50 protein-coding genes (2 of these 50 running past the window's edge) are annotated in these 56,291 nt (G+C 66.0%); 23 read left to right on the forward strand and 27 right to left on the reverse strand.

Annotation, left to right across the window (positions count from 1 at the left end; translation table 11 throughout):
* The 3 genes from C7I55_RS19025 to C7I55_RS19035 all read right to left on the reverse strand — a co-directional run.
* Positions 1-300, reverse strand: the 5' portion of a protein-coding gene (locus C7I55_RS19025; RefSeq protein WP_106514587.1) for a hypothetical protein. 24 nt of this gene lie to the left of the window's left edge; 300 of the gene's 324 nt are visible here — the first part of the coding sequence; its start codon is at positions 298-300; its stop codon lies off the left edge, out of view.
* A 76-nt stretch (positions 301-376) separates the two neighbouring features.
* Positions 377-820, reverse strand: coding sequence for a DUF5991 domain-containing protein (locus tag C7I55_RS19030; protein ID WP_146151080.1), 444 nt, complete (start codon positions 818-820; stop codon positions 377-379).
* A 40-nt stretch (positions 821-860) separates the two neighbouring features.
* Positions 861-1,253 (reverse strand): hypothetical protein, encoded by a 393-nt coding sequence (locus tag C7I55_RS19035; protein ID WP_106514589.1) that lies wholly within the window; start codon positions 1,251-1,253, stop codon positions 861-863.
* 259 nt (positions 1,254-1,512) lie between these two features.
* Here C7I55_RS19035 and C7I55_RS19040 point away from each other — a divergent pair, with 259 nt between their 5' ends.
* Entirely contained in the window at positions 1,513-2,640 is a 1,128-nt protein-coding gene (locus C7I55_RS19040; RefSeq protein ID WP_158266499.1) for an AI-2E family transporter, read from the forward strand.
* A gap of 23 nt (positions 2,641-2,663) precedes the next feature.
* Here C7I55_RS19040 and C7I55_RS19045 read toward each other — a convergent pair whose 3' ends face one another.
* From C7I55_RS19045 to C7I55_RS19055, 3 genes are all read right to left on the reverse strand, one after another.
* Positions 2,664-4,259 (reverse strand): alkaline phosphatase D family protein, encoded by a 1,596-nt coding sequence (locus C7I55_RS19045; protein WP_106514591.1) that lies wholly within the window; start codon positions 4,257-4,259, stop codon positions 2,664-2,666.
* 260 nt (positions 4,260-4,519) lie between these two features.
* On the reverse strand, positions 4,520-5,260 hold the full coding sequence (locus C7I55_RS19050) for a hypothetical protein (protein WP_158266500.1): 741 nt from the start codon (positions 5,258-5,260) through the stop codon (positions 4,520-4,522).
* 112 nt (positions 5,261-5,372) lie between these two features.
* The gene (locus tag C7I55_RS19055; protein WP_106514593.1) at positions 5,373-5,951 is read right to left on the reverse strand and encodes a TMEM175 family protein; all 579 of its coding nucleotides are present in this window, start codon (positions 5,949-5,951) and stop codon (positions 5,373-5,375) included.
* 161 nt (positions 5,952-6,112) lie between these two features.
* Here C7I55_RS19055 and C7I55_RS19060 point away from each other — a divergent pair, with 161 nt between their 5' ends.
* The 3 genes from C7I55_RS19060 to C7I55_RS19070 all read left to right on the forward strand — a co-directional run bounded on the left by C7I55_RS19060 (position 6,113) and on the right by C7I55_RS19070 (position 7,886).
* A complete protein-coding gene (locus C7I55_RS19060) occupies positions 6,113-6,511 on the forward strand; it encodes a hypothetical protein (RefSeq protein WP_106514594.1) in 399 nt (132 codons plus the stop codon).
* A gap of 296 nt (positions 6,512-6,807) precedes the next feature.
* The gene (locus C7I55_RS19065; RefSeq protein ID WP_106514595.1) at positions 6,808-7,617 is read left to right on the forward strand and encodes a DUF899 domain-containing protein; all 810 of its coding nucleotides are present in this window, start codon (positions 6,808-6,810) and stop codon (positions 7,615-7,617) included.
* Complete coding sequence (locus C7I55_RS19070) at positions 7,614-7,886, forward strand: hypothetical protein (protein WP_233222299.1); 273 nt, start codon at positions 7,614-7,616, stop codon at positions 7,884-7,886. Before C7I55_RS19065 ends, C7I55_RS19070 begins: the two co-directional genes overlap by 4 nt.
* 71 nt (positions 7,887-7,957) lie before the next feature.
* Here the strand turns inward: C7I55_RS19070 and C7I55_RS19075 are convergent, their stop codons facing one another.
* The 3 genes from C7I55_RS19075 to C7I55_RS19085 form a co-directional block, all read right to left on the reverse strand.
* The gene (locus tag C7I55_RS19075) at positions 7,958-9,841 is read right to left on the reverse strand and encodes a calcium-binding protein (protein ID WP_158266501.1); all 1,884 of its coding nucleotides are present in this window, start codon (positions 9,839-9,841) and stop codon (positions 7,958-7,960) included.
* A 290-nt stretch (positions 9,842-10,131) separates the two neighbouring features.
* A complete protein-coding gene (locus C7I55_RS19080; RefSeq protein WP_106514597.1) occupies positions 10,132-12,135 on the reverse strand; it encodes a calcium-binding protein in 2,004 nt (667 codons plus the stop codon).
* A gap of 296 nt (positions 12,136-12,431) precedes the next feature.
* Positions 12,432-14,276, reverse strand: a complete 1,845-nt coding sequence (locus tag C7I55_RS19085; protein ID WP_106514598.1) for a calcium-binding protein — start codon at positions 14,274-14,276, stop codon at positions 12,432-12,434.
* Between the two features lie 222 nt (positions 14,277-14,498).
* On the opposite strand from C7I55_RS19085, the gene C7I55_RS19090 reads away from it, so the two are divergent.
* On the forward strand, positions 14,499-14,921 hold the full coding sequence (locus tag C7I55_RS19090) for a DUF3995 domain-containing protein (protein ID WP_106514599.1): 423 nt from the start codon (positions 14,499-14,501) through the stop codon (positions 14,919-14,921).
* A 17-nt stretch (positions 14,922-14,938) separates the two neighbouring features.
* Here the strand turns inward: C7I55_RS19090 and C7I55_RS19095 are convergent, their stop codons facing one another.
* Both C7I55_RS19095 and C7I55_RS19100 read right to left on the reverse strand, forming a co-directional pair.
* Complete coding sequence (locus C7I55_RS19095; protein WP_408640617.1) at positions 14,939-15,334, reverse strand: MerR family transcriptional regulator; 396 nt, start codon at positions 15,332-15,334, stop codon at positions 14,939-14,941.
* Positions 15,318-17,060, reverse strand: a complete 1,743-nt coding sequence (locus C7I55_RS19100; RefSeq protein WP_106514601.1) for a long-chain-fatty-acid--CoA ligase — start codon at positions 17,058-17,060, stop codon at positions 15,318-15,320. The genes C7I55_RS19095 and C7I55_RS19100 overlap by 17 nt, the downstream gene beginning before the upstream one ends.
* Before the next feature lie 138 nt (positions 17,061-17,198).
* Between C7I55_RS19100 and C7I55_RS19105 the strand changes: the two genes are divergently transcribed.
* From C7I55_RS19105 to C7I55_RS19140, 8 genes are all read left to right on the forward strand, one after another.
* Positions 17,199-18,335 (forward strand): thiolase family protein, encoded by a 1,137-nt coding sequence (locus tag C7I55_RS19105; protein ID WP_106514602.1) that lies wholly within the window; start codon positions 17,199-17,201, stop codon positions 18,333-18,335.
* A complete protein-coding gene (locus tag C7I55_RS19110) occupies positions 18,332-20,659 on the forward strand; it encodes a 3-hydroxyacyl-CoA dehydrogenase/enoyl-CoA hydratase family protein (protein ID WP_106514603.1) in 2,328 nt (775 codons plus the stop codon). Before C7I55_RS19105 ends, C7I55_RS19110 begins: the two co-directional genes overlap by 4 nt.
* 180 nt (positions 20,660-20,839) lie before the next feature.
* Entirely contained in the window at positions 20,840-22,636 is a 1,797-nt protein-coding gene (locus tag C7I55_RS19115; RefSeq protein WP_106514604.1) for an acyl-CoA dehydrogenase C-terminal domain-containing protein, read from the forward strand.
* A gap of 256 nt (positions 22,637-22,892) precedes the next feature.
* A complete protein-coding gene (locus tag C7I55_RS19120) occupies positions 22,893-23,291 on the forward strand; it encodes a DUF2147 domain-containing protein (protein ID WP_106514605.1) in 399 nt (132 codons plus the stop codon).
* 78 nt (positions 23,292-23,369) lie between these two features.
* Entirely contained in the window at positions 23,370-24,671 is a 1,302-nt protein-coding gene (locus C7I55_RS19125; RefSeq protein WP_199192922.1) for an OmpP1/FadL family transporter, read from the forward strand.
* An 86-nt stretch (positions 24,672-24,757) separates the two neighbouring features.
* On the forward strand, positions 24,758-25,507 hold the full coding sequence (locus tag C7I55_RS19130; RefSeq protein ID WP_106514606.1) for an electron transfer flavoprotein subunit beta/FixA family protein: 750 nt from the start codon (positions 24,758-24,760) through the stop codon (positions 25,505-25,507).
* A complete protein-coding gene (locus tag C7I55_RS19135; protein ID WP_106514607.1) occupies positions 25,504-26,433 on the forward strand; it encodes an electron transfer flavoprotein subunit alpha/FixB family protein in 930 nt (309 codons plus the stop codon). Before C7I55_RS19130 ends, C7I55_RS19135 begins: the two co-directional genes overlap by 4 nt.
* A gap of 169 nt (positions 26,434-26,602) precedes the next feature.
* Complete coding sequence (locus C7I55_RS19140; RefSeq protein ID WP_199192924.1) at positions 26,603-26,977, forward strand: GFA family protein; 375 nt, start codon at positions 26,603-26,605, stop codon at positions 26,975-26,977.
* A gap of 22 nt (positions 26,978-26,999) precedes the next feature.
* On the opposite strand, the gene C7I55_RS19145 is transcribed toward C7I55_RS19140, so the two are convergent.
* On the reverse strand, positions 27,000-27,650 hold the full coding sequence (locus tag C7I55_RS19145; protein ID WP_158266502.1) for a nuclear transport factor 2 family protein: 651 nt from the start codon (positions 27,648-27,650) through the stop codon (positions 27,000-27,002).
* On the opposite strand from C7I55_RS19145, the gene C7I55_RS28250 reads away from it, so the two are divergent.
* Positions 27,618-28,151, forward strand: a complete 534-nt coding sequence (locus tag C7I55_RS28250; protein WP_158266503.1) for a hypothetical protein — start codon at positions 27,618-27,620, stop codon at positions 28,149-28,151. The genes C7I55_RS19145 and C7I55_RS28250 overlap by 33 nt on opposite strands.
* 95 nt (positions 28,152-28,246) lie before the next feature.
* Here the strand turns inward: C7I55_RS28250 and C7I55_RS19150 are convergent, their stop codons facing one another.
* Positions 28,247-28,600: a UrcA family protein gene (locus C7I55_RS19150; RefSeq protein WP_106514609.1), complete on the reverse strand. Its 354-nt coding sequence runs from the start codon at positions 28,598-28,600 to the stop codon at positions 28,247-28,249.
* Between the two features lie 123 nt (positions 28,601-28,723).
* On the opposite strand from C7I55_RS19150, the gene C7I55_RS19155 reads away from it, so the two are divergent.
* Together C7I55_RS19155 and C7I55_RS19160 are read left to right on the forward strand one after the other, a co-directional pair.
* Positions 28,724-29,677 (forward strand): LysR family transcriptional regulator, encoded by a 954-nt coding sequence (locus C7I55_RS19155; RefSeq protein ID WP_106514610.1) that lies wholly within the window; start codon positions 28,724-28,726, stop codon positions 29,675-29,677.
* A gap of 33 nt (positions 29,678-29,710) precedes the next feature.
* Positions 29,711-30,235: a DUF2939 domain-containing protein gene (locus C7I55_RS19160; RefSeq protein WP_106514611.1), complete on the forward strand. Its 525-nt coding sequence runs from the start codon at positions 29,711-29,713 to the stop codon at positions 30,233-30,235.
* On the opposite strand, the gene C7I55_RS19165 is transcribed toward C7I55_RS19160, so the two are convergent.
* Together C7I55_RS19165 and C7I55_RS19170 are read right to left on the reverse strand one after the other, a co-directional pair.
* Positions 30,232-31,116, reverse strand: coding sequence for a LysR family transcriptional regulator (locus C7I55_RS19165; protein ID WP_106514612.1), 885 nt, complete (start codon positions 31,114-31,116; stop codon positions 30,232-30,234). The two genes, C7I55_RS19160 and C7I55_RS19165, sit on opposite strands and share 4 nt — an antisense overlap.
* Positions 31,117-31,160: 44 nt before the next feature.
* Entirely contained in the window at positions 31,161-31,952 is a 792-nt protein-coding gene (locus C7I55_RS19170; RefSeq protein WP_106514613.1) for a transporter, read from the reverse strand.
* 148 nt (positions 31,953-32,100) lie between these two features.
* On the opposite strand from C7I55_RS19170, the gene bla reads away from it, so the two are divergent.
* A complete protein-coding gene (bla, locus tag C7I55_RS19175) occupies positions 32,101-32,967 on the forward strand; it encodes a subclass B3 metallo-beta-lactamase (protein WP_106514682.1) in 867 nt (288 codons plus the stop codon).
* Here the strand turns inward: bla and C7I55_RS19180 are convergent.
* From C7I55_RS19180 to C7I55_RS19220, 9 genes are read right to left on the reverse strand one after another with little or no spacing between them, the layout of a single operon-like run.
* Positions 32,945-34,468 carry a TolB family protein gene (locus C7I55_RS19180; RefSeq protein ID WP_106514614.1) on the reverse strand — a complete coding sequence of 508 codons (1,524 nt, stop codon included), beginning with the start codon at positions 34,466-34,468 and terminating at the stop codon, positions 32,945-32,947. The two genes, bla and C7I55_RS19180, sit on opposite strands and share 23 nt — an antisense overlap.
* Before the next feature lie 58 nt (positions 34,469-34,526).
* A complete protein-coding gene (locus tag C7I55_RS19185) occupies positions 34,527-36,098 on the reverse strand; it encodes a serine hydrolase (protein ID WP_106514615.1) in 1,572 nt (523 codons plus the stop codon).
* Complete coding sequence (locus C7I55_RS19190; protein ID WP_233222300.1) at positions 36,095-37,246, reverse strand: YkvI family membrane protein; 1,152 nt, start codon at positions 37,244-37,246, stop codon at positions 36,095-36,097. Before C7I55_RS19190 ends, C7I55_RS19185 begins: the two co-directional genes overlap by 4 nt.
* Positions 37,234-38,280: a DUF1611 domain-containing protein gene (locus C7I55_RS19195; protein ID WP_106514617.1), complete on the reverse strand. Its 1,047-nt coding sequence runs from the start codon at positions 38,278-38,280 to the stop codon at positions 37,234-37,236. The genes C7I55_RS19190 and C7I55_RS19195 overlap by 13 nt, the downstream gene beginning before the upstream one ends.
* Positions 38,281-38,340: 60 nt before the next feature.
* Positions 38,341-40,602, reverse strand: coding sequence for a TonB-dependent receptor (locus C7I55_RS19200; protein ID WP_233222301.1), 2,262 nt, complete (start codon positions 40,600-40,602; stop codon positions 38,341-38,343).
* Entirely contained in the window at positions 40,599-41,786 is a 1,188-nt protein-coding gene (locus tag C7I55_RS19205; RefSeq protein ID WP_106514619.1) for a dipeptidase, read from the reverse strand. Before C7I55_RS19205 ends, C7I55_RS19200 begins: the two co-directional genes overlap by 4 nt.
* 59 nt (positions 41,787-41,845) lie before the next feature.
* The gene (locus tag C7I55_RS19210; protein ID WP_106514620.1) at positions 41,846-43,171 is read right to left on the reverse strand and encodes a peptide MFS transporter; all 1,326 of its coding nucleotides are present in this window, start codon (positions 43,169-43,171) and stop codon (positions 41,846-41,848) included.
* Entirely contained in the window at positions 43,168-44,178 is a 1,011-nt protein-coding gene (locus C7I55_RS19215) for a dipeptide epimerase (protein WP_106514621.1), read from the reverse strand. Before C7I55_RS19215 ends, C7I55_RS19210 begins: the two co-directional genes overlap by 4 nt.
* Positions 44,178-46,199, reverse strand: coding sequence for a serine hydrolase domain-containing protein (locus tag C7I55_RS19220; RefSeq protein WP_233222302.1), 2,022 nt, complete (start codon positions 46,197-46,199; stop codon positions 44,178-44,180). Before C7I55_RS19220 ends, C7I55_RS19215 begins: the two co-directional genes overlap by 1 nt.
* Positions 46,200-46,332: 133 nt before the next feature.
* Here C7I55_RS19220 and C7I55_RS19225 point away from each other — a divergent pair, with 133 nt between their 5' ends.
* The 3 genes from C7I55_RS19225 (at position 46,333) to C7I55_RS19235 (ending at position 48,743) form a co-directional block, all read left to right on the forward strand.
* On the forward strand, positions 46,333-47,031 hold the full coding sequence (locus C7I55_RS19225) for a helix-turn-helix domain-containing protein (protein ID WP_106514622.1): 699 nt from the start codon (positions 46,333-46,335) through the stop codon (positions 47,029-47,031).
* A 232-nt stretch (positions 47,032-47,263) separates the two neighbouring features.
* On the forward strand, positions 47,264-47,767 hold the full coding sequence (locus C7I55_RS19230) for a DUF2141 domain-containing protein (protein ID WP_106514623.1): 504 nt from the start codon (positions 47,264-47,266) through the stop codon (positions 47,765-47,767).
* Positions 47,768-47,771: 4 nt separating this feature from the next.
* Positions 47,772-48,743, forward strand: coding sequence for a diacylglycerol/lipid kinase family protein (locus tag C7I55_RS19235; protein WP_106514624.1), 972 nt, complete (start codon positions 47,772-47,774; stop codon positions 48,741-48,743).
* A 97-nt stretch (positions 48,744-48,840) separates the two neighbouring features.
* Here C7I55_RS19235 and C7I55_RS19240 read toward each other — a convergent pair whose 3' ends face one another.
* Positions 48,841-50,052 (reverse strand): MFS transporter, encoded by a 1,212-nt coding sequence (locus C7I55_RS19240; protein WP_106514625.1) that lies wholly within the window; start codon positions 50,050-50,052, stop codon positions 48,841-48,843.
* Between the two features lie 233 nt (positions 50,053-50,285).
* Between C7I55_RS19240 and C7I55_RS19245 the strand changes: the two genes are divergently transcribed.
* The 3 genes from C7I55_RS19245 (at position 50,286) to C7I55_RS19255 (ending at position 53,354) form a co-directional block, all read left to right on the forward strand.
* On the forward strand, positions 50,286-51,104 hold the full coding sequence (locus C7I55_RS19245) for an alpha/beta fold hydrolase (protein WP_158266504.1): 819 nt from the start codon (positions 50,286-50,288) through the stop codon (positions 51,102-51,104).
* Positions 51,088-52,407, forward strand: a complete 1,320-nt coding sequence (locus C7I55_RS19250) for a GGDEF domain-containing protein (RefSeq protein ID WP_158266505.1) — start codon at positions 51,088-51,090, stop codon at positions 52,405-52,407. Before C7I55_RS19245 ends, C7I55_RS19250 begins: the two co-directional genes overlap by 17 nt.
* Before the next feature lie 116 nt (positions 52,408-52,523).
* Entirely contained in the window at positions 52,524-53,354 is an 831-nt protein-coding gene (locus C7I55_RS19255; RefSeq protein WP_408640618.1) for a hypothetical protein, read from the forward strand.
* Here C7I55_RS19255 and C7I55_RS19260 read toward each other — a convergent pair.
* Positions 53,311-55,293, reverse strand: coding sequence for an ATP-binding protein (locus C7I55_RS19260; RefSeq protein WP_233222304.1), 1,983 nt, complete (start codon positions 55,291-55,293; stop codon positions 53,311-53,313). The two genes, C7I55_RS19255 and C7I55_RS19260, sit on opposite strands and share 44 nt — an antisense overlap.
* A gap of 172 nt (positions 55,294-55,465) precedes the next feature.
* Positions 55,466-56,291 carry the 3' portion of a serine palmitoyltransferase gene (gene spt / locus C7I55_RS19265; RefSeq protein ID WP_233222312.1) on the reverse strand. The gene runs 416 nt beyond the window's last position, so only the last 826 of its 1,242 coding nucleotides appear in the window; its start codon lies beyond the right edge, outside the window; it ends in the stop codon at positions 55,466-55,468.

Genomic DNA, 56,291 nt, shown 5'->3' on the forward strand with positions numbered 1-56,291 from the left:
CATTGCGATTGCCGTGGGGATGCCGACGACTGCGCCGATGACGGCGGCGTAGAGAAGGAAGAAAACCATGGCGAAGACGACCATTCCCGTCGAGCCGCCGGGCTCGGTCAGTTGGCGGCTCTGGACAAGTGTCCAGACGGTCGCGAGTGCGAACAGTGCGAGCGCGAGGATCGGGAAGCTCAGCGCCGACCAGATGACCTGGGTGCTCAGAGAGACGCCCGGCCAACGCAGCACGATCGTTCGCGCCGCCAGGGTGGTGACCAGGAAGGCGGCGATCGCCGATCCGATGAAGAAGATCATGTCTCGCTCCCACGATGCGTCCGGGGTCGTCGCGCTGTGAGGGGACGGCCGCCGCCTCCCGGCGGCGGCCGATTCGTCACTGGCGGCGGAAGGCGACTTGCGACGGGCGGCTGCCGTCCATGCGGGTCATGCCTTGCCAACGCGTCAGCAAGCGCGGGCCGCTGCGGGTCAGGGTCAGCAATGGCTGCCCGCGGGAGAAGCGCGCCGCGCGGGCCGGGCCGTCGTAGCCGTAGAATTTGACGATCGCCGACTGCCCTTGCGGGGTCACCGTGCAGCGGATCCGCTGGCTGGTCTGAAACCCCTGGCTGACGAGGGTGCAGCCATTCCGTCCGATGGTCAGGACATGATCTACGAAGGCGGCTGGCGCCTCGCTCGGGCTGCCGCCGCCGATGCGGCCGAGCGACTCGCTGTAGGCGTAACGCCCGTACCACGTCGACAGCGGTGCCGCGGCGGCGGCGGTCGGCACCGCTGCGGCCAGGCTCAAGGCGAGGGTGGCGGCGATATTGAGCTTGCGGATCATCATCGTCTTCCTTTGTCAAAAATGGACTAAGAGGCTCTGATCAGGACCGGTGCAGCGGTTGCGGCGGGGTGAGCGGAGTAAGCGCGAAGTCTGCCCCGCCGCGCGGGGAAGGCCACATCCCGACCTGGAAGAGCTGGCGCTGGCCGCATGCATTGACGCTCCATTGCTCGTAATGCCCGCCTCGTGCCCGCACCGGCGCCGCCGGTCCGCGCGGGACATAGGAGGCGGGCATCACCCGCATTTCGGCAGAGAACACGAAAGAGCAGCCGCGGGTTGCCTTACCATAGGCGGAAAGGCGCGCGACGATGTCGGCGGCGAGCTGCGGCGTTGCCCGGGTCGTGCCGCTGGTCTTGACCGGATAGGCCTGCGCGGCGGGCGCAGCGACCAGCATGGCGACTGCAAGGGAAGTCGCGATCAGGGGGCGCAAATTCATAATGTCGGTTCCTTTCCTGTTCGGTTCGGGGCGGGTCATCCGTCCCATGTGCCTATTGAGCGTTGTTCAATTGCTATAAAATGAACAGCGCTCAATAAAGTTCCGGGTGTTTGGCGATCGCACTTGTGGGCGCTGCCATTGAGCGTGGATGGCGGCATCCCGCCCGCTATGTCCCCCGGCAGGCACGTCGGCCGTGCATCGAAGTCAGGCGCCAATCCCGGCTTGCGGAACCGCACGGGTTCACGCACGTCCAGCAGTCATGCCCAATTTCTCCGAGCAGGCTGATCAGATCAGCCATGAAACGCCGCCGATGCCGGCCACCCGCGACACGTTCGAACGCCGCACCTTCCGCGCCACCGTGATCGTATTGGCCACGCTCGCTGCGGCTTACGTGCTGTGGCAGCTGGTCGATCTTCTCCTGCTGCTGTTCGCCTGCACGCTCGTGGCGCTGATCCTGTTGACGATCACCAATGCGATCCGGCGCCGCACGCGTTTGCCGTTCGCGATCGCCCTGGGGGTGAGCGTGCTCGGCCTCCTGGCGATTGTCGGGGGCGCCTTCACCTTCTTCGGTACGACCCTTCAGGGCGAATTCGCCGAGCTCGCCACCCGGCTTCCCGCCGCCTGGGCCGATGTCGAGGCGCGGCTTCGCGGTTCGACCACGGGCGCGGCCTTGCTGGAACGCGCGCAGGGCCTTGCTCCGAGCGGGCAGACTCTGGTCAATGCCGTGACCAAGGCCCTGGCGGCCGTCGGCGGCGCCTTGTCGGGGCTTGCGATCGTGCTGGTCGGCGGTCTTTATCTGGCGGCGCAGCCAACGCTATACGCCGGAGGGCTGCTGCGGCTGGTGCCGACCGCGTCGCGGGGACAGGTCGCGGAGACGCTGGACGCGGTGACGGTGTCGCTGCGCAACTGGCTCAAGGGCCAGGCGCTCGGCATGATCTTCGTCGGCATCGCCACCGGTTTCGGATTGTGGCTCATCGGGGTGCCGGCCGCGTGGGCGATCGGCCTCGTTGCCGGGATGGCCGAGTTCGTGCCCTATCTCGGGATCTTCGTAGCGGTGATCCCGGCGACGGTGCTCGGCTTCGGTCAGGGCACGGATACGGGCCTCTGGACGATCGCCGTGCTGATCGGCGTGCAGCAGCTTCAGGGCAATCTCGTGATGCCGTTGCTGCAGAACAAGATGGTCGACCTGCCGCCCGCGATCACGATCTTCGGGATCATCGCTGCCGGGATCCTGTTCGGAGTCGCCGGCGTGCTGCTTGCGACTCCGCTGACCATCGTCGTGCTGGTCATGGTCCGCAGGCTCTATCTCGGCGAGGAAAAGCATGAAGTGCTGGCGAGCGGCGACGCGCCGCCGCCGCCGCCGCCGCCGACCACCTCGGGGGACTGAGCGCCGCCGCTTCGGCCGCGCGTTCAGGCGTCGACGAGGCGTGGCTCGCCCGGCAGGACCACCATCGTCTTGCGCGTGGTCAGCGTTCCGCCCGGCGTCGAAACTCGGTCGAGGACCTTGAATTCGGCCTGGAAACGCTCCCGATCGACATCGCAGATCAGATAGCCGCGCTGGCTGTTGACGAATTTGAGCTGGTCGTTGGCGGCCTTTATCGGAACCATGTCGGCCCGGAGATCCTCGCCGTCCCCGCCGCTGGTGATCGACGTGGCGACGAACTCGACTGCGATCGGCCGCGGCCCGGGGCGGCGGCCGTCCAGGTGGAGCTCGCCGGCGAAATTCTGATGCTCGTCGCCGGTCAGGACCACGACGTTGCTGCGCTGGCTGTCCCGGATGCCCTCGAGCAGGCGGGTACGCGGCGTGCGATAGCCTGCCCAGCTGTCGAGATTGTAGCCGGCGGAGGGGCCGGTATCGCGGTCGAGATCCATCACCATCACTTGCTGGGCAAGGACGTTCCAGCGGGCCCTGGACTGTCTCAGGCCGTCCATCAGCCACGCATGCTGGCGCGCGCCGAGCATGTCGGCCTCGCGGCGGCCAGCCTCCGCGCAGTCGCTCGCCCAGGCGCCGTCGCACGGCTGCGGGGTGCGGTATTGGCGGGTGTCGAGCAGATCGAGGTCCAGCAGGTCGCCGAAGCGGGCGCGGCGGTAGATCTGCATTGCCGGCCCGACCGGAAACGACGCGGGCCGAAGCGGCATGTGCTCGTAATAGGCCTGGGCCGCGGCCTGCCGGCGCAGCGCGAACAAGGCGGGCGGCGTGCCGTCCTGATCGACCGCCGCCGCCCAATTGTTGTCGGTCTCGTGATCGTCCCACACCGGAAGCCACGGGGCGGCAGCGTGCGCGGCCTGCAGATCGGCGTCCATCTTGTACTGGGCGTAGCGGCGACGATAATCGTCGAGCGTATAGGGCTCGTCTCCCTCATGCGGCCGCACCACCTCGACCGGACCCTCGGGGCCGTTGCGCAACCGGTTGCTGCGCCCCTCGTAGATATAGTCTCCGTAGCAGAAGACGAAGTCGACGCCTTCGGCGGCGAGCTCGCGGTGGGCGGTGAAATGGCCGGCATCATAGGCCTGGCACCCGGCAACGGCGAAGCGGAGGCGGTCGACCGCGGCGCCCGGCGCGGGCGCAGTCATCGCGCGGCCGGGGAAACTGCGTTCGCGCCCGGCAATGAAGCGATACCAATAGGGCCGGGAGGGGGCGAGGCCCGCAACTTCGACATGAACGGCATGGCCGAGTTCGGGCCGTGCGACCGCATTGCCCTTGCGCACGATTGTCTGGAACCGCTCGTCTTCGGCGACCTCCCACTGGATCTCGATGGGCTGGGCCGGCATGCCGTGGCCCGGCGCCAGCGGCTCGGGGGCAAGCCGGGTCCAGATCACGAACCCGTCCGGCATCGGCTCGCCCGACGCGACACCGAGCTGGAACGGATAGGTCCGGAAAATCGGTTGCGCGAGCGCGCTCCGCGGCAGGGGCAGAGCGAAGGCGGTCACCGCGGCGGCACCAAAGCCGCGCAGCAAGTGGCGGCGCGAGAGCGCGAGGCGGGCGGCAAGCTGCCGATCGGGCATGAGACAGACTCCAGGTAACGGGCGACGGAAGGGGCGGCGCTGTCGTGCTCAGCGTCGCGGAACGCGCTCCGCGCAGCCGGAAGGTGATGGCGTGAGGAAATCGAGACGCATCGTTCACCCGAGAGTGCGGGGCGGCCGGAGGGCCGCCGTATCAGGCGCGCTGTGCCGCGCGGCCGTTGCGCTTTCGTGACAGGAGTGGCCGTGAAGGCCTTGTTCCCGCGATGCCGCGCCTCATGCCGATAGCATTCTTTACCAGGCGATCAGTTGGCTGCGGCACCGGTCCGAAGCTTCGGTTCGAACGAGAGCCCGTCGCCGAACGTCTCCAGCGGAGGCGGCGACACGCCGGTCACCGTAGTCCAGACCACCTTCTCGGCAGCGTCATCGGCGATCGATCCAGTTGCGATCCGCGCCCGGCGGGTCAGGAAGTTCACGCTGAGCTTCTCGGTCTCGCCGCTGTTGCGCTGGAGGTGATCCTTGTCGAAGCCGATCAACCGGAACGCCGATCCGTCCCAGCGAAAGGCAAGAGCGTTGGTGTAGGTCCCCCAGCCGCCCGCGCTGCGCCAATGGCCGAGCTTCAACCGCAATATGCCGGCGCGGATCGACAACTCCCCATTGTCCAGAGGATCGTCGACGAACGGATCTTCCTGGCGCGGGATGATGGCGGTGTTGGCGACCTGCCGGGTGAAACCTTGCGGCGTCCCGAACGCCACCAGCAGCAAGCGCGGATTGGTGTCCATCGGCTCTGAGGAGAGTTCGGTGCGGACGACGCAGCCCGGATCGGCCCCCTTCAGAACGGCGACGAGATCCGGCCGCCCGTCCTTGTTGAGGTCGCCGCGGATCTCCCGCTCGACGCGCCAACCTGCCGGCGCGAAGCCCGCCGCGGACGGCGCCGTAACCGGCAAAGTGGGTTCGGCGAGCGGCGGTATGATCAATCCGCCTTCGTCCCTGTTGTCCGGAGTGCCGGTGGCGAGGCAGATTGCGGCAAGAAGGGCGACCATCACCCGCTTATGCTATCTGCGCGGGCCGCATGCCAGCGTCGTTCCTGCATGAAAGGAGACTGCGCTGCCTTGTCTACCCACGACGACCGTGGCTGCCGCGCCCGGAAGCGCGTGGTCACGCGTCGCCGATCAACCGCTCCACCCGCCGATCGGGGATCACCCAAGTGATTGCAACGGCCACGTACAGCGCCAGCGAGATTGCCGGATGCACGAAGGTCGCGGCAATCCCGGCCGCATAGAGGAGCATCGACACCCTGCCTTTGAGATCCTTGCCGAGCGCCGTCGCGAGGGTCGATCCCTCGCCCTCGTGGCGGACGAAGGTGGAGGCGAGCAGGCGGTAGGCGGTGGCGCTCATCAGCAGCACGAAGCCATAGAGTGCGACCGGCCTTGCCGCGAAATGGTTCTCGCCCATCCATGCGGTGGCGAACGGGATCAGCGACAGCCAGAACAGCAGGTGGAGATTGGCCCAGAGCAGGCCGCCCGTCACCGACCGCACGCTGTGCAGCATGTGATGGTGGTTGTTCCAGTAGATGCCGACATAGACGAAGCTCAGCACATAGCTGAAGAAGACCGGCAGCAGCCCCGCCAGATCGGCAAGCTCGGTACCGTGCGGGACCTTTAATTCCAGCACCATGATCGTGATGATGATCGCGATGACGCCGTCGCTAAAAGCTTCCAGCCTGGTCTTGTTCATGTCGTTCCCGCCCGATGGTCACCGGCCTATGGAGTTTAGACGCCCCCTGGGCAAGCCGCGAGGAACCGCGCGGGGAGATGCCAAAGCTCCCTCGACGAGGTTGCTCTGGCTCGCCGGACAAGGCTGAGTTAGGCTGCCTGATCTGCTGGAGTCTTCTGCCCATGAGACCGATCGCCGCGACTATTCTCGCCTGTGCTCTGACCATTGTTTCCGCAGTTTCGACGCCTGCGCCTGTGTCGGCGCAGGCTCCCGCGCAGCCCAATCGAAAGCCCGATCTCGGCGATGCAGTGGAGGGCGTCTACCAAGGCGACGTGATCTCCGATGCACGCGGCTCGTCTCAGTCGGACGTGACCATCACCGTGAAACGGGTCGGCAAGAATTTGGTCGAGGTGTCGAGCGACTATCCCCGTATCCCGACGGTCACGATCCCGCTCAGCCAGGCGATGAGTTCGATCGTCGCAGCGCGCGGCAATGCGGTATTCCTGATCGATCGCGCCAAGGACTCCAAGCGCCTCGACTTGACGATCGACGACGCGTCGCTGGTCGTGCGGCGGCCCTGAGGTCGGCCGGGGAGCGGCGCGCGCTTCCCATGCATTTGCGCCGAAGCCGGCCGGCCTAGAGGCAGTTCGGCCAGCCCTCCCGTTTGGACGAGGGGATCGGATCGCCGACCTGTCTCGGTACGCGCGTTCGCAAGGTCGCCGCGCTCGCCGGAGCGCGGAAGAAATCCCGCCATAGTTGTTACTCACGGCTACCGGCCTTCCCGGCACAAGGTCTTCTCGCAACGAGGCGAGAAGCCGGCGTCACTGCATTCGCTTTGAGCGGTCATGCAACAATGCGCCCAGCGAAGGAGCAAGAGATGAATTCAGGCCCCCAAGAAGAAACGGCGCCGCAGCCGCCGATGGAGAAGCCGCCGATCGTGTCGGCCGAGGCCTGGCAGGCGGCCCGGGCGGATCTGCTGGTCAAGGAAAAGGCGATCACCCGCGCCCGCGACGCGCTCGCGGCGGAGCGGCGGCGGATGCCGTGGATGAAGGTGCGCAACGACTATCGCTTCGAGGGTCCCGCGGGAGAGGCGAGCCTGCTCGACCTGTTCGGCGGCCGCCGCCAGTTGATCGTCTACCGCGCTTTCTTCGAACCGGGCGTGTTCGGCTGGCCCGATCATGCCTGCCGCGGCTGCTCGATGGTGGCGGACCAGGTCGCCCACGTCGCCCATCTCAATGCCCGCGACACCAGCCTGGTCTTCGTCTCCCGTGCGCCGCAGGCCGACATCGCCCGGCTTGAGCAGCGGATGCGATGGGACATCCCCTGGTTCACGATCACAGACGATTTCGATGCCGATTTCGAGGTCGGCGAGTGGCACGGCACCAACGTCTTCTACCGCGACGGCGAGGACGTGTTCCGCACCTATTTCCTCAACAATCGCGGCGACGAGCAGATGGGCGGTACCTGGAACTATCTCGATATCACCCCGCTCGGCCGCCAGGAGGTTTGGGAGGATTCGCCGCCGGGCTATCCGCAGACGCCGACCTACAAATGGTGGAACTGGCACGACAGCTATGTGCCCGACGCAGCGCCCGACAAGATTTGGGTGGAAATATCCGAGGCGGGTGAGAAGGCGTTCCGCGCGCAAGCGGCGGGCGAGGGACCGCAATCGGGCACGGGAGCATGAGCGCGGCCGGTTCCAGCGGAACCGGCGACGCGGCGGATGTCCGGCGGTCGATCGGAGCGAAGGCGGCGACATGGCTCGCCTTCGCAGCCTCGCCGACCTTCGCGGTCATGGCGTTGCTCAGCTCTGGCGGCACCCAGGCCGCCGCGATGCTGTGCGACGCCGGGCATGCGGCCCCGCTTGGCGGAATGCCGCTGATGTACCTGCTGATGAGTGCCTTCCATGCCGGTCCATGGTTGAAGCGCGTCGGCACGGGACGGGACAATTCCTGATCGCTGCGCAAGACGTGGCCCGGGCGGGCGAGGTGCAAGCCTCACCCGCCGGGTGCCGCAACCACGTCCGCTCAAATGAAGATGTCGACACTCGTGTCGATCGGCAAGCGGGGATGTGCGAACTCGATCACATAATCCTGCACGGCTGTGTACGATCCATCGCCATCGCCATCGATGACGACAAAGGTGCGGCCGGCAAAATCGCCGCTGTTTGGCGTGAACAGAACGGCCGAGTGGTTCTCGAGCGAGGTGTTGACCGCCCTACGGAGATCGCCCCCGAACGTTGCCGTGCTGAGTGCACCGGTGGTCAGATTGCCGGACCATCCGCTGACCTCAAACGGGAGGTCGATCTTGTCGCCAAAAACCCAGTACGAGAAATCTTCGATGGTGTCGAAGCGTGTGGTCGTCGACTCCGCGGCCGACGTGTAGAAGAATGTGGTGCCCGGCCCGTTGCCGGTCAGGAAATCAGCGCCGAGTCCTCCGAAAAGCACATCATTGCCACCCGCGCCATAAAGCTTGTCATCGCCATTCCCGCCGGAAAGCCGATCGTCGCTCATGCTACCGTAGACGGTGTCGGCACCGAACCCGCCAACAACTTCGTAGCTGCCAAGAGGATACCGTTCCGCCCGCCCGTCGAAGGTTAGCGACTCGGTTCGCACGAGATCGCTTGCATCGACGATCATCCGTTCCCCGGGGTCGACGTTGCCGTCGGCCATGGTCAGGTGGTAATCCCAGGGCACGCCCGTCCGACCGCCGATCAGGAGGAGGCGCTCGATCCCGCTGAGCTGATCTCCGCCGAACGTGAAATCATAAGAGCCGGCGAGTTGCAGCGTGTCGAACCCCGTCCCGCCGAGCACGCTGTCTCCAACGGACCATTCCGCGCCGAACGCGAACAGATCGTCCCCGCCGCGTCCTTCCGCTCGATCCTCGCCGCCCTGCTGAACCTGGAATATATCCGCCGCCTCTGTTCCGAACAGTCGCTCGTTGCCGGCCTCACCGACGAGATCGAGGTCGGGCGCGACATCGATCGTGAAGCTGTCCTGATCGATGAGCACGCCGCCGATCCCGGTCGCGCCAAGGTCGCTGGTCGTGACGGTCACTGTATCTTGACCCGAATAGCCCGGGTCGGAGCGATAGGCGAGACCGTCAAGCGCGGTGTTGATCGCCGCGATGGTCCCGCGAAAGGTCATCGTCGCATCCGCCGTTCCGTCGCCGCTGGAAAAGCTCAATCCGGCTGCGCTTGCGAACGTCATGCTGCCGTGGAGAGCGGCGATCGTCACTTCCAGAATTCCCTGTTCTTCAAGGTAATCGGGCATGTCGGGGTCTCGGACGACCAGCTGGTTCTGGTTGGCAGTCGTAAAGACAAGGTCGGTGCTGCTCGCGACAAATTGCGGCCCGGGCACGACATTGGTTGGCGCATCGTTGACTTGCGTCATGTTGATCGGGGCTATGCCGACACTCACATTGGGGGAGGGGCCGGTTGCGTCCCCGAACACGATCGCATCACTGGTCTGAGTCGGCGATGGATTGAGCCGATATTCCATCCGAAAGGATCGAATGACGTCATTGACCAGCGCAGACGTCGCGATCGTTCCCTCACTCGTGAAGTCGATGGACTGATCATAGCTCGACGGGTCATGGCTGTTGTAACCGATCCGATAGCGCGCAAAGGCTAGGCCATCGTGCTTCAGGAAATAGAAATCTTCGACGGGGCTTTTCTCGATCGTGAAGCTGCTGCCGGCCACAAAGCTGTGGACGTCATATTCGTGCGAGAGCACGAACAGCCATGCCCCCTGGTAGTTGCCGAGTCCCCCGTTCAGAACATCCAGATCGACGTCGGAAATGCGCGCGTTGGCGAACGTCGCAACCGCCGGACCATTTTCGACCATGTCGACGGGATCCAGGCCGGACCAAACCGGCGGGGTGTTCACTGCGGCTGCAGCCGGTGCGTTCACTGCGGCTCTTTCGTTCTTGTCCATCGCGGCGGTGGTGGTTGAAACTCCAGCGGCTCTGAATGGTACCGTGTCGGAACTTGCGAGCGTAACCGAGCGCCCAACGCCCTCGTCGCTTTGCATAGGTAGAATGTCGACAGCGCTTGGAGCGCTGGCGTGAGAAGGCGAGGCGGACTTGGTCGCCTTGGAAGCATACATGAGTGGCACTCCTGCTAAGTATGGCGAACGTGTGTCGTGCTGGGGACATCTAGCAAGAGACCGTGGAGCGCAGCGCTCCACCGTCTCTCGTCAGCTCAGATAAAGAAGTTCACGGGCTCCAGTGGACCTGTAGGCTGGGCGAACTCGATCACATAGTCTTGCACGGGCGTGTATCCGGCCGCTCCGTCGCCATCGATCAGCAAGAAGGTCCGGCCGGCCAAGTCACCGCTGTCCGGCGTGAAGATTGCTGCACTATGATTGCCACTGAAATAAAGATCGCTGCGGAACGTGGCGACGCTGAGCGAGCCGCTGTTGACGGTGTAGAGCTGCGTTACTTCGAAGGGCAGGTCGATGCGGTCTTCGGTGACGTCGAAGCCGGTAATCGTGTCGAACCGGATCGTGGTCGACTCCGCGGCCGAGTTGAAACGGAAGACATCGGCACCCGCGCCGCCGTCGAGAATGTCGGCGCCTAGGCCCCCCACCAGAATGTCCTCGCCGTCGCCGCCGATGAGTTGATCGACACCATGTTCGCCTGAAAGTACATCATCGCCGCGCCCCCCCGAGATGACATCGGCTCCGAAACCGCCGAACACCTGGTAGGAGCCGTCCGTTTCGGACGTGCCGTCGAAGATCAGGGATTCGGTTCTCACGAGATTCCTGCCGTCGACCACCAAGCGATCGCCGGCAGCGACATTCCCATCTGCCATATCAAGGGTGTAGCCGAAGGCGATTCCCGTTGGACCACCGATGAGAAGCAGGCGTTCGATGTCGGTGATCTGGTTCTCGCCGAAAGCGATCTCGTATTGGCCGGTGAGTTGAAGCGTGTCCTGACCCGCGCCGCCGTCGACCCTGTCTGCGGCTCCCCACCGGTTGCCGAAGACGAAGACATCGCCGCCGCCGCCGCCGGACGCGAGATCGTCGCCGCCATGCTGAAGCAGGAACCTCTCGGGATTGCCGGTTCCGGTCAGAATGTCGTCACCGGCGGTGCCGACGCGTTCGTTCGTTGGATCAAGCGTGATTGCGATGGACCTCTGATCCGTCAGGGCGCCGCCCGTTCCGCTGCCGCCAAGGTCGTTGGCGCTCACCGTCAGTACATCCTCGCCGCGATAGTCCAGGGCACCTCGATAGAGCAGGCCATCGAGGGCTGCGTTGATCGCGTCGGTTGTGCCCTGGAACGTCATCGTCGTATCGCTGGCGCCATCGCCATCGATGAAGCTCAGGCCGGCACTTGTCGCAAGCGTCAAGCTGCCATGTGCAGCGCTGAGGGTGACCTGCAGCGTCGCGGCTTCCGGATCCGATACGGTAACAGCGTTGCCGTTGGAGGCAGAGAAGACGAGATCTTGCGCTTTGCCCGCGAACTGAGTCGGAGACACGCTGACGGTCGGCGAGTCGTTGACCGCGGTGATACTGTTGGAGAGCGACTGGAAATCGTACCCGTAACCCATCCCGTTACGCGAGATTAGAACGATATCTGCCACTGCTTGTGCCGGCGGAGTGTCGCTCGTGTTTCGGTAGTGGACGGCCTGAAGTACCTCATCAGCCAAAGCCGAAGTTGCTATCGTCTGAAGGCTTGTGAACTTAATGCTCATTGCAGGAAACTTGGTGCCCGGCACATCTACAAGCGGTGTTGTGTCAATGAAGGCGAAAACCTTTCCATCGTATTTCAAGTTGAAAATGTTTTCGGAAGATCCAGCTTCTACTGTCAGATGTTGGTTGCCCTTGATCGTAAAATCGTCATATTTCGTCCAAGCACGAATCTGGATGATATATCCGCGGAAATCGCCACGCCCGTCGTTCAACAGGTCGCCTTCAGCTGAGATCGTGACCCCTGGAAACAACGCGACCGGGATCCCTTCGATCAGGTCCACGGGTCCGATCCCGTTCAAAGCCACTGGATCTGAGCCAACGCCGCTCATCGTGGTGCCGCGGTCGCCGGTGCCCATGGCATCGTCCGTTTGACTGCCGTCACTTCGGCTCGGCACGGCAAGGCTCGGCTTTGCTCTCGCATATTCCTGCGGCAAGATGTGGGGGGAAACCGTGTCGTTTGATTCGCCCTTGACGTTCCGGTGCAGCAAGGCATTGATTTTCGACACATACATCCAAGTTACTCCGGCTAAAGGAGCTCAAGTACACGTGAGCCTTCTAGGCGTTAACCATGATGCATGGGCCGCAGCAAGTGACGAGAATGCACTCGGTGATTGAGGCAGGCGTGATCCTCGCCTGATTGTGCAAAATGCGGTAACCGCCAGCCTGCATGTTTCATTCTGCGGGACGGCTATGCTTTCCGCGATACCGATTATGGCAAAATTATTACAAGGGACTAGGAGCTTCCCGCGGATCCACGAAGCAAGCTGGCAATTCCGCGTGATCTCATTGGGTATTCGGCATCTTATCGTCAGATGAAGATCGGCGACGACATTTCGAGTGCGTAGACGGGCTGTGCGAACTCGATCACGTAATCCTGAACCGCCTGATAGGTTCCGTTCCCGTCGCCGTCGATCACTACGAAAGTGCGGCCGGCATAGTCGCCGCTGTCAGGGGTGAACAGGACAGCCGAATGCCCTTCCAGCGCGGCGTTGACCGCTTTGCCGAGGTCGCTGCCGAAGCTTGCCGTGCGGAGCGCACCGGAGGCGATCTCGCCGGTCCATCCGCGCACCGTGAACGGCAGGTCGACTCGATCGAAGAAGCGGTCGAAGCCCTGGATCGTGTCGAATTTGGAGGCGGTGGATTCGGCTGCAGAGGCATAGACGAAGACGTTGAGACCGTTGCCGGCGTTCAGCAGATCGGCACCCATGCCACCGGTCAGGCGGTCGTTGCCGCGCAGGCCGACGAGGGTGTCTGCGCCATTGCCGCCGATCAGGATGTCGTCCTGACCGCCGCCGGTAAGGCTGTCGGCGCCGTATCCGCCGAGGATCTCGTAGGCGCCGTCCCGCTCGGCGCTACCGTCGAAGGTGAGCGTCTCGGTTCCGACCAGATCCCGTCCATCCACCCGCAGCTGCGCGCCGGCGGCAACATTGCCGTCGCCCATCTGGAGCCAGTAATCGAAGGCGGTGCCCGTCGGGCCGCCGATCAGCAACAGTTGTTCGATCCCGCCGATCTGGGTCTCGCCGAAGCGCAGCTGGTAGTCTCCGGTGAGCTGAAGCGTGTCGGTCCCGGAGCCGCCCTCGACGCTGTCGCCGGCGCTCCATTGATCGCCGAAGATGAAGAGGTCGTCGCCGCCGCGGCCGACGCCGTGATCGTTCCCGCCCTGCTGGAACAGGAAGCGATCCGCTTCCTCACCGCCACCGAAATCGTTGTCGCCGGCGTCCCCGACGAGATCGCCCTTGGGGCGTAGGGTGATCGCGACCACGTCCTTGTCGGTCAGCGTTCCGCCGAGGCCGCTTCCGCCGAGATCGCTGCTCCGCACATAGAGACCGGCCTGGCCACGATAACCGGGCGTGCCGTGAAAGACGAGGCCATCAAGCGCGGCGTTGATTGCGTTGGCGCTGCCGCGGAATGTCATCAGGGTATCATCGACGCCGTCACCACTCAGCAGGGTCAGCCCGTTGGTCCCGGCAAGGGTGAGGGTGCCGTGCGAGGCGCCGATCGTGACCTCGAGCGTCGTCGCCTCGGGATCGGAGACGAACACGGCGTTCCCGTTGGAGACGGAGAAGACGAGATCCGAACTTTCCGGGATCATCTGCGAGAGCGGGACAGTGTTCACGGGATCGTCGTTGATTGCGGTGATCTCGATCGGAATCGTGCCGGCTGCGACCTGGCCGCCGGGAGAATTGTCGCCGAACGCCACAGTCACAGAGGTGCGCGCGGCGGGCGAGTCGCTGCCGTTGCGGTACCGGACCGCCTGCATCACCTCGTTGACCAGCGCCGAAGTTGCCGTGACGCCGGCGACACTGCTCGGATAGAAGTCTATCTCGATCTCGCCGTTGCGAACCGAATAGCTGGCGAAGGCGCGCCCGTCGGCAAGCAACACCGGTCCGTTGATCGAGAAATTCGGGCCCGCAACGAGGCTGAACTGGTCGACAGTGTCGAGCGTATCGCCCTGCACCAGAAGGAAGGTGCCGCCATAATCCCCAAGACCGTCATTCTTCGGGTCCAGATCCACGTCCGACACGGCGACTCCCGAGAGGATCGCCACGTCAGTCTGCTCAATCGCGCCGACCAGACGAAGGCCGAAGAGCACGGGCGCACTCCCGGCGGTCGCGACGTCGCTGTGGAGGGTGGTGGCGTTGAAAGCATACATCGGGAATCACTCCGCTTGCGGCAGCCCTCCGCATTGGGTTCAAAGGAATAATCCTCCGCCTCCACGGCGGCAAGCCGCGAAGGTGCCGCGACGCTGATTCCGCAGGTTTCGGCGATGCTCCGCAGCAACGAGATGGGGGACCGCACCTTTATAGGCGATAGCTGCGGAATATCCAGGTTCTTCGATTGATGGCGGCAGGCGAGGCCGGCACAGGCTCCCCGCATGACGCTTGTCCTCGCTTTGGCAATCATCGCGTTCGCCGCCGGCTTCCATGCGCATTGGGCGGTTGGGGGAACGCTTGGATATTCCGTTTCGCTTCCGCAGAGCGCGGATGGCACGCCGGTGATGGCGCACCGGTTGCCCTGGTGGCGACCGGCCGCTGGCGGCGTGACGCTCTGCCTGCTCGCTTTGGCATTGCTGCTGCTCGCCGAAGCCGGACACCTGCGGCTGCCGCTCCCGCCCGAGTTCGTCGGGTCGGCATTGCTCGTGATCGGCATTGCGTTCGTCTGCCGCGCGTTGGTCCCGAACGTCTATGTCGGCTTCTTCAAGACAATGCGCAGCACGCGCTGGGCTCGCTATGACACGCGGCTCTACAGTCCGCTTTTCCTGCTCCTGGGTTTGCTGATCCTGTGGCAGGCGTTCTGACCCCCTTCACCAGTCCGCTAACTCTTCTCCGTACCCTTTACCCGCGCCAGTGCCTCGCGTTCGATCGTCGCCAGTTCCTTGACCGTCTGCTCGAGCGCCGCTTTCTGCGCTTCCAGCTCCTCGATGCGCTCGCGGCAGCGGCCCGCCAGCGCCCGCATCTGCTCGAGATGCTGCGGATCGGCATCGTAGAGATCGAGGAATTCCTGGATGTCGCGCAGCGAGAAGCCGAGACGCTTGCCGCGCAGGATGAGCTGCATGCGCGCCGTCTCGCGCTTCGAATAGATGCGCTGGGTGCCGACCCGGCGCGGCTCGATGAGGCCGCGATCCTCGTAGAAGCGCAGGGTCCGGGTGGTGATGCCGAGGCTGTCGGCGACCTCCTGGATCCCCTGCAGCTGTTCAGCCGCCTCGCTCAATCGCAACCTCCCCGTCTCCCCCATGCGTCGCTCCCGTCCCTGCTCCATTCGCCGGATCCGCTGCCGCCGACTTTGCAGCCTTCGCCCGTTCCTCCTCGACCAGCTCCTTCTTGGACAGCTTGCCGATCAGCGTCTTGGGCAAGGTCTCGCGGATCTCGATCTCGCGCGGAAGCTCGATCTTGCTGACCTTGTCGGACAGGAAGGTGCGCAGCGCTTCCGGAGTCGCGCTCTCGCCGGCGACAAGGGTGACGAACGCCTTGGGGGCCTGGCCGCGATAGGGATCATCGACTCCGATCACCACCGCCTCGGCGACGGCGGGATGCTCGTACAGGGCTTCTTCGATCACGCGCGGATAGACATTGTAGCCGCCGGCAATGATCACGTCCTTGATCCGGTCGACGATGAACAGATAGCCTTCGTCGTCGAGATAGCCGACGTCGCCGGTGCGCAGCGCGCCGTTCGAGAACACCTCCCGGGTGGCGTCGGGCCGGTTCCAGTAGCCCGACATGACCTGCGGCCCGCGCGCGCATATCTCGCCGATCTGCCCCACCTCGAGCAGCCGCTCGGGATTGTCGCGGTCGTGGATCTCGATCGTGGTGCCGGGGAAGGGAAGGCCGGCCGACCCCGTCTTGTTGACGCCGTCGATGATCGGATTGCAGGTTATGATCGGCGAGCTTTCCGACAGGCCATAGCCTTCGACGACCTTGGCGCCGGTCGCCCGCTCGAACGCCTGGCGGACTTCGCTCGGCAGCGGCGCGCCGCCGGAAATGCAGGCGTGGATCGAGGACATGTCGACCGTCTCCTTGGCGGCCGCACCGGCGATCGCGTTGAAGATCGTCGGCACCGCCGGAAAGAAGGTCGGCCGCCGCCGCTTGATCGTGTCGAGTACCTGGCGGAGCTCGAACCGCGGCAGGAGGATCATCTCGGCGCCGTTGCGCACCGCATTGGTGAGCACGGTGGTCAGCGCGAACACGTGGAAGAGGGGAAGGACGCCGAGGACGCGATCCTGCTCGGTGCGCTGCGCGCCGCCTGTGTGCAGGTAGCAAGCGTCGGCATTGGCGACGAGATTGGCGTGGCTGAGCATCGCCGCCTTGGGCTCGCCGGTGGTGCCGCCGGTATATTGGAGCACGGCGACCGCGTCCGGTTCGACCGAGACCGGCTGCGGGGCGGAGGCGCCCGCGACGAGATCGGCGAAGCGCATCTGGCGCGGCTCGGCCGGGATCGTGGCGATGTCGCGGCGCTTGAGCAGGCGGTAGGCGACCGATTTCACGCCGGGCAGAGCCCCGGCGACCGGGCAGGTGATGACATGGCGGAGGCCGAGTTCGGCGGCGACGTGGGACACGCGGGCGTGAATGTCGGGGATGTCGCAGGTGGCGATGATGTCGGCGCCCGAATCGACCAGCAGGTGGCGCAGCTCTCGTTCGACGTAGAGCGGGTTGACGTTGACGACGGTGCCGCCGGCCTTGAGCGTCGCGAAGAACAGCACCGGATAATAAGTGATGTTGGGCAGGCACAAGGCGACCCGGCTGCCGGGCTTCACGCCCAAGACCTGAAGGCCCGCAGCGGCCCTGTCGATCATGCCGGCGAGTTCGCCGTAGGTGGTGATCCGGCCCAGAAAATCGATGGCGGGACGCGCGCCGAAACGGCTCGCCGTCTCCGCGAACATCTCGGTCAGCAGCCGCGGCGTGAAATTCAGCTCGACACCCCTGGCCTCAGCGATCTGCATTCAACGCCTCTCCAAAAAAACGTGCGCCTCCCGGTTGTCCACCGCATCGGAGCGCCTTATTAGCCCTTGACGTATGCGTCAGGTAACGCACCTTAACGTGAGGCCGCAAGGCCAAACCAGGCAGAAGATGAGGAATCGATGACCACAGTCGTGATCGCAGGCTACGCCCGCTCGCCTTTCCACCTCGCCGGCAAGGGCGAACTCGCCCGCGTCCGTCCCGACGATCTCGCCGCCCAGACGATCCGCGGGCTCATCGAAAAGACCAAGGTCGATCCTGCCAAGATCGAGGACATCATCCTCGGCTGCGCCTTTCCCGAAGGCGAGCAGGGCCTCAACGTTGCCCGCATGATCGGGCTGCTCGCCGATCTGCCGCTGTCGGTCGGCGGCATGACCGTGAACCGCTTCTGCGGATCATCGATGAGCGCGATCCACATCGCGGCCGGACAGATCCAGATCGGCGCCGGCGATGCGTTCATCTGTGCCGGCCTCGAATCGATGAGCCGGGTGCCGATGGGCGGCTACAACCCGCTTCCCAACCCGGCCCTCGCGAAGAAGAGCGCCGGCGCCTATATGGGCATGGGCGAGACTGCCGAGAACGTCGCCCGCAAATACCAGATCACCCGCGCCGAGCAGGAAAGCTTCGCGGTGAAGAGCCACAGGAAGGCCGCCGCGGCGCGTGACGCCGGCAGGCTTTCCGATGAGATCGTGCCGATCCAGACCAAGACGGGCGTGGTCAGCCAGGATGGTGGCATCCGCGCCGACACCAGCGAAGAAGTGCTCGCCGGCCTGAAGCCCGCCTTCAGCCAGGATGGATCGGTTACCGCCGGCACGTCCTCGCCGCTGACCGACGGCGCGTCGGCGGTGCTGGTTACCTCGGAGGAATTCGCGCAGGCCAACGGCCTCAAGATCCTCGCGCGCATCAAGTCGATCGGCGTTTCCGGCTGCGAGCCGGAGACGATGGGTCTCGGCCCGATCGGCGCGTCCTTGAAGGCACTGGAGCGCGCCGGGCTCAAGGGCGACGATCTCGACGTGGTCGAGATCAACGAGGCGTTCGCATCGCAGGCGATCGCCTGCATCCGCGATCTCGGCCTCAAGGAAGAGACGATCAATCTCGACGGCGGCGGCATCTCGATCGGCCACCCGCTCGGCGCCACCGGCGCCCGCATCGTCGGCAAGGCCGCGGCCCTGCTGGAGCGCGAGGGCGGCAAATATGCGCTGGCCACCCAGTGTATCGGCGGCGGCCAGGGCATCGCCACCGTGCTGGAGCGTGCATGATGGAGCCGATCAAGAAAGTCTGCGTGATCGGTGCCGGCGTTATGGGTGCCGGAATCGCCGCCCAGGTGGCGAATGCGGGCGTGCCGGTGCTGCTGCTCGACATCGTGCCCAAGGAGGGGGCGGATCGTGACTCGGTCGCGAAGGGCGCGGTCGCCAAGATGCTCAAGGCCGAGCCGGCGCCGTTCATGTCGAAATCGGCGGCGAAGCTGGTCGAGACCGGCAATATCGACGACCATCTCGGCCGCGTCGCCGAGTGCGATTGGATCGTCGAGGCGATTGTCGAGCGGCTCGACATCAAGCAGTCGCTGTACGCCAAGCTCGAGCAGCTCAAGCGTCCTGGCACGGCAGTGTCGTCCAACACGTCGACGATCCCGCTCGGCCACCTTGTCGAAGGACGCTCGGACCAGTTCAAGCGCGACTTCCTGATCACCCACTTCTTCAATCCGCCCCGCTACATGCGGCTGATCGAGATCGTCCGCGGTGCCGACACCGATCCTGGCGTGGCTGGGAAGGTCGAGGATTTCGTCGACCGGATGATGGGCAAGCGCATCGTTCGCGCCAAGGACACGCCGGGCTTCATCGCCAACCGCATTGGCACCTACTGGCTCGCGGTCGCGATCAACGCCGCGATGGACCAGGGCCTGACCGTCGAGGAAGCCGACCAGGTCGGTGGCCGGCCGATGGGCGTCCCCAAGACCGGCATCTTCGGCCTGGTCGATCTCGTCGGCGTCGATCTCATGCCGCTGCTGTCGAAGAGCCTCGCGTCGACGCTTCCGGCAGGCGACGCCTATTTCGACACGATCCGACCGATGCCGCTGGTCGACAAGATGATCGCGGAAGGTTTCACCGGTCGCAAGGGCAAGGGCGGCTTCTATCGTCTCGACAAGAAGCCGGACGGCACGCGTGCCAAGCTCAGCCTCGATCTCGCCACCGGCGAATATCGTCCGGAGCGCAAGCCGGAGCGGCTGCCGGGCGCGGCCGAGAAGGATCTTGCCGCCCTCGTCTCGCTGCCCGGCAAGTCCGGCACCTATGCCTGGACGATCCTCGGCAACGTGCTTTCCTATGCGGCCTCGCTGGTCGGCGAGGCGGCGGACGACGTCGTCGGCATCGATGATGCGATGAAGCTCGGCTACAATTGGAAGTTCGGCCCGTTCGAGCTGATCGACCGCATGGGGCCGGGCAAGCTCGCCGCGCGCCTTCAGGCGGAGGGACGCACGGTTCCGCCGATCCTCGCCAGGGCCGGCGGCCGGCCCTTCTATCGAATAGAAAACGGCGTGCGCCAGTATCTCGCCGCCGACGGCGAGTATCGCGACGTCGTCCGGCCGGAAGGCGTGCTGCTGCTCGAGGACGTCAAGCTGCGCAGCGAGCCGTTGCTCAGGAACGGCTCGGCGGCTTTGTGGGACATCGGCGACGGGATCGTCTGCCTGGAATTCACCGGCAAGATGAACGCGCTCGACGAAGAGGTGATGAAGATCGTCCAGAAGGCGATCCCGCTGGTCAAGGCGCAGTACAAGGGATTGGTCGTCTACAACGAGGGCTCGAACTTCTCGGCCGGCGCCAATCTCGGTCTCGCCATGTTCGCGCTCAACATCGCCGCGTGGAGCGAGATCGAGAAGCTCGTCTCGGCCGGGCAGCAGGCCTACAAAGCGCTCAAATATGCGCCGTTCCCGGTGGTCTCGGCGCCGGCCGGGATGGCGCTCGGCGGCGGCTGCGAGATCCTGCTCCATTCCGATGCGGTCCAGGCCCATGCCGAAAGCTATGTCGGCCTGGTCGAATGCGGTGTCGGCCTCGTCCCGGGATGGGGCGGCCATGGCGAACTGATCGATCGCATGGTGAAGTCCCCGGCAATGCCGAAGGGCCCGATGCCGGCGGTGGTCAAGGCCTTCGAGACGATCTCGACCGCCTCGGTGTCGAAGTCGGCGGCGCAGGCCAGGGAAATGATGTTCCTGCGTCCCACCGACGGCATCACGATGAACCGCGACCGCCTGCTCGCCGACGCCAAGGCCAGGGCCCTCGCGCTGGTCGAGGGCTATGCGCCTCCGGAGAAGCCGACCTTCCGTCTGCCCGGCGAAAGCGGCCGGGTGGCGATCGGCAATGCCGTGCGCGACTTCCACAAGAAGGGTGTGGCCACCGATTACGACACCGTGGTGGCCGGGCGCCTCGCCAACGTGCTGACCGGCGGCGACGCCGATCTGGTCGACACGGTGACCGAGGACCAGCTGCTCAAGCTCGAGCGCGAAGCGTTCATGGCCAGCGTCAAGGATCGCCGCACCCAGGCCCGGGTCGAGCACATGCTCGAAACCGGCAAGCCGCTGCGCAATTGACCCGTGCATTGGCCGCAAACCGTTCGGGCTGAGCCTGTCGAAGCCCTCCCTTTCTTCCGCGGGAGAAGAAGGAAGGGGCTTCGACGAGCTCAGCCCGAACGGAGCTAAGAGTTTCAAGTTACATCGCGGCCGATCGAGGTCGCCACCCGAACCCAGACCATCTGATCGGAAGACCAGGACATGCAGACCTACAACGCACCCCTGCGCGACATGCGTTTCGTGCTCCACGAACTGTTCGCCGACGACGAATTCGGCGGGCTCGAAAAGTTCGAGGAATTCACCCCCGATCTGCTCGACGCGGTGCTCGAGGAAGCCGCCCGCGTTGCCCGCGACGTGTTGCTGCCGCTCAACGCCAGCGGCGACGAGGAAGGCTGCGTCCTGGAAAATGGCGTGGTCCGCACGCCCAAGGGCTTCAAGCAGGCCTATGACACGTTCCGCGAGGGCGGCTGGGCGTCGCTTGCCTCCGATCCGGAGTGGGGCGGGCAGGGGCTGCCGGAGACGGTCAACAAGCTCGTCGAGGAGATGATCTGCGCGTCGAACCTGTCGTTCAGCCTCTATCCGGGTCTGACCCACGGCGCCACCACGGCGATCGAGGGCCACGCGGCGGAGGACCTGAAGCGGGCCTATTTGCCCAAGATGGTCAGCGGCGAATGGTCGGGAACGATGTGCCTCACCGAGGCGCATTGCGGCACCGACCTCGGCCTGCTGCGCACCAAGGCGGTGCCGCAGGAAGACGGCAGCTACAAGGTGACCGGGTCCAAGATCTTCATCTCGGCCGGCGACCACGATCTGACCGACAACGTCATCCACCTAGTGCTCGCCCGGCTGCCCGATGCGCCGGCGGGCGTGAAGGGCATCAGCCTGTTCCTGGTGCCGAAATATCTGCCGAAGGACGACGGCACGATCGGCCCGCGCAACAATGTCGCCGTCGCCGGGATCGAGCACAAGATGGGCCTCAAGGCGTCCGCCACCTGCCAGATCGCGTTCGACGATTCGATCGGCTGGCTGGTCGGCCAGCCCAACAAGGGCCTGGCCGCGATGTTCACGATGATGAACACGGAGCGCGTTTCGGTGGGTATACAGGGTTTGGGGATCAACGAGATCGCCTACCAGTCCGCCGTCGCCTACGCCAAGGAGCGCCTGCAGGGGCGGGCGCTCGGCGGTGCCAAGCAGCCGGAGCTCTCGGCCGATCCGATCATCGTCCACCCCGACGTACGCCGCATGCTGATGACAATGCGCGTCTACGCCGAAGGCTGCCGCGCGCTCGGGCAATGGGCGTCGCGTGCGCTCGATGCCGAAAAGCACAGCAAGGACCCCGAGGTCCGCGCCCGCGCGACCGACTTCGTGGCGCTGATGACCCCGGTCGTGAAGGCGCTGTTCACCGATCTCGCCTCGGAAGCGGCGAACCTTGCGGTGCAGACGTATGGCGGCCACGGCTATATCCGGGAGCACGGCGTCGAGCAGTTCGTGCGCGATGCCCGTATCACCCAGATCTACGAAGGCACCAACGGCATCCAGGCGCTCGATCTCGTCGGCCGCAAGATGGCGGCGAACATGGGCCGGGCGATGCGACCCTTCTTCCACGCGGTCTCGGCGCTGTGCGAGGACCTCACCAAGAGCCAGGATCCGCAGATCTCCGCTTTCGCCGGCGCCCTGATGCAGAATTTCGGTGCGCTTCAGCTCACCACCGCGACCATCGCCCGCAAGGCGATGAAGGATCCGGAGGAAGCGGGCGCCGCGGCCAGCGAGTATCTGCGCATGCTCGGGCTGGTCGGGATGGGCTATACCTTCCTCAAGGCCGCGCAGATCGCCAAGGCGCGGCTGGGGGAGGGGAGCGGGGATGCGGATTTCTACACCACCAAGCTTGCCACCGCCGCCTTCTTCTTCGATCGGATCCTGCCGCAGGCGACGACATTGTTCCTGACGATCAAGACCGGCAAGGCCTCGATGATGGCCTTGCCTGCGGAAGCCTTCTGACCCGAGCGAGCTGGACGACGCGATTTACCGGCTGACGATAACCATTGTGCAACAAAGGCTTGCCAAGAGCATCATCCTGTCGCAGCGAGCGCTGCGACAGGATTGACCTATACGTAAGTTGCTGCTCCTATAGATCAGTCTCATAACGCAACGGTGATGTCGCAAGCGCCATCGGTGCAAGGACCGGCCCGGATGGGCGAAGTTCGACCGGAGGGGCGGAAACAGACCCCAATGGCGAGGAGTAAGGAGAGGATTGATGCTGATTACCATGCTCGCCATGGCGATGGCGGCGCCGCAGGATGCGGCGGTCGGCCGCTGGAAGACCGAGACACGCGGCGGTATCGTGGAGATCCAGCGCTGCGGCGCCTCGATCTGCGGACGTCTTCTGACGTCGGACCTTCTGCGCACCAACCCCAACCTCAAGGACGCCAGGAACAGCGACGCCGCGCTTCGCGGTCGCCCGCTGCGCGGCTTGCAGATCCTGAGCGGCTTCAAGGCCGACGGCACCGGCTGGAGCGGCGGCAAGATCTACAATGCCGAAGACGGCAAGACCTACACCGCGTACGTGACCCCTGAAGGCCCGAACCAGCTCAAGGTCAAAGGCTGCGTGTTCCGTCCGCTCTGCAAGACCCAGACCTGGACCCGCGTGCGCTGATCGCGTCACGCACACGTTTTTCCATACCCGTTTTCTGCTTCCCGGTACCGCGTGCCGTATCGCTTACAGGATGATCTGATGTCGTATCTCAAGACCGCTCTCGTTGCTGCCTCCGCCCTTACCGCCAGCTTCGGTTTCGCCACTGCCGCCAACGCCCAGGCTTTCTATCTGCAGGAACAGTCGGCGCGCGCTGCCGGCCGCGCTTTCTCGGGCGAGGGTGCCGACACCGGCGCCGCCTCCTTGTGGTGGAACCCGGCGGCCATCGCCGGCATCGAGACGACGGATGTGTCGCTGTCCGCCTCCCTTATTCTGCCGCGCGGGGAAGTCGCCAACAGCAACACTCTGATCCGCCGTCCCGGCCAGACCTTTGCCCCGGTGGGCGGCGATCCTGTTACCAAGAACCCGATCAACAATGGAATGCTTCCCGCCTTCGCCGTCGCTGTGCCGGTCAGCGATCGGCTCGCTTTCGGTCTCGCGGTCAGCTCGCCCTACAGCTTCACCACCGATTATGCGGAGGACAGCTGGGCCCGCTACACTGCCGACAAGACCAAGCTCTTGACCATGGATATCCAGCCCAGCGTTGCTTACGCGGTAACGGACTGGCTGCGCGCCGGTGCCGCGCTCAACGTCGAATATACCGACGCCAGCCTCTCCAATGCGCTGCCCAATCTCTCGGCAGCGCTTCCCGACGGCCGCCAGGTGCTGAAGGGCAATGGCTGGGATTTCGGCTGGTCCGCCGGCGTGCAGATGCACAATGAATTCGTCACCGTCGGCATCAGCTACAAATCGGCGATCAAGCACAAGCTTGACGGCTCGATCGAGATCAGCGGGCTGCAAGGTCCTCTCGCCGCGCAGAACCGCGAGCTCGACGGAGTCAGCGCCACCTTCTACACGCCGGCGCAGATCATCGTCGGCGCGCGGTTCAAGGTCAGCCCCGCGCTCACCCTCAACACCCAGGGCATCCGCTACACCTGGAGCAAGTTCGACGAGATCCGCCTCGGCGCGCCGCTCAACACGGCGATTCCCGAAGGCTATCAGAACAGCTGGAGCCTTGCCGGCGGCTTCGATTATCAAGCCTCGGAGAAGCTGATCCTGCGCGCCGGCGTGCAGCACGCGTCGACTCCGACCGTCGACGGCGAGCGCGACGCACGCGTGCCGGACGCCGACCGCTGGAATTTCGGTGCCGGCGGCACCGTCCAGGTCAACCCGCGTCTCGCGCTCGACGCCGCCTTCAACTATGTCCATTTCGACAAGGAGACGATCGATCGCACCACTGCCGCCTATGCCGGCACTGCCGCACAGACTCCGATCGTGGTCAACGGCACGCTGCGGGACGCCAAGGCGTTCATCATCTCGGTCGGCGGCCGGATGACGTTCTAAGGCACTGCCCCTCTCCCGTCGGGGCCCCGTCAAAGTGCAACTTTGATGGTCTCGAGGGAGAGGAACGCTTGTGAGGAGAAGGTTGCATGAAGCTGCTCGTGCCCGTGAAACGGGTGATCGATTACAATGTGAAGCCGCGGGTGAAGGCGGACGGCAGCGGGGTCGATCTCGCCAACGTCAAGATGAGCATGAACCCGTTCGACGAGATCGCCGTGGAAGAGGCGATCCGGTTGAAGGAGAAGGGTGTCGCGACCGAGATCGTGGTGGTGTCGATCGGCCCTGCCAAGGCGCAGGAGACGTTGCGCACCGCGCTTGCGATGGGCGCCGATCGCGCGATCCTGGTTCAGACCGACGATGCGGTGGAGCCGCTCGCCGTCGCCAAGATCCTGGCGAAAATCGCCGCGGAGGAGCAGCCCGGCCTGGTCGTTCTCGGCAAGCAGGCGATCGACGACGATTCCAACCAGACCGGTCAGATGCTCGCCGCTCTGCTCGGCTGGGCCCAGGGCACGTTCGCCTCCAAGGTCGAGGTGTCCGGCGACAGCGTCGACGTCACCCGTGAGGTCGATGGCGGGCTGGAGACGGTGAAGCTGAAGCTTCCGGCGATCGTCACCACCGATCTGCGCCTCAACGAGCCGCGTTATGCGAGCTTGCCCAACATCATGAAGGCGAAATCGAAGCCGCTCGCGACCAAGTCTCCGGCCGATTACGGTGTCGACACGACGCCGCGGCTGACGACGCTTAGCGTGCGCGAGCCGTCGAAGCGCGAAGCCGGAGTCAAGGTCGGCTCCGTCGACGAGCTGATCGACCGCCTCCGCACCACGGGAGTTATCGGATGAAGAGCCTCGTTCTCGTCGAACATGAAAATGGCGATCTGAAGGACGCCACCCTGTCGGCGGTCACCGCCGCTGCCAAGCTCGGCGAAGTCCACCTGCTGGTTGTCGGCGACAGCGTCTCCGGCGTTGCCGAGGCGGCGGCGAAGATTGCCGGCGTCGGCAAGGTCCACGTTGCCGAGGATGCCGCCTACGCCCACCAGCTGGCCGAGAATGTCGCGCCGGTCATCGCCCAACTCATGGGCCACCACGACGCGTTCGTCGCGCCGGCGACGACCACCGGCAAGAATGTCGCGCCGCGCGTCGCCGCCTTGCTCGACGTGATGCAGATTTCGGATGTGATCGACGTGGTCGATGCCGACACCTTCGTGCGGCCGATCTACGCCGGCAACGCGATCGCCACGGTCAAGTCGTCCGACGCGAAGAAGGTACTCACCGTTCGCGGCACGGCGTTCGAGAAAGCGGCGCGCGACGGCGGCTCCGGCACGATCGAGGCGGTCTCGGGCAGCGGCGATGCCGGCCTGTCCAGCTTCGTCGGCGCCGAGATCGCCGCCTCGGAGCGCCCCGAACTGACCAGCGCCAAGATCATCGTCTCGGGCGGGCGCGCGCTCGGCTCGGGCGAGGCCTTCCACCAGGTCATCGATCCGCTTGCGGACAAGCTCGGCGCCGCGGTCGGTGCCAGCCGCGCCGCCGTCGATGCCGGCTACGCGCCGAACGATTACCAGGTCGGCCAGACCGGCAAGATCGTCGCTCCGGAGCTTTATGTCGCGGTCGGCATTTCGGGCGCGATCCAGCATCTTGCCGGAATGAAGGATTCCAAGCTGATCGTTGCGATCAACAAGGACGAGGATGCCCCGATCTTCCAGGTCGCCGACATCGGCCTGGTCGGCGACCTGTTCAAACTGGTGCCCGAACTGACCGAGAAGCTCTAGAACTCCTCAGCGCCTCTTCCCTTCAGGGGGAGAGGCCGGGAAGAGGGGCAGTGCCTCTCCTCCCGCGCCCCCTGTCCGAGAACCAGTCTCCCCCTCTCCCTACCCTCTCCCCTGAAGGGGAGAGGAGGGGTACAGTGTGGTCGGGGGGCGACTCGGGAAGGAGCCGCTCGTGAGCGTTCGTGGAAGCTGCCACTGCCAGGCCGTCCGCCTGATCCTCACGGAAAGGCCGCACGAGGTCATCGCCTGCGATTGCTCGCTGTGCAGCCGGCGCGGAATGCTGTGGGCCCATTATGACGACAGCCAGGTCGCGACGGACGGGTATACGGAAGGCTATGTCTGGGGGAGCGAGACGATTCGCTTCCATCATTGCCCGAAATGCGGGTGCACGACCCACTGGCATTCCAATTCCCAGCTCGGCGGCCGGATCGGGGTCAACGCGCGATTGATCGAAGGCTTCCATGAAGCGGGAGGCGCCAGCACCTCGCAATATGATTTCGGCGACGGTCCCGTACCGATCAGCTTCCTCTCCGGCGCGAACGGCTGACGCCTGCGCACAGCGCCTCGCATCATCGTCGATCATCACCGGCCCACGCCGCCGTCCACCATATTCCTTCCGGGCCGCCGCGAACGGCGGTGGCGACCTTGCCATCAGGGCCGCGAGTGAAGCGCATCGTCGACAGCGGCCCGGCGCCGAAGCGATCGGGACCGATCGGAACCAGCGGCAACTTCGCGCCCGTCGTCCATTCGAGTTGGAGAAGCCCGTCCCGCTCGATCAGGCGGAAGCCGTCGCGCTTCGGGATCGAATAGGTCCCGATATAGTCTTCCAGCCGGGCCGCATCGGCGCTCGGTGCCTCGTGAAGCAATGCCGATTGGTGTCGTAGCTGGCGCCATTGGCCGCCTTCGAGGACGAAGGTGGTGGAGCCGCGCAACCAGGAATCGCGCCGGCCCTTCGGATCGCGAAAGCGCACGATCGAGCTTCGGATCGCGACCTCGCCGACCCGGCTGATCGTCCGATCATATTCCCGAATGTCGGAGATCTGCCGCGGAAGCTTGCCGCCGGCGACCAGCGTCAGCCAGATGTCGTAGCGATCCACCTGCCCGAAAGCGTGGAGCATCTCGAAACGGGGATGGACAAGCCGCCGGAGCGCGGCGACGTCGCGCGCTTCGACCGCCCGCTGGATCGATTGGAACGCCTCCTCGACGGCGGCGTCGGTCATCGGCGCCGCGGCCGCGAGCGGTGCGGAAACGGTAAACAGGACGGCAGCGACGCCGCACAATTGAGAACCTCGAAGCGACATCAATGCCCCGTCCATGGAGGGGACCCGCGCGGGCGAGTCGCCCTGGAGATTACTCCATATGCGCGGCTGCTGTCCCGACAGGATCATCTGAACTCGCGATGCGTCGATCTGCGATTTGATGCGTTAAGCCCCGAACCGACGAGCAATCCGCGACCTCCTTCGGGCGGAAGCCGCGGCCTCTTTCGGGCGGAAGCGGACGGCTCCGTTATGATTTTGGAAACGATGGATCCCTTACAAAGCACTATGCTTAGCGACGCGAGCCATCACATCAGCGATGCTGATCTTGCCGAAGTGCACCGGCTTGCCGCCCAAGGCCGCCGCATCCCCGACATCGTGCTCAAGGCGATCATGCGCCGCATGGAAGCGGCCGATGCGAGCCAGCGCCGGGCGGCAGACGCGGGCGTCGCGGAGAGAATGTGATCGCCCGAGCTTCCGCTATCCGTTTCACCATGCCGAAAGGGCGCTGAAGCTTCCGCTTCCGCGCCCTTGTTCGTGCCCGGCCGACCGCCGGACGTTCACCGGCTCCGCGCGGCGGCGGAATCGCCGGAGCTCGCCAGAAGGCGGTCCTCGCTGCTGCGGGACGCGGCGAGTGCCTGTTCGCGCTGACGCGCGGCCCCCTCGCGGGCTTCCACCCGGCAACGGCGGACATCGTTCTTGCCCTCCAGGTTGATGTCTGACGCGGTGCCGCAAAAATCGCGGATCGCGCCGGCAATGCGGCGATCGAGCTCGGCGACTCCGCGCGCGCTGCCGAGGTCGAGGTCGTCATAGGTGATGTGGGCCGCAGCCGGCTGCGATTGCGGCTGTTGGGCGGCGACCGGCGCGAAGATGAAAAGGGCGCCGACGGTCACCAGCGAAAGGGGGATTTTCATCGCTGTCTCCAGTGTTTCTGTGTGATGTGCCGGCGCCGGCGCAGAGCCTCTTTACGCCTAGCGCTGCAGGAATGACGAACAACGATGTTGCGAAGTCGTTCTGCAAAAGTGCAGAATAGCCCGATGCTCGACTGGAACGATCTTCGCTATTTCCTGGCCGTCGCCGACAGCGGCAGCACGCTTGCCGCGGGGCGCGCCCTGCGGGTCAGCCAGACCACCGCCGCCCGCCGGGTCACCGCGCTCGAGGAGTCGCTCGGCACGACCCTCTTCGAGCGACGGCAGGCCGGCTATGCGCTGACACCGGCGGGGGAAGCGCTGCTCGATCATGCCCGCAAGGTGGAAGCCGCGGCTTCGGCCTTCGCCGATGCCGCCGCCGCGCAGGTGCGCGAGGTCAGCGGGGGCGTGCGGCTGACCACCGAGGAAATCTTCGCGGTGACCGTGCTCGCGCCGATCCTGCGCGATCTGCACGAACTCCATCCGTCGATCCGGATCGAGCTCGACACGAGCGAGGAGGTTCGCGATCTCGCCGCCGGGGCCGCCGATGTCGCGCTGCGCAGCGCGGACACGCTTTCGGGCGGCGGCCTGGTCGGCCGACGAGTCGCGACCGGTGACTGGGCAATCTATTGCAGCCGCGCTTACGCCGAGGCGAACGGCCGGCCGCGCAGCCGGCGAGCGCTGCGCCGCCATCCGCTGATCGGCGGCGGCGGGCGCAACGTCTGGCTGCATTATGGCGAGTGGCTGAAGCGCAACGAGCTCGAGGACGCGGTGGCGATCCATCACGGCTCGGCGACCGGTCTCCTGTCGGCGGTGCGCTCGGGCTTCGGGCTGGCGGCCTTGCCCTGCTTCGTTGCCGATTTCGACCCCGACCTGATCTGCTGCCTGCCGCCGGGGCAAGAAGGCCACAAGGGGCTGTGGCTGCTGACCCACGAACGGCTGCGCCACGTGCCGCCGGTGCGCCTCGTGCTCGATTTTCTTGCCGAGCGTTTGACGAGGCTCGCGTATGAAGGCGAGCAACGCCGCGCATCCGCGCTCCAGGAGCCGTTGCTGCCGACGGCGATGCCTCCGGCCCGATCCTGACCCGCTTTCCTTTCTGCTGACTCGGAGACACGCATGCGCAAGACCCTCATCGCGGCCATTGCCGCCTTCGCGCTGGTGATCGCAGGCGGTGCCGGCTGGTATGTCTTCTCGCCGGGCTGGACGTTGCGATCGATGGTCGCGGCCGCCAAGGCGCGGGACGAGGCGGCCTTCTCCGCCTATGTCGATTATCCGGCGCTGCGCCAGGACATGAAGGCCGAGCTCACCGCCCGGATCGAGCAAGAATCGAAGAAGGACGGCAGCCCGCAGGCGAAGCTCGCAGGCGTGATGGGCTTGGCGCTGATCGGTCCGCTCGTCGATCGGATGGTATCGCCTTCCGCGATCAACCAGGCCTTCACGCGGCTGACGATCGAGCAGCCGAAGGACGCGTCCACCGGCAAGGACGAAAGGCCGGAGCCGGTGATCCGCCGTCAGGGGCTGAACCGCTTCGTCGTTGCCGGCAAGGACATGCCGGACAGCGGGCTGGTGTTCGCACGGCGCGGGCTTGGCTGGAAGCTGGTCGGGATCGATCTCCCCCCTGTGAAGGGCCCACAAGCCTAACCGGGATCGGCATCTCCGGCGGCCTCTGCCGTGATCCAGCCCTGGAACGCCGCCATAGCCGGGGTGGGCGCGCGTGACTTGAGCCAAGTGAGCCAGTAGCCGCCGGCCGGCGCGGCGGCGGCGAACGGCTGGACGATGGCGCCGGCATCGAGGAGGCGGGTGAACATCGCGGGTGGGGCGAGGGCGACGCCGAGGCCCTGCGCGGCGGCGTCGACCATCGCCAGCGACGAATCGAATACCGGGCCGCGCACCGGCGGCGCGGCGATGTCGGCGGCCGCAAACCACCGCGTCCACTCGTCGCTGCGATAGGAGCGAAGCAGGGTCTCGCGGAGCAGATCGGCGGGGCTCGCGAGCCGGGCAGCCACCGCGGGCGTGCACAAGGGCGCGAACGGGGCCTCCATCAACGGCACGGCATCCGTGCCGTGCCAGGCGCCGTCGCCGAAGCGGATCGCGAAATCCAGGCCCTCGGCGGCGATGTCGACCCGGTTGTTGTTGGTGAACAGGCGCAGATCGAGCGTCGGACAGGCCGCAGCGAGCGCTGGCAGGCGCGGAATCAGCCATCCCGTGGCGAAGGTGTTGACCGCGCCGACGGTGAGCACCTCCCGGGCGCGGCCTTCGCCGACATGCTCGAGCGCGTCGGCGATCCGATCGAAGCTGGCGACCAGGGTCGGCAGCAAGGCGAGCCCTTCGTCGGTCAGCGCGAGGCCGCGGGGCAGGCGGCGGAACAGCTTGTGCCCCAGCTTGTCCTCCAGTCCCTTCACCTGGTGACTGATCGCGGCCTGGGTGACGCAGAGCTCGATCGCGGCGAGGGTGAAGGAGAGGTGGCGTGCCGACGCTTCGAAGGCGCGGAGAGCATTGAGCGGAAGGTGGGGACGAACCATGCGCAATGGCTATCCCCATCAGCGGCGTAGCGGAAGCGCCCGGCTCAGAAGCGCTTGGCGACGTTCAGGTAAAGCTGGAGATCGGCTGCCTCGTGGTTGAGGCCGATATTCGCCCCGGCGCCGAATTGCAGCGACTCGCCCCGCATCATCGCCAGCGACAGCCCGGCGAGCCATTCGGTCGTGCCCTGCTCCTCGTCGCGCGATGCGGCCAGTTCGGCCGCCGCGCTGAGCGTGCCGGTGAGCGACGCCTCGAGGCCGGCGATGCCGCCATAAGCGAGATGGTGGCCGCCGCCGTCTTCGTCGGCGGCACCGTCGATCTCGCCGGTGAAGCCAAGCGAAAACGCATCGGTCAGCTCGTAGCTGACCGGCACCAGCAGGCTCGCGCTCCAGTCGCCGACGCCGATCGCCGATCCGCCGGTCGGCAAGGTGACGGAGGGCATCAAGGCAATCGAAAAGCCGGAGCCGTCTGGATTGGCAAGATTTTGTCGGAGTGCCAGCCGCACGTCTCCGGTGCCGTCCGCGCGGCGAACCGCGCCGTCGGCGGCGCGCTCGCGCACATGGCCATAAGCGGCCCAGCCTACCTGCGCTTCCAGCGAGTCGGTGACGCCGTAGCGAAAGAGCATGTCGCCGGTGAAAACCGTGTCCTCACGGCGTCCGGCGTCCTGATCGCGTGTCCAGTCGATCGCACCGAATTCGATCGCGGCGTGGTCCTTGTCGAGCGTGCAGCTTGGCGTGCCGAGTCCAGGCGCATCGGCGCAGAAGTCGCGCAGCGATTGGGCGCCGGCAGGCGCGGTGCAAGCGAGGCCGAGCAGGATCAGGGGCAGGAAGCGGTTCATCCTTCCCTTATAGCGACAGCTTGCCCTGAGAGCCCCCGATGCGCGGGCCGGCGATGCATTAGGTTTGCTCATGGCTGCGGCGACGGAAGATCCTTTGCCGCCGCAGCCGCGGCTGCGGCATCAGGCTGCAGACCTTGAAGGAGTGATGATGCGAAACATGATCCTGGCCTTGTCCGTCCTGGGCTGCACGATCCCGGCCGGCAGCCATGCCCAGAGCAACGATCAGCGGATCGAATGGAATCAGCCGATGGCGCCGTTCCGGATCGCGGCCAATGTCCATTATGTCGGCACCAGGGGGCTCGGCGCCTATCTGATCACCGATCCCAAGGGACATGTGCTGATCGACGGAGGGCTGCCCGAGAGCGCGCCGCTGATCGCGGCCAATATCCGGAAGCTCGGCTTTCGCCTGCGGGACGTCAAATACCTGCTGATCAACCATGCCCATTTTGACCATTCCGGCGGCCTTGCCGAACTGAAGCGGCTGACGGGCTCCAGGCTGGTTGCCGCGGCCGGAGACCGGGCCGATCTCGAAAGCGGTCAGGTCGCGGGACGGCCGGAACTGCCGCCGGCGCCCGCGGTCAACGTCGATCGGATCGTCCGCGACGGCGAGCGGCTTCGCCTCGGCGCGACTGTCCTGACCGCCAATGTGACGCCGGGGCATACGCGCGGCTGTACCTCCTGGTCGATGCCGACTAAGGCGGGGACGATCCTGTTCGCCTGCAGCCTCACCGTCGCCGGCCAGAAGCTGATCGATGATCCGACCTATCCGAACGCCGCCGCCGATTTCCGCGCGACCTATGCCAGACTCAAGGGCATGAAGGTGGACATCTTCGTTAATTTCCACCCTGAATTCTTCGACATGGAAGCCAAGCGCGCGCGCCAGCTGGCAGGCGACTCTCAAGCGTTCGTCGATTCCGGCGAGCTTCGGCGGCAGGTGGAGAGCGCGGAGCGCGGGTTCGAGAAGGAGCTTGCCGCGCAGCAGGCCCGCGCCGTCAGCGCACCAGCCGGTAACTGACGAAGGCGATCTGCTTCCCGTCCGGGGACCAGCTGGGGACGTTGATCGTCCCCTGGCCGCCAAACAGCCGGGTGAGCACCCGCGGCCGTGCACTGCCGTCGGCAGGCATGATGCGGAGCATCACGTCGCGGTTCGGCGGGTGATCGCCAAGGGCGACGTCGAGACCGAAGGAGATGAACACGATCCATTTCCCGTCGGGCGAGAAATGCGGAAACCAGTCCCGCCAGGCTGGGTCCCTGGTGACCTGCTCGGGATCGCTGCCGTCCGCGCCGATCCGCCAGATCTGCATTGCGCCCGACCGTGCCGAGTTGAAGTAGATGTGGCGGCCGTCGGGCGAGTATTCCGGACCGTCGTCGAGGCCCGGCGCGGTCGAGAGCCGCCGCTCGGCACCGCCGGCGAGATCCTTCGCGTAGATGTCGAAGTCGTTCGTTTCCGGCCGCGTCGCGGTATAGGCGATGGTGCGCCCGTCGGGCGACCAGCCATGCCAATAGGACGGTGTCGAGGCATGGCCGGCGACCAGCCGCGGCGTCTTCGATCCGCCGATCGGCAGCACGTAGATGCGGGAATGATCATCGGCCTGCGACTGATCGGAGATGGCGAGCCAGCGGCCATCGGGCGAGATGCCGTGATCGTTGTTGTTCTTGCGCTGCGGCCCGGTCTCGATCGCGTCCGGCGTGCCGCCGGCCGGCGGGATTCGGTAGAGCAGCCCCTTGCTGTTGTAGATCAGCCACTGGCCGTCACGAGTCCAGTTCGGCGCCTCGATCTTGCCGTCGAAATGGCGGACGACGCGGCGGCTCTCGGCGCCGGTGACGTCCATCACCTCGAGCGTGCTTTCAACGGCGGCGGGATAGCCGGTGTCCGGCACGTGGGCGAGCGTCGGCACGCGCAGCGCGACGTTGGCGAAGGTCGCCGTTTCGGTCACCGCATCGTCATGCGCGGAGACCGCGAGGCCGACATGATAGGGACCCGCGAAGCCGATCGGCGTGTTGCCGCCGGCGTGCCGCAGGACTCCGTCGGCACCTGCGACCGAGAAGAAGACATAGGCCCCCTCGCGCTCGAGCCGCAGCCGTTTGGCACCCGTCGCGTTGGATCGGATCTCGTGGGTCGGCCCGTCCTGGACCTCGCGATATTGCAGCGAGACGAGGCCGTCGCCGTGGAGCATGACGTCGGCATAAGGCGATCCCGGCGTCAGATTCTGGCGGATCATCAGACCGGCCTTGCGGTGCGGATCCTTGCCGGCGCCGAGGAAGGCGACGTCCGCCTCGATATGAAGATCGCCCGATCGGACGGTCGAGAGATAGCGGAAGGCGTCCTCGCTGCCCCAGATGTTCGCGCCGCCGCCGGTGATCCGGTAGGTGCCGGCGGCATCGCGCACCGCTGCCCCTGTCTTGCCGACCTTGCCGATATCGACCGACCGTTGGAAGTCGCCGACCCTCGCCGGCTGGGCTGCAGCCGGCGCGGCCAGAGCCAGCGCCAGTACGCAAAACCAGTTCCGTCCCATCGCGTCCCTCCGATTTCGTCTTGGTCGTAGACCGAAAGAGGTGGAGAGGCGAGTGGGCTCAGTTGGCCGCCGCGACCGGTGCGAACTCGAGATCGCGATAGTCGTAGCTGAAGTCGGCGATCGGCGAGACCGGCTGCATCGTGATCCGCGCCACCTTGCCTGCGGCATCGAGCGCGAAGGTGACGTAAGCGGGCTCGACGACCGGATCGTTGAACCGCGTCCTGAAGGTCTCGTACTGATGATGATCGAGCGTCGCGCCGAGGCCGGGCCAATGCGGGAACTCCACCGCGAGCTTGCCCGCTTTCTCGCGGATCTTGATCGTTCCGAACCAGGGATCCTTGTAATCGCCGGCATAGCGGGCAAGGGGGAGCGAAGGGCCGACCTTTGCCGGCTGCGCCGCCGGGGTCTGCAGGAAAGCGATCGCCTCCTTCTGGCGAGTGTCGAGGAAGGCGGTGAAGGCTTCCGGCCATTGGCTGCGGGGACGGCCGAGATAATGGTCGATCAGTTCGTAGGTGAGGCCGGCGAGCATGCCGGATTCCTCGCTGTTCATCATGATCGAAAAGCCGACATTCTTCTCGGGGATCAGCACCACCTGGGTGATCGATCCGAACACGCCGCCCCCATGCATGACGATCTTCGCGCCATGATAATCGCGCACGTTCCAGCCGAGCGCATAGGTGCTGAAGGTCGCCTGGGTCTGCCGGATCGGCTCGGGCCAGGGGCTGATCGGCATCAGCACCTGCGGAGTCCACATCTCTTTGGCCTGCGCCTCGCTGAACAGGCGCGCCTCGCCCGGAAGATCGCCCTGGGCAAGCTGCAGCGTCAGCCACTTGCTCATGTCCTCGGCGCTCACCGACAGGCCGCCGGCGGGGGCGGCATTGGCCGGGATCACCGCTTCGGGGCCGAGCGGAACCTGCTCGCCGACACCCCGAATCACGCCGTTCACCCGGGCATGCGGGCGCGCGACATTGCCGGCCGCCGCGCGTCCCGCCGCATCGACGGTGGTGCGTTTCATGCCGGCCGGGCGGAGCACGTTCCGGAGCATGAACTGCTCCCAGCTCTGCCCGCTGACCTCCTCGATCAGCTGGCCGGCGACAACGTAGAGAACATTGTCATAGGCATAGCTGCTGCGGAAGCTCGTCGCCGGCGGAATGAAGCGCAGGCGGCGCACGATCTCCTTGCGCGTCAAGTTGCTTCGCGGGACGAACAGCAGGTCGCCGGCGCCGAGCCCGAGGCCGCTGCGATGGACGAGCAGATCGCGGATGGTGAATTCGCGCGTCACCCAGGCGTCCCACAGCCGGAAATCCGGCATGTGATCGATCACCTTGTCGTCCCACTTGATCTTGCCCTGATCGACGAGGATGGCGAGCGCGGCCGACGTGAACGCCTTGCCGGTCGATCCGGTGAAGAACAATGTGTCGGTGTCCACCGGCTTGGATGCGGTGAGATCGGTCACGCCGAAGCCCCGCGCGAAGGTGGTGCGGCCATCCTCGACGATGGCGATCGCGGCACCGGGCGTTCCGGAGCTCTTGCGCAGGGCTTCGACCCGCTGCGCGAGATCGGCGGGCGGTGCGGCGAGGGCGGTCTGCGAAAGCAGAGCGACGGCAAGGACAAGACAAGCGCTCTTCATGGGCGGTCTCCGGCTGCGAGGACAGGGATGGGACGATCGCGCCGGAGCAACCGCGCAAGGCCGATCGTCGCGAGCGGAAGCACGAAGACGACGAGCATGATGTAGCCGAACGCCCCATAGCCTCGGGCGATAAGGTCGATCAGGCCGAACCAGGCGGCGATCGTGCCCGATCCGACGACGAGCAGCGCGCTGGCGCCGAGGCGCCCGGCCAGCGGGAAGCGTCGCCCGCGGCCTCGCAGCGCTTCGTCCAGCCGCTCGATCAGCGCATTGACCATGCCAACGCCGGTTTCAAGCAAAGCGCAGAAGATCATCAGCTGGAACAGGATCGCGAACCACGGAGCGCCGATCCGCTGCAGCAGGAAATCGGACGGCAGGGTGGCAGCCCCGACCTCCGGATACCAGGCAATCATCGCCAGAAAGAAGAATATGGCCGGCACCATCGCCAAGGGCCCGGCGACCAGTCCGGCGATCGCCGCATCGCGGCGGCGGCTGATGTGGCGCAGGAACGGCACGACCGCGACCGCGCCGATCAGGTTGTAGCCCGCATAAGTGGTGCCGCCGGCGATCCAGCCGGTGGTCGGAACAGCCAGCGCGAGATGCGGCCCCACGCGATCGCCGAACGCGGCCAAGGCAAGCAGGATGAAGACCGCGTAGACGATGTAGATGACGCTCGAGGAATAGCGGAACATGCGCTCCGCGGTGGCGGTGCCGAGGGTGGTGACCGCGATCGTCGCGGCCATCAGCGCGAATGTGCCGGTCCAGGCGGGCGCGCCCAGCGACGCTTCGCCGATGCTCCCGGCGGCTGCGGCCATCACCGCAAGCACCAGGATCATCAATAGCACGTAGACGATTTCGAACAGGATCCAGAACGGCCCCAGCAGGGCGCGAAAGAAGGTGCGGTAATCCTGGGCTCCGACCGCGACTGCGAAGACGAAGGTAAGCGCGCAGACGGCGCTCCAGATCGCCATTGCCAGCACCAGGCCCATCAGCCCGCCGACAGGACCGCTGCCGAGGAAGAATTCGGCGATTTCCCGGCCGGTGGCGTAGCCGCCGCCGATGACGACGCCCTTGAAGGCGAGGCCGGGCAGCAGGAAGCGTTCGAACCAGCTGCCCGATCCTGGCTCTGCCCGCGCCATCAGGCGAGACAAGCGGCGATCAGGCGCTCGAAGCGCGCGCCGCCCCGAACCGGATCCGCCACCGGCAGGCCGAGCCGCTCGGCCTCGGCATCGAGCAATGCCGACGCCTCCGCATCGGAGAGATGGGCGGTGTTGATGGTCACGCCGCCGCAGCGGATGGCGGGATTGGTGCGCGCACCGAGCGTATGCGTGAGCGCGATCACCTCCTCGATTTCGGGCAGGGCGAATCCGGGTGTGCCGAGGATGGTCTCGCGCCCGGCCTCGTGGCAGGCGATGAAGATGTCCGGCTGGCTGCCGTGGAGGAGCGCGAGCGAAACTCCGGCATAAGCGGGGTGGAAGAGCGAGCCCTGGCCTTCGATCACGTCCCAGTGCGCCGGATCGGCGTCAGGGCTGAGCATTTCCGCAGCGCCGGCCGCGAAATCGGCGATGACCGCGTCCATCGGGATACCACCGCCCGAGATCATGATGCCGGTCTGGCCGGTGGCGCGAAAATCCACGTCGACGCCGCGATTGCGGAATTCCCGAGCGATCGCGAGGGCCGTATATTTCTTGCCGAGCGCGCAATCGGTGCCGACGGTGAGCAGGCGCTTGCCGCTGCGCTTGCGCCCGGTTGCGATCGGTATCGCAGCCGGGGGCGAGCGGACGTCGATCAGCCGCCTCCCGAAGCGCGACGCCGCCTCGGCGATGTCGGGGAGGCTGGCGAGCCGGACATGCATGCCGCTGACGATGTCGAGCCCGGCGGAGAGCGCCTCGACCAGAGAAGCGCGCCAGGAGATCGGGATGATGCCGCCGCTATTGGCGACTCCGATCACCAGCGCGCGGGCGCCTTTGGCATAAGCGGCCGCCGGCCGCATGTGCGGGAGACCGGTGCTGACGGCATCCGGCGAGCAGGCGAACTCGCCGACGCATTTGTCGCGAGCCCAGTCGCGCAGGCCGAACGCGGTCTTGGCGAAGCCGGGCTCGATCGTATCGCCCAGGAACAGAAGATAGGGCTGGGGAAGATCGGTCTCGATCGCCAACGGCGGAACAGGACGCGCGGCTATCATCGGTGGGGATGCTCCGGACTTTCGAGGACGAACAGCGCGGCAGGTGCCGCGATCACCATGTCAGAAGCCGGCCGTCAACGTGACGCCGACGGTCCGCGGCCGGATGATGCCGGTGCCGACGGCATTGTTCGGAAGCGTTCCGGGGTCGCCGAACCTCGAGGTGCGTCCGCGCGCATTGGTGAGGTTCTTCACATAGGCCTGGACGGTGAAGCGGCCGAGATCGACGCCGGCGCGGAGATCGACGACCTCGTAGCCGGAAAGTAGCGGCTGCCGCCCGAACTCCTCGCGGAAGGAGGGATCGAACTCGGCGACCTGCTCGCCGACGAAGCGGAGGTTGGCGCCGACGAAGGGCGCGACATTGCCCATCCGCCAATCGTAATCCACCGAGACGTTCGCGCTCAGTTCCGGCGTGTTCGGCAATGGATCGCCGTCGAGGCCGCCGACCAGCGGATTGGTATCCTCGGTCAGCTGCGCATCGACATAGGCTGCGTTGAAGCCGATGCTGAGCCCGGCGGTCGGCCGCACGGTCGCCGTGACTTCGCCGCCGACGCTGCGTGCCGTGCCGCCATTGATGTTCAAGCCGACATTGTTGATCTGGGCGATCAGCTGGATGTCCTTCCAGTCGAGATAGTAGACCGATGCGTCGATGGCGAAGCGCCCGTCGGCGGTCTCGGCCTTGGCACCGAGCTCGAAGCTGGTCAGCCGGTCGGACTCGTAGCTCCCCGGCGTTCCGGGAGGGGCCGCGGTGGGCAGAACGTTCGGGCCGCCGGGCCGGTAGCCGCTGGCGACGCGGGCGTAGAGCGAGGCGTGCTCGCTCACTTCGAAGCGCGGTGCCACCGAGTAGGTGAACACGGTTTCCGAGGATGAGGAATCCTCAAAGTTCGATGGTCCGCCGACCAGCAGGCCGTCCAGCGCCTGTGTCGCCGATTGCTCATTGCGGCTGACGCGGCCGCCGAACGTCACTTCGAAGCGCGGGCCGAGGTGGATGGTGGCGTTGCCGAACGCGGCGATCTCCTCATAGTCCGAGACGAGCTGGGCGGCGCCAAGCAGGGGCAGACCCGTCGCCGGCGTTTCGGCCGGCCGATCGAAGGCGGTGAAATCCTGGTCGATCGCCGAATCCTCGTTGGTGTAGTAAGCGCCGAGCAGCCATTCGAACGTGTCGCTTTCCGGGGACACGAGTCGGAATTCCTGAGTGAACTTCTTGGTCTCGGTGACCTGCGACTGGAAGAGACCCAGCGGACGCCCGAGCACCGCCGAGATCAGCCCCCCGAACTGAAAGGTAAGGTCCGACAGCAATTCCTGGTGGAAGATGCCGTAGCTGGTCGATGACATCAGGCTGGCGAAGCCGAAGTCCCAATCGACCGCGCCATTGTAGAGCCGGTAATCGACATCGTTGAACTCGGGTATGATCTGCGACTGGCTGAGCCGGCCGTAGAGCAGGGCGCCGGTCGCCCGGTCTGATTCGACGTAGGACGAGGAATCGACCTCGATATTCTGGGCAAGCGCCGACAGGCGAATGCTGAGCCGGTCGGACGGCTTGAACAGCGCCGAGACGCGGCCGCCAAAGACCTTGGCATCGTTGATATCCTCCTCGACATCGGAGCCTTCGGTGCCGATCGAGTCGATGAACCCGCCAATCTCCCGATAGAAGCCGCTCGCGCGGACGGCGAACGTGTCGCTGACAGGCACGTTGACGATCGCGCCGCCGGAATAGCTCATGTCCCCGCCGGAGACGGTCTCCGCGCCGATCTGGCCGCGGACCAGGAAGTCCTTGGTGTCCGGCGCATTGGTGACGAACTTGAGCACGCCGCCGAGCGAACTCGCGCCGTAGAGTGTACCCTGCGGGCCGCGCAGCACCTCGACCCGCGCAATGTCGAACGTGTCGAAATCGCCGGCGAGGATCGCCGCATTGGCGAGGCCGCTCGACGATCCGAACGGGGTTTCGTCGACATAGACGCCCACCGTCGAGGCGACGCCGCCGGTGTTGATGCCGCGCAGCGAGATGCGGGTGACGCCCGGCGTGGTCGCTTCCAGGCTGAGGCCGGGAACGAGGCCGACATAATCCTGGAAATCATTGGCCTGCTGGCGCTGCAGGGTCTGCTCGCCGACCACGGTGATCGATTGCGGGACTTCGATCAGCACCTGCTCGCGCTTCTGGGCGGTGACGATGATCTCCTCGTCGCTGCCGGCATAGCGGTCGGCATCGCTGGTCGGGGCGTCGCCGGCGGAAGACTCCTGCGCGGCCGCGGGCGCGGCGAACAGGAACGTCGCCGCCGACGCGGCGAGCGCCGCACGCAGGCTCATGGTCACGGAGCGTTTCATTCCCCCAGTCCTTTCTTGTCTTTTGCTGCCGCCGGCGCTGCCGGAGTCCATGCGGCGCCGAGCAGGCGCCGGAAGTTTCCGCCCAGGATCAGGGCGATGTCGGCGTCACCGTGCCGGCGCCGAACCAGTTCTTCGGTAAGGTCGTAAACCTTCCGCGGATGATCGAAGCCGTCGGTATCGATGCGCTGGCGAAAGGCGTAGCTCGCCGTGTAAAGCGCCTTCAGCTTCGCATATTCGGCGGGCGGCATGTCGTCATAGCCGTTGAGGTCGGCGTCGGAGCCGATGCCGACATGCTCGATCCCGACGAGCCGCGCGACATGCTCGATATGGTCGGCGATGTGGCCGACATTGGTCGGCTCCTGGGTGCGCACGAACATGCGCACGCCGGTGATCCCCATCACCCCGTCCTTTGCGGCCAGAGCGCGGATCGCCTCGTCCGATTTGTTGCGGGGGTGATCGGCGAGCGCGCGGCAATTGGAATGGGTGATCGCCATCGGCCGGGTGGTCAGCGCGATCGTGTCGAGCGTGGTGCGGTCGCCGCAATGGGAGACGTCGATGAGCATGCCGACCCGGTTCATCTCGGCAATGATCTCGGCGCCGTAGGAACTCACCCCTCCATCCGCCCGATCGGTGCTGCCGGAACCGAGCCGGTTCTGGCTGTTGTAGGTGAGCTGGGCGCAGCGCAGGCCGAGGCCGTGGAAGAAGGCGACATCCTCCACCGCCTCGAACGGAGAGGCGTTCTGCAGGCCCATGATCATCGCGATCCTGCCCGCCTGCTTGGCGCGGTCGAGATCGGCGGCTTCGTCGACCAGCAGGAAGAGATCGGCGTGGCGTCCCGCGAGCCCATGCTGGGCGGCGAGGAAGGCGAGGGCCTCCTCCTTGGAGCCGACGCCGACGGCATTGTGCATCGCGCTCAGCCCGGACGCTCGGAAGTCGGCGAGTTCGCGCTCCGAATAGGGGCGGCTATGGCCTTCGGGCGTGAAGTCGATCCGCGGCACCGCGAGCATGTCGACGACCAGCGCGCGGCGGACCAATTCGACCGTCCGGGCCGAATAGGTCGGCCCTGCCGCCCCGGCGACCGAGTAGCGGCCGAAATTCACCATCGGAAAGGCGACCGTGGCAGCGGCGGCTGCAAGCATCGTCCTGCGTGTCGGCCGAGAGGGGAAGCGGTTCGCGTTCGGCATTTTCCTCTTTCCGAGGATGTGTCCTGATCAGGACAGTAATCACCTGAACAGAAACAATGTCAAGTGGACGGGATGCCTGCCTGCGGGTCGAGCGTTTGGCTCTCCCGCTGCTCCTCGCGGGTCGCGATGACCGCGCGCGCCGGACGGTCGATCAGCAGCAGGAACCCCGCCGCCGCCGCGGCGATGGCCGCGAGCAGGATGAAATAGGTGACGTGACTGAGTTCGCTCCACAAGGTGCCGACCAGGCCGGCGCAGAGACTGCCGGCGAAGATGGCGAGATACCAGGCGGCGACGGTGGTGGCGCCGAAGCGGGGCGGCGCCAGGCGGGCGAACAGGCCAAGACCATTGGGCAGGATGAAAAGTTCGCCGATGGTGAAGATCAGGAAGAAGCCTGCAAGCCAGATCCAGCTCGCGCGGCCGTCGCCGGCAGAGGCCGCGGCGAGCGCGAGGAGCAGATAGGCCGCCGCGACGATCAGCGCGCCGATCGCCATCTTCTGCACTGGTGAATGTTCTCGCGCCGCCGCCGCCCGCCGCTGCCAATAAGCGAGCAGAAAGGGGGTGATCAGGATGACGAGCAGCGGATTGAGTGACTGGAACCAGGTCATCGGGATCGAGACGCTGCCGAGGCCACGGTCGATGCCGCTGTCGGCCCACAAGGCGACGGTGTTGCCGACCTGCTCATAGGCGCCGCGGAACAGGGTGACGGCGAGACCGATCGCCAGCAGCACGCCATAGGTGCGCCGCGCAGTACCGCGCGCGGCCACGGACGGCTGCGGCGCGACCTCGTATCGCCGCTCCGGCGGCAAATAGCGGCTCCCGGCGAGATAGATGCACAGGCCGGCGAGCATGCCGATCCCGGCAGCGCCGAAGCCGTAATGCCAGCCATAGACTTCGCCGAGCGTGCCGCAGACCAGCGGAGCGAGGAAGCCGCCGACGTTCACGCCGACATAATAGACGTTGTAGGCCCAGGGCCGGCGCGGGTCGTCGGCATGATAGAGATCGTTGATCTGACTCGGCAGCGTCGGCAGGAACAGGCCGTTGCCGAGTGCGATCGTCGCCAGCGCGACGTAGAATGTCGCCTCGAACGTCATCAGGAAATGGCCGAGGGCCATCACGCTCGCGCCGATGATCACCGCTTTCTTCTTGCCGAGCCAGCGGTCGGCGATCGCGCCGCCGACGATCGGCGTGAAATAGGCGAAGGCGGTGTAGGTGCCGTAAAGGAAGGACGAGGCCTGCTGATCGATCAGCAGGGTCTTGGTCATGTAATAGACCAGCAGCGCCCGCATGCCGAAGTACGAAAATTGCTCCCACATGTTCGTGAGGAACAGGATGGTGAGGCCGCGCGGCTGGCCGAACCAGGGGGAGGGTTCCGCAGCCGCGCTCATGCAGTCAGCTTCGCTCCGGCGCCCCACACGGCTTCGTCGCACCAGATCGTGCCGTCCTGGTAGCGGACCGAGGGTTCGCGATCCCTCTGGAGGAAGGTCGGGCCGTCGAGGTCGACGACGTCGCATTGCTGGCCGAGCAGGAAGGCCGGCGCCATGGCGAGGCTGGTGCCGATCATGTTGCCGACCATCACGCCGAGGCCAAGCTCCCGCGCCCGAGCGGCCATCGCCAGGCCTTCCGTCAGCCCGCCGCATTTGTCGAGTTTGATGTTGACGACCTGGAAGCGGCCGACGAGCCGATCGACGTCGTGGAGGGTCAGCACGCTTTCGTCCGCAGCAATCGGGATCGGAGAGTCGAAGCCTTCGAGATCGGCCTCCCGCCCGCGGGCGAGCGGCTGTTCCAGCAAGGCGACCTTCGAGTCGACGAGCCCCGTGACCAGCGGCTCGAGCGTGTCGCGGGTGAAGCCCTGATTGGCGTCGACGCCGAGCCAGACGTCCGGACGCGCGGCGCGGATCGCCCGCACCCGCGCAAGATCGAGGTCGAGCTCGCCGGTCAGCTTCACCTTGATCGCCTGCGCGGACGCATAAGCCCGTGCACCCTCGGCCATCGTTGCCGGCGCATCGGCGCCGAGTGTGAAGGTGGTGACCAGGGGCCGGCGTTCCGGGATCCCGGCGAGGCGCCAGGCGGGACGGCCGCTTTGTGCCGCCTCGAGCTCCCACAGCGCGCAATCCACGGCGTTGCGGGCGCCGCCCGCGGGCATCAACGTCTGCAGCGCGGCGCGATCGATCCCCGCCTCGATCGCGTCGCGGTGGGTCTCGATGGTCTCGACCATGAAGGGCGCGTCGTCGCCGGTATAATAGACTCCCGCCGCCTCGCCCCGCCCGGTGCGATCGCCGTCATGCAACGTAGCGACGATCACCTGCGCGCTCTCGAACACATAGCCCGAGATGCGGAAGGGGAAGGCGAGGCGAAGGCGCTCGGCGCGGACGTCCAGCTTGAGGCGGGGCATCAGTAGTTCGCGCCCAGGCTGATCAGGTGGAAGGCGAAGCCGATCCACAGCGCGACGATCGCTGCGAACAGCAGAGCCAGGCTCCACAGTTTCGCCGGCCAGCGTCGCCCGCCTTTCCAGGTGACCCAGACATTCCAGGCGAGCACCAGGAAGCCGCCGATGAAGGCGACGATCGTCAGGATCTGGAGGAACCAGATCAGCGGATCGAAGGCCGCGCTGAGATTGGCGATATCGCCCATCATCATCGTGATTGCGATCGCCCAGCCGACGAGGCTTGCCAGGATGAGCAAAGCGGCAAGGCGGCTGAACAGATGCGCGCGCCGCAATTCCCCCTCGAGCGCGAGCTTGGCGCCGAAGTGACGACGGACGAGCGCCCGCACCGGCCACAGCGCGACGGTGAGCAGCAGGATGACGAGGGCGGCGATCAGCAACGGATTCAGCAGCGCTGAATTCTTGTACCAGGGCGCGCGGTCGAACATCATGAACGGAAGACCGCTGAGGCTGAAGCGAACGATCTTGCCGTCGACCACCTGGGCGGCGAGTTGTTCATGGCTGTTGAGATCGTTCCACAGGAACGGCTCCACCTCCACCCAGACGCGCGGCTGCCCGTTCAGCCCCATCGTGACCGGGACGACCGGGCGGCCGTCCTTGTCGAGCCCGACCGAGACCTGGCCGAGAAGGCCGGTGAGGCTGAGGAAGCTCGACACCGACGCGCGCGAATTGACCCAATTGCCGGTGAGCATCCGGGCATGTTCGGCGGCGGTCTCGGCTGGCACGCGTCGAGTGTCCTGCCGGGCGGCCGGCAGATAGCGGTCTGCGAAGGATTCGAAGAAGGCGTTGCGGATGTCGCCGGCGGCACCTTCACGGCCGAGGCTGTTCATCGAAATGTAGATGCCGACCTTGTCGTCGGTGAACAGGTGGACGTCGGAGTGGAAGGCGACGGTGTCGCCGCCATGGGCGATCGCCTTGCGGCCGTTGATGTTGGTTTCGTAGAAGCCGAGCAGCATCCGGTTGAGGTGCGGGAGGATGGTGTTGCCGGTGCTGTGCATCGTCCGCGCGGTTTCCGGGCGGAGAATTCCGGCGCCGTCATTGAGGTGCGCGATCATGAACCTGGCCATGTCGGCGCCGGTCGTGGAGAGCGATCCGGCCGGGGCCGGGCCGATGATCTCGAACGGCACCGTCTCTCCCGACGCCTGCTCATAGCCGGTCGCCATCATTGCCTGAAGGCGCGCCGGCAGCGGCTGTTCGAAGCTGGAATTGGCCATTCCGAGCGGCGCGAAGATGTGGCGCTGCACATAGGCGTTGAACGGCTCGCCCGAGACGCGCTCTACGATATAGCCTGCCAGCGACGTCGCGTAGTTGGAGTAGGCCGGGGTGGTGCCCGCCGGATAGACCCGCTCCGGCACCCATTGCTTGAGCAGCACGTCATATTGCGGGACCTTGGTGCGATCGTAGCCGATGATCGACTTGACCTGCTCTTCGAAGCCGGCGGTGTGGGTCATGATGTTGCGCAGGGTGACGGGCTTGCCCTCGTGGGGCGGAATCTTGAAATCGAGATAGGTGTTCACGTCGGCGTCGAGGTTCAGCTTGCCCCGTTCGACCTGCTGCATGACTGCCGTCCAGGTGAACAATTTCGAGATCGAGCCGGGCCGGAACAGGGTTCCGGCCGGATCGACCGGCTTGCGCTTGGCCACGTCGGCAAAGCCGAAGCCGCGCTGGGTCAGCACCTGTCCGTCGCGGACGACGACGACGACCGCGCCGGCGACGTCGCCCTTCCCCAAAGCGTAGGGCATGAAGCCGTCGAGCCAGGCATTGACGTCCTGGCCGGTGAGATTGGGCAGGGCGCCGGTTGCGGGCTGCGTCCGTGCCGGCGCTGCGGTGCCGGCGTCCGGCGTTTCGGTGGTGACGCGGGGCCCGAGCGGCTGGATCTGCTGTGCGATCGCGGCGACGCCGAGCATCCCGAGCAAGAGGCCGACCAGGAGTCCGGCCCGTCTAAGGGCGGCTGACAGGAGGAAGTGCATGCGACGTGCTCCCCGTTTGGCGCGATGGTTTGCCTCGCCGGCCATGCCGGACTATTGTTCACCTGAGACCGCGACCTATATGCTGATCAGGACATAATGATCCTGATTAGAAAAATGTCAAATGAGAGATTCGATGGCCCAACCGGAACAGCCGACGCTCGGGAAGGTGCTGAAGGGGCTTCGCGCCCGGCACGACTGGACGTTGCGCGAAATGAGCGAGCGCAGCGGCATCCCGGTGTCGACCTTGTCGAAGGTCGAGCACGATCGGCTAACGCTGACCTACGACAAGCTGCTCCAGCTCAGCCAAAGGCTCGGCATCCGGATTTCGGACCTGTTCGCAGAGCCGGCGGGACAGGCCGAAACGCCGGTTACCGCCCGGCGCAGTATCGGCAGCATGGATCGGGCCGTCCAGGTAACGACGCCCAATTACGATTATCATTATCTCTGCCCGGAGCTTCGGCGCAAACGGATGGTGCCGATCATCACGATCATTCGCGCCAAGACCGTCGAGCAGTTCGGGGAGCTCGTCCGCCATCCGGGCGAGGAATATATTCACGTCCTCGAAGGCCGGATCGAGGTTCACACCGAATTCTACGATCCCGTCGTGCTGGCGAAGGGCGAATCGATCTACATCGATTCGAACATGGGCCATGCCTACATCGTTGCCGAGGGCTGCGACGAAGCCACGGTGCTGGGCGTCTGTTCCAGCGCGGACGAGAGTCTGATGAACTCGTTGATGAGCCTGCACGCGCCGGCGGCGTCGAACGAAGATTCCGGTGAGGCCCCGGCGCGCGCGTCGGGCGGGAGGCGCAAGGCCCGCGCCGCATCCTGATCCTTTGCCCTCGCGGGGGGCGGAGAGCTGATCTGGCCCAGAGGCCGTAAAAGCCTGGCGCGGGCGGTTTTACGACGCGCCCGCATAGACCGATGTTGCTTGAATCTCACGTTTTCGACCCGCCTTGACCACAATTTGGCCGCAAGCATCCCCGATATCGGTTCTCCTAAGGGGCATAGAGAGCAAGATCCTGCCTGAACGGGCTGGGCGGCTTTCAGGAGTGGCTAGGTTCATGATGAAGATGGTTTTCCCCTTCGCCCTCGCGACCCTGGCGTTCGCGCCGGCCGTGTCCGCGCAGGCGGCGCTCGGCCCGGATGCGGCGGCCTGTGCCCCCGGTTCGAATCGGCCGGCCGTGCTGGTGAACGTCAACGGCTTCAAGAATCGCGCCGGCACGATCCGTATCCAATTGTACGGCAGCAACCCGTCCGAATTCCTCGCCAAGGGCAAGAAGCTTCGGCGCATCGATCTTCCGGTCACCCGGGGCGGTCCGATGAACGTGTGCGTCGCGGTGCCGAAGCCGGGAACCTATGCGGTGGCGGTCCGCCACGATGCCGATGCCAACGGCAAATCCAACTGGAATGACGGCGGCGGTTTCTCGAACAACCCGAGGATATCGCTGCTCGACCTCAAGCCGTCGCTTAAGGAAGTGGCGATCAACGTCGGCGGCGGGATCAAGCCGGTCAATGTCGTGCTGAACTATCGTTCTGGGCTCTCCGTCGGCCCGATCGCGCGCTGATCGGATGGCACGAGTCGCACTTCTCTCCAATCCCCGCTCCACCGGCAACCGGTCGCTGCTGCCCCGCGTACGCAGTTTCTGCGCCGAGCATCAGGACATCTTCCACTACGAGGTGGAACGGGTGGACCAGGTCGGCGAAGCGCTGAAAACGATTGCCCGTGTCCAGCCGACCGTGCTGGTGATCAACGGCGGCGACGGCACCGTTCAGGCGGCGCTGACCGAGATCTTCGCGGGCGGCCATTTCGGCGACAATCCGCCGCCGGTGGCGGTGCTGCCGAACGGCAAGACCAACCTTATCGCCCATGATCTCGGTGCCAGTGGCGATGCGATCGTGGCGCTCGAGCGGGTGCTCGAAATCGCGCGGTCGGATCTGGATGCCCATATCGTTCAGCGCGAGCTGATCGAGCTTTCCGGCGGCACGGCCGACGGCAAGCCGGTGCTCGGCATGTTTCTCGGCGGCGCCGGGCTTGCCGACACGATGCTCTATTGCCGGCACAAAATCTATCCGCTCGGGCTCCCTAACGGGATCGCCCACTTCCTTGCGCTGATGCTCGGCATCGTCTCGGCGGCCGGCGGGCGACGGATGAGCTTTGGGCCGATGCGGCCGAAGTCGCTCCGCGTCTCCGTCCTCAAGCAGGGCGAGATCAACGGACAGTTCTCGGTGCTTCTGGTCACCACGTTGCATCGGCTGCTGTTCGGCACGCAGATGGCGGGTGCCTCTCGTCTGGGCGCGATGCAGTTGCTCGTCATCGATCGCAGCATCCTTGCGCTGATGCGCGCGCTCACCGCGGGCATCTTCGGCAAGCTCGGCAGGATCAGGGTCTCCGGCGTTCATCTCGAGCGCGGCGACGAGATCCACATCCAGGGCGAACAATCGAACGTCATCCTGGACGGCGAGCTCTTCTCGGCGGATCCGGGCCAGCCGATCGTGCTCAAGCCGACTCCGCCTGTGCCGTTCCTGCGGCTGGCCGCCTGAAGCTCCTTGGGTCGGAGCCAAACGCTCTGACCCAAGATGATCAGGCCCAGATTGATCAGGCTCTGAGATTCTCTCCCGTTCGGCTTGGGCGAATGCCTCAATGCGCCGTCGCGAGCTCGCCTTGCGATCGCGCCCGGGTGCGTGCGTGTTGCAGGGAGAGCGCCCAGAACAGCAATCCGCCGAGCGCCAGCGCCGCACCCACCCAGCCGGTCGAAGTCCAGCCATAGCCGGCCGCGATGGCGAGGCCGCCGAGCCACGGGCCGAGCGCGTTGGCAAAATTGAAGGCGGAGTGGTTGAGCGCCGCGGCGAGGCTCTGCGCCTCTTCGGCGACATCCATCAGCCGAGTCTGGAGCACCGTGCCGAGCGCACCGCCGACGCCGATCGCGAACACTGCCGCCGAGATCGTCCAGATGTTGCCCGCGGAGACGGTATAGAGCGCAAGCGAGATCGCGCTCCAGATCAGCAATGCGCCCGCGGTCGGCATCAGCCAGCGGTCGGCGAAGCGGGGAACGACGAGGGTACCGACGGTGGTGCCGAGCCCGAAAATCACGAACACGATCGGTGCCGCTGCGGCGCTGACGCCGGTGACGTCCATCAGCGTCGACCCGAGATAGGTGTAGACGGCGAACATACCGCCGAAGCCGATCGCGCCCGTGGCGAGAGTCAGCCACACCTGGCCGCGGCGCAGGGCGCCGAGCTCCTTGAGCGGACTTGCCCCGGGCTCGGGCCGATCGTGGGGCGCCACCAGCCACAGCGCCGCCACCGTGGCGGCGGCAACCACCGCGACGATTCCGAAACCCCAGCGCCACCCGAAAGCCTGGCCGATCCAGTTGGCGAACGGCACTCCGACGAGTGTCGCGGTGGTGAGGCCGAGCATCACCCGCGCCACCGCCTGCGTCCGCCGCTCCTGCGGAACCAGAGACGCAGCGACAAGGGCCGCGATCCCGAAATAGGCGCCGTGCGGCAGCCCGCTGAGGAAGCGGAAGACCAGCATCGCCTGATAGGAGGGGGCAAGCGCGCTCAGACCATTGGCGACCGCGAAGATCGCCATCAGCAACAGCAGCAGGGTGCGCCGCGCCATCCGGGCCGACAGCACGGCGAGGAGCGGTGCGCCCACGACGACTCCAAGCGCATAGGCGCTGATCACGTGGCCCGCGGTCGGCTCGTCTATGCCAAGCCCGCGGGAGAAAAAGGGCAGCAGGCTCATCGTCGCGAATTCGGTCGTGCCGATGGCGAAGCCACCCATTGCAAGCGCAAAATGGACGAGGGCGGGAGAGGCGCGAAACGCGCGCGCGGATTCAGCGGACATGGGAATACTCTTCGGCGTGACCTTTGGGTCGATTGTGCTGCAACGCAGCAAAGTCCAAATCGGTCCCCGCGGCCGTAGCGTCAAGCCCCGCTCTTTACGCAAAGCACCGTAATTGGAGCGTAGGCGGTCGTGAAGCTATCCGGTCGTAACGGATGCATAAGCATCAGAGCTGTGCCGAGACATTGATAGCCATGGACACGATCACCCTTAATGCCCCCGACCGGACATCATTGATGTTGCGTCGTCCGAGACGGAGCGTCGACGGCCCTCTCGCACGCCGCCACAAATTGCGGTTCGTCGGTGAAGGCGATGAGATCGTGGTCTTCTCGCACGGCCTGGGTACCGACCAGAGCGTGTGGAACGGCGTGCTCGAGACCTTGCCCGATCGGTTCACGGCCATGCTGTTCGACCTCCCCGGCGCCGGTCCGTTGCTGCCGGACGATTTCGATGCGGACGAATATGCTTCTCTCGCCCCATTTGCCGACGATCTGCTCGATCTGATGGATGAGGCGGGCATCGAACGCTGCCGCTATGTCGGCCATTCGGTGTCGGGGATGATCGGCGTGCTGGCCGCGATCGAGGCGCCGGACCGCTTCGAGCAACTCGTCCTGCTCTCCGCATCGCCGCGCTACCTCAATCACGAAGATTATGTCGGCGGCTTCGAGCGGGAAGATCTCGACTCGCTGTTCGACACGATGGCGGCCAATTACCAGGCCTGGGTCGCAGGCTTTGCGCCGATGGCCGTCGGCGCCGGCGTCCCGGCCGCGGTGCAGGAGTTCGCGTCCGGCCTGCTCGCCATGCGGCCCGACGTGACCGCGCGGATCGCGCGCGCGATCTTCGAGTCCGATGTCCGCCACCTGCTGCCGCTCTGTCACGTTCCGGTGAGCCTCATCCATTCGACGGCCGACGTCGCCGTCCCCGAGGCGGTCGCGCACTATCTCCACCGGCATCTGCACGGCAGCACGCTGGCCTGGATCCAGGATGCCGGCCATTTGCCGCACCTCTCGGCGCCCGAAGCGGTCGCGCGGATCCTGTATGAGCAGCTTGCTTAGTCACCGCGCCTCCGCGCCATCGCAGAGTGCGGTGGCAATCGGTGCCGCGCTCGAGCTGATCGAGCCGAGCATTCCGTACGGCTTCTGCGCGCTGGTGCGCCCGGTCGGAGGCGATCACGGCTGCATCGAGGATGCGCCGCAGCGTGCCGATCTGATCGGCCAGGAGATACGGCTGCCCCACGGATTGCTTGGCGATGGCGCCGCAGGGCTGGACGCCACGGCGCTGCGGGTACCGCTCGCGTGGACCGTCGCCTGCGGAGGACGGCCGGACTGGTTCTTCGCCGCACCCGTGCCGCATTGCCGGCTTCATCTGATCGCCGTCGGCATCGGCCCGCATCATTTGTCCGTGGAACGTCTGTCGTCGGTTGCGAATCTGCTCGGTCGGCTGGTTCAGGCCGGCGAGGCGACCAAGCTGACCCGCGATGCCAGCGAACGCCTGCAAGCCCTGGTCCGGCACGTTCCGGTCCCCGTGCTGTTCGTCGATGCCATGGGCGCGCACGAGGTGCAGATGAACGACGAAGCGGCCGTCCTGCTCGGCCTCGCCGAGGGCATGCGGCAGCCGCAGGCGGTCGCGGGGGCGCTTGCCCGTCTGATCAACGCCAAGGGCCGTCATAGTCTCCATCGCGCACTGACGGAGGATCCGCACGCCAGCCTGCAATTCGAAATCCAGCAGGCGGGCCGGGATTTCCGCACCGACAGCCGCTGGATCGACGACGAATCGCTTTGTGGGCGCCTGTGGATGTTCACCGACATCACCCGTGAGAAGGCGCTCCAGCGCCAGCTCGCCGATCTTGCCGCCCACGATCCGCTTACCGGCATCCTCAATCGCGGCAGCTTCGATCTGCGCCTCCGCGAGGAGATCGAGCGGGCGGGTCGCCACCGGACGCCGCTCGGCCTGCTGCTGTTCGATCTCGATCACTTCAAGGCGGTGAACGACGGGTGGGGCCATCCCGCCGGCGACAAGGTGCTGAAGGCGGCCGCCGCCGCTGCGGGAGCTGTGCTGCGCGGCAGCGACGTGTTCGCCCGGATCGGCGGCGAGGAATTCGCTGTCATCCTGCCCGAAACGTCCGCGCAGGGAATGCTCGGCGTCGCCGAACGGATTCGAGTTGCCGTTGCGGCATTGGAGGTGCCGCATGGTGACGCCCTGCTTCGCGTCACCTGCAGCATCGGGGCTGCTGTCCACGACGCTGCGCGTAACATGCCGGAAGCGCTGGTGGCGCGGGCGGACGAAGCGCTTTACGCCGCCAAGCGCGGCGGGCGAAACCGCGTGGTCGCGACCGGGGAACTGGCCACCGGCACTTGACCGTGGCGGCCCGCTTGCGCGAAGCGGCGGACGTGTCGCAATCCGGTCCTCCCCAATCGCTCGAGGCGCTCGTCGCCGCCGAACTCGCGGAAGCGGTGGATCCGCGGGTGTCGGCCATGGCGGCGGCGCTCGCCGCGCTCTACCCGCGGGCGGCACGCGCCGTGCTCTTTTACGGATCGTGCCTTCGCGAACGCCAGCTCGACGGGCTGATGCTCGATTTCTACCTGATCGTCTCGGATTATGCGGTGGCCTACGGCAAGAGCTGGATGGTCTCGGCCAATCGCCTGATCCCGCCGAACGTCTTTCCGTTTCAGCATGAAGGCCTCGTCGCAAAATATGCGGTGCTCAGCGAAGCCGACTTCCACCGGCTGAACGGCCCTGAGACCTTGTCCGTGTCGGTGTGGGCGCGCTTTGCCCAGCCTTCGCGGCTGGTGTGGAGCGCCGATACGCGCGCGAGCCAGGCGGCGGTGGCATCGGTCGCGCGTGCTGCGCCGACATTGCTCATGGCGGCGCGGCCGCTCTTTGCGGGAACGGATCCTCTCGATCTGTGGCGGCTCGGTTTCCAGCTGACCTACGGCGCCGAGCTGCGCTCCGAGCGGAAGGGGAGGGCGGCGTCGGTCGTCGAAGCCGATCCGGAGCGCTATGCGCGCTTCTCCGGTCCCGCCTTGTCCGCGGCAGGCATATTGCTGGATCAGGAGGTGTCCGCGGCCGAGCGGGGCAGGGGGCTGCGCCGCTGGGCTCGGATGCGACGGGCCGGCAAGGCGCTGACCGTGGTTCGGCTGATGAAGGCGAGCGGGACCTATGCGGGCGGGATCGACTATCTCGCCTGGAAGATCAACCGCCACGCCGGAACGGAGATCGCGATCAAGCCATGGCAGCGGCGCTGGCCGCTGGTCGCAGCCCTTACTCTGCTGCCGAAACTTCTTCGGCGGGGTGCCATTCGCTGACCCGGCGCGAGAGCGCGCTGGCGACCGCGGACGACAGGCCGGAAACGGTGAACGGCTTGCGCAGGATGTCGTGACCGCTGAGATCGTCGGCATCGCCTGCCTCGCCGACATAGCCGGTGACGAACAAAACGGCGATCCACGGCCACCGATGGGCGGCCTCGCGGATCAGTTCGGGGCCGGTCATTTCCGGCATCATCACGTCGGTGATGATCAGCGAAATGCTGGTCTCCCGCTCGAGCAGGTCGATCGCTTCGCGGCCGCTGGCGCAGGCGATCGTGCGATAGCCCAGTTCCTCGAGCGCCCCGACGGTGGCGCGGCTGACTCGCGGATCGTCTTCGACGACCAGGATCGACGTACCCGCCGGCGCGACCGCGACTTCGGGTATCGCGCGCGGCACCGGACGGATCTCGGCGGCATTCTGGCCGCTTACCTCGATCCTGGGCAGGTAGATGGACACCGTCGTGCCAACGCCGACCGTCGAATCGAGCGTGATGTTGCCGCCGGATTGCCGTGCGAAGCCGAAGATCTGGCTGAGACCAAGGCCGGTGCCCTTGCCGACCGGTTTGGTGGTGAAGAAGGGCTCGAACACGCGGTCGATCATCTCGGGCGGAATTCCGGAGCCGGTGTCGGCGACGCTGATCCGGACATAGTCGCCCGCGGACAGCTCGTTCACCTCACCGTCGGCAAGGGTGACGTTGTCCACCCGGATGGCGAGCTGGCCCTGCCCATCCATCGCATCGCGGCCGTTCACCGCCATGTTGAGGATCGCGTTCTCGAGCTGGTTGGTGTCGACGCGGATGTGCCAAGGCCGCTCGGGGAAGCGGGTGGAGACGGTGATCCGCTCGCCGATCGACCGATCGACCAGATCGAGCATGCCTTCGACCAGCTCCGACGGCGAGGTCGAGACCGGGAGCAGGGGCTCGGCGCGGGCGAAGGCGAGCAATCTGCGGGTCAGTGCCGCGGCGCGGGTCGCGCCTTCCATGGCATTGTCGAGGTGGAATTCCACCTCGCGCTTCGAACTCCGCAGCTTGCGCTTGGCGAGATCGAGCCCGCCGACGACCACCGCCAGCATGTTGTTGAAATCGTGCGCGATGCCGCCGGTGAGCTGGCCCACGGCCTCCATCTTCTGGACCTGGCGGAGCTGCGCCTCCGCGGCCGCGCGCTCGGCCGCCTCTTCCTTCAGGCGCTGATTGGCGTCGACCAGCTCGCTGGTTCGCGCACGCACCGCCTCCTCCAGGCGCTGGGCGCGGCTGGCCTCGCTGTCGGCCTCGGCCAGCGCGTGCAGGCGCTGGCGGATGGCACGGTAAGCGAGATAGCCGAGAACGACCGCACCGATGCCGATCAGCACGGCGATCCAGCCGAGCCATTCCGTAAGCTCGTTGGCGCGCGCCCCGGACGTGCCGGTGGCGGTCATTCGATCGAGCAGATCGTGGCGCTCCTCCTGCGCGATCTCGCTCAGTTTCCCGCGCAGCGCATCGCCGGTCGGCGACATGCCGGCCTGATAGAAAAGCGAGATGCCCCCGCTGCCCTTCTTGGCGCTCGCCGCGGCCGCTGCGACCGCGAGCTCGGTGCCGCGCACCCGATAGAGGCGGCGCAGTTCCTTGACTCGGGCATATTGTTCGGGGTCGCGATACACCATGCGCTCGAGCTGGGTGATCTGCCGCTCGGCCAGGCGCCATTCGTTATAATAGGTCGTGCCGGTCTTCTGCAGCTCGTCGAGCACGTAGCGGCCGAGCGCGGCCTCGGCGCGGGCAATCGATCCGTCCGCGCTTCGGGTGAGCAGCATCACGTCGTAGCTGTGGCGTTCCCACAAGATCGCCTGCTCGCGAGCCCGGTTCGAGCTCGTGACCATGAACATGAGCGCGACCAGCAGGAGGGTCGCGACGACCGCTCCTGCGCTCGCGAGCGCGCCACGTCCCCTGCCTGAAGTCTCGTCCATGGACGTGTCAAATCCTTCACCCGCCATTTACCAAGTCTATTCCAAAGCAAATGCGCTGGAAAGACTAGGGAAGCTACGTAAAGGACAGGCATACCCCTGCATCGGGTATGCCGAAGGCAATGGGCCGGGCTCGACCGTCAGTGCAGAGATTCGTTGCGCGGGTGCAAGAAGCTCAGGCTATTACGCCGGTCGCGCGTCCCGCCGCTGCGAACATCTCGAGAATCCGTCCGACTTCCTCGCGCGAATGCTCGGCGCACAAGGAGCAGCGGAGCAGGTACATGCCGGCCGGCGTCGCCGGCGGCCGTGCCATGTTCACATAGACTCCGGCTTCGAGCAGGGCCTGCCACATCAGCACCGTCGTCTGCTGGTCGGCGAGGAGCACGGCGATGATCGCAGATTGGGGTTCCGGAGTCGCCAGGGTGAAGCCGAGCTCGCGCAGGCCCTGGTGGAGCCGCCGGCTATTCTCCCAGAGATGGGCCCGCTTCTCTCCGGCATGCATCAGTTTGCGGATGGAGGTCGCGGCGGTGGCGACGACCGAGGGCGGCAGCGAGGCGGTGAAGACGTACGGGCGGCAGACCAGGCGCAGCACCTCGAACTTGGGATGGTTCGAGACGATGAAGCCGCCGACCGTGCCGACCGATTTGGAGAAGGTGCCGACGACGAAATCGACCTGATCCTCGACTCCGGCTTCCTCGAACACGCCCCGGCCCTTCTCGCCGAAGAAGCCCATGCCGTGCGCTTCGTCGACGACGACCATGGCGCCATGGCGCTTGGCGACCTCGACCATCTCCTTGAGCGGAGCGATATCGCCGAGCATGGAATAGACGCCCTCGAGCACGACCAGGCGACCGCCTTCCGGCGGCAACCGCTTTAGCCGGCGCTCCAGATCCTCGACGCTATTGTGGCGGAAGCGGACGATCTGGGCATTGCCCAAGGCGCAGCCGTCATAGATGGACGCATGGCTGTCGGCATCGAGGATGATGTAATCCTCCTTGCCG

The sequence above is a fragment of the Allosphingosinicella deserti genome, assembly GCF_003012735.1.
Lineage (GTDB): Bacteria > Pseudomonadota > Alphaproteobacteria > Sphingomonadales > Sphingomonadaceae > Allosphingosinicella > Allosphingosinicella deserti.

Excerpts from the sequence above, each read along its gene's own strand:
- C7I55_RS19070 (WP_233222299.1), top strand. The coding sequence starts at position 7,614 with ATGAGCGCGGCCGGTTCCAGCGGAACCGGCGACGCGGCGGATGTCCGG.
- C7I55_RS19165 (WP_106514612.1), bottom strand. The coding sequence starts at position 31,116 with ATGGTTCGTCCCCACCTTCCGCTCAATGCTCTCCGCGCCTTCGAAGCG.
- C7I55_RS19055 (WP_106514593.1), bottom strand. The coding sequence starts at position 5,951 with ATGAACAAGACCAGGCTGGAAGCTTTTAGCGACGGCGTCATCGCGATC.
- C7I55_RS19250 (WP_158266505.1), top strand. The coding sequence starts at position 51,088 with ATGAGCAGCTTGCTTAGTCACCGCGCCTCCGCGCCATCGCAGAGTGCG.
- C7I55_RS19085 (WP_106514598.1), bottom strand. The coding sequence starts at position 14,276 with ATGTATGCTTTCAACGCCACCACCCTCCACAGCGACGTCGCGACCGCC.
- C7I55_RS19235 (WP_106514624.1), top strand. The coding sequence starts at position 47,772 with ATGGCACGAGTCGCACTTCTCTCCAATCCCCGCTCCACCGGCAACCGG.
- C7I55_RS19100 (WP_106514601.1), bottom strand. The coding sequence starts at position 17,060 with ATGCAGATCGCTGAGGCCAGGGGTGTCGAGCTGAATTTCACGCCGCGG.
- C7I55_RS19135 (WP_106514607.1), top strand. The coding sequence starts at position 25,504 with ATGAAGAGCCTCGTTCTCGTCGAACATGAAAATGGCGATCTGAAGGAC.
- C7I55_RS19160 (WP_106514611.1), top strand. The coding sequence starts at position 29,711 with ATGCGCAAGACCCTCATCGCGGCCATTGCCGCCTTCGCGCTGGTGATC.
- C7I55_RS19035 (WP_106514589.1), bottom strand. The coding sequence starts at position 1,253 with ATGAATTTGCGCCCCCTGATCGCGACTTCCCTTGCAGTCGCCATGCTG.
- C7I55_RS19065 (WP_106514595.1), top strand. The coding sequence starts at position 6,808 with ATGAATTCAGGCCCCCAAGAAGAAACGGCGCCGCAGCCGCCGATGGAG.
- C7I55_RS19130 (WP_106514606.1), top strand. The coding sequence starts at position 24,758 with ATGAAGCTGCTCGTGCCCGTGAAACGGGTGATCGATTACAATGTGAAG.
- C7I55_RS19180 (WP_106514614.1), bottom strand. The coding sequence starts at position 34,468 with ATGGGACGGAACTGGTTTTGCGTACTGGCGCTGGCTCTGGCCGCGCCG.
- C7I55_RS19125 (WP_199192922.1), top strand. The coding sequence starts at position 23,370 with ATGTCGTATCTCAAGACCGCTCTCGTTGCTGCCTCCGCCCTTACCGCC.
- C7I55_RS19170 (WP_106514613.1), bottom strand. The coding sequence starts at position 31,952 with ATGAACCGCTTCCTGCCCCTGATCCTGCTCGGCCTCGCTTGCACCGCG.
- C7I55_RS19145 (WP_158266502.1), bottom strand. The coding sequence starts at position 27,650 with ATGACCGACGCCGCCGTCGAGGAGGCGTTCCAATCGATCCAGCGGGCG.
- C7I55_RS19040 (WP_158266499.1), top strand. The coding sequence starts at position 1,513 with ATGCCCAATTTCTCCGAGCAGGCTGATCAGATCAGCCATGAAACGCCG.
- C7I55_RS19195 (WP_106514617.1), bottom strand. The coding sequence starts at position 38,280 with ATGATAGCCGCGCGTCCTGTTCCGCCGTTGGCGATCGAGACCGATCTT.
- C7I55_RS19240 (WP_106514625.1), bottom strand. The coding sequence starts at position 50,052 with ATGTCCGCTGAATCCGCGCGCGCGTTTCGCGCCTCTCCCGCCCTCGTC.
- C7I55_RS19080 (WP_106514597.1), bottom strand. The coding sequence starts at position 12,135 with ATGTATGTGTCGAAAATCAATGCCTTGCTGCACCGGAACGTCAAGGGC.
- C7I55_RS19205 (WP_106514619.1), bottom strand. The coding sequence starts at position 41,786 with ATGCCGAACGCGAACCGCTTCCCCTCTCGGCCGACACGCAGGACGATG.
- C7I55_RS19110 (WP_106514603.1), top strand. The coding sequence starts at position 18,332 with ATGATGGAGCCGATCAAGAAAGTCTGCGTGATCGGTGCCGGCGTTATG.
- C7I55_RS19115 (WP_106514604.1), top strand. The coding sequence starts at position 20,840 with ATGCAGACCTACAACGCACCCCTGCGCGACATGCGTTTCGTGCTCCAC.
- C7I55_RS19230 (WP_106514623.1), top strand. The coding sequence starts at position 47,264 with ATGATGAAGATGGTTTTCCCCTTCGCCCTCGCGACCCTGGCGTTCGCG.
- C7I55_RS19090 (WP_106514599.1), top strand. The coding sequence starts at position 14,499 with ATGACGCTTGTCCTCGCTTTGGCAATCATCGCGTTCGCCGCCGGCTTC.
- C7I55_RS19200 (WP_233222301.1), bottom strand. The coding sequence starts at position 40,602 with ATGAAACGCTCCGTGACCATGAGCCTGCGTGCGGCGCTCGCCGCGTCG.
- C7I55_RS19245 (WP_158266504.1), top strand. The coding sequence starts at position 50,286 with ATGTTGCGTCGTCCGAGACGGAGCGTCGACGGCCCTCTCGCACGCCGC.
- C7I55_RS19030 (WP_146151080.1), bottom strand. The coding sequence starts at position 820 with ATGATCCGCAAGCTCAATATCGCCGCCACCCTCGCCTTGAGCCTGGCC.
- C7I55_RS19260 (WP_233222304.1), bottom strand. The coding sequence starts at position 55,293 with ATGGACGAGACTTCAGGCAGGGGACGTGGCGCGCTCGCGAGCGCAGGA.
- C7I55_RS19225 (WP_106514622.1), top strand. The coding sequence starts at position 46,333 with ATGGCCCAACCGGAACAGCCGACGCTCGGGAAGGTGCTGAAGGGGCTT.
- C7I55_RS19255 (WP_408640618.1), top strand. The coding sequence starts at position 52,524 with ATGGCGGCGGCGCTCGCCGCGCTCTACCCGCGGGCGGCACGCGCCGTG.
- C7I55_RS19215 (WP_106514621.1), bottom strand. The coding sequence starts at position 44,178 with ATGCCCCGCCTCAAGCTGGACGTCCGCGCCGAGCGCCTTCGCCTCGCC.
- C7I55_RS19150 (WP_106514609.1), bottom strand. The coding sequence starts at position 28,600 with ATGAAAATCCCCCTTTCGCTGGTGACCGTCGGCGCCCTTTTCATCTTC.
- C7I55_RS19155 (WP_106514610.1), top strand. The coding sequence starts at position 28,724 with ATGCTCGACTGGAACGATCTTCGCTATTTCCTGGCCGTCGCCGACAGC.
- C7I55_RS19120 (WP_106514605.1), top strand. The coding sequence starts at position 22,893 with ATGCTGATTACCATGCTCGCCATGGCGATGGCGGCGCCGCAGGATGCG.
- C7I55_RS19105 (WP_106514602.1), top strand. The coding sequence starts at position 17,199 with ATGACCACAGTCGTGATCGCAGGCTACGCCCGCTCGCCTTTCCACCTC.
- bla (WP_106514682.1), top strand. The coding sequence starts at position 32,101 with ATGCGAAACATGATCCTGGCCTTGTCCGTCCTGGGCTGCACGATCCCG.
- C7I55_RS19060 (WP_106514594.1), top strand. The coding sequence starts at position 6,113 with ATGAGACCGATCGCCGCGACTATTCTCGCCTGTGCTCTGACCATTGTT.
- C7I55_RS19220 (WP_233222302.1), bottom strand. The coding sequence starts at position 46,199 with ATGCACTTCCTCCTGTCAGCCGCCCTTAGACGGGCCGGACTCCTGGTC.
- C7I55_RS19185 (WP_106514615.1), bottom strand. The coding sequence starts at position 36,098 with ATGAAGAGCGCTTGTCTTGTCCTTGCCGTCGCTCTGCTTTCGCAGACC.
- C7I55_RS19045 (WP_106514591.1), bottom strand. The coding sequence starts at position 4,259 with ATGCCCGATCGGCAGCTTGCCGCCCGCCTCGCGCTCTCGCGCCGCCAC.
- C7I55_RS19210 (WP_106514620.1), bottom strand. The coding sequence starts at position 43,171 with ATGAGCGCGGCTGCGGAACCCTCCCCCTGGTTCGGCCAGCCGCGCGGC.